Genomic DNA, 57,671 nt, shown 5'->3' with positions numbered 1-57,671 from the left:
GAATGCGTTTGAAGGATGGATGGCAGAGAAGATGCCGGAATTTGAGATACAGAAAGAACAGCTTCTTGTGTATTTCTTAAGTACTTATCTGTGTGGTGCGGTTTATGATGGACATGCATATTCCAAGGCGCAGATGGCGGTTGTAAGTGTACTGCTTATGCAGGAAATTCTGATGGCGCAGTGGATAAAGAATGAAAAAGAGTTGTATTTTGAAGATCTTGTTGATACGGTATACCGCTTTTCAAGAGAACTGGAACATTCCGATCCGAATCTCAACCTGATGGAGCGTTTGATGAGTGAAAGACCGGTGCCGTGGTTTGCAAAGAAAGCTGCAGAAGAATAGAGTATAAATAAAGTTAGGAAGATAAGTAAATTGATAAATTGTTTATTTGTAGGTTTAGGTGGATTTATCGGAGCAGTCTGCCGTTATCTGATCGGTCTGCTTCCGGTTCAAAGTGAGAGCGGATTTCCATATAAGACGTTTTTGATTAATGTGGCAGGAGCTTTCCTGATCGGCTGCATTGCAACTTATGCAGGAAAGCATCCGTCAGTGAATCCTCAGCTTGTGTTATTTCTGAAAGTTGGAATCTGCGGAGGATTTACGACATTTTCTACGTTTGCTTTTGAAACAACGGATCTGTTTCAGAGCGGACACACAGTGACAGCACTTGTATATGCCGTGCTGAGTGTAGTATCAGGTGTTCTGGCTGTGTTTGCCTCCCAGTTTCTGCTTCACTAGGAAGAAGAGACCGAGAAAAGATACAAGCAGTTCGGAGATCGGAAATGACATCCAGACACCGGTCATACCGAGAATATTTGCAAGTAATATAGATAACGGAACGATGATGAGCAGTCCGCGAGCCAGGGAAATGACCTGCGCCGGGACTGCTTTTTCAATGGATGTAAAGTAAAAGGAAAGCACGATATTGAATCCGGCAAACAGGATGCCGGCAAAATAAATGCGAAGTCCTTTTACGGCGATCTGCTGCAGAAGCGGGTTCTGTTCACTGTTAAATGCAGTGGTGATACCATCTGCGCCAAATAAAATTCCTGCATAAATAGTAACAGAAAGTGCCGCCATCAGAAAAAGTCCGTAGCGTCTGTATTGTAATGCATGCTGCCGTTCGCCGCGTCCATAGGCATGACTGATAAGTGGCTGGATTCCCTGTCCGATACCAGTGAAAATGGCGATGACGACGAGAATGAGATTCGCAATCACACCATAGGCTGCAACAGCCGTATTTCCTTCAAGGCGCAGCATTAACATATTAAATACGATCATAACAACACCGGATGAAACTTCGGTTACGAGGGAAGAAAAACCAAGTGCAAGTGTCGAACCTGTAAGTGAAGCGGACAGTCCGGTACGGACAAGATGAAATTGGTTTTTCCTGCGGATACGGTAAATGGACTGGATGAGCATACCGAAGAGTGGAGAACATCCGGTTGCAAGTACCGCTCCGAAGATTCCCATATGAAGCGGAAAAATAAAAATATAATCAAACAGGATGTTGGCAAGGCTGCCACCGACCATTGCATACATGGCGAGATGTGGAGCACCGTCATTGCGGACGAATGCCAGAAACACTTCATTAAATATAAATGCCGGAGCAAAGAGAAGAATGATACGCAGGTAGGTATACGTCATATCAAAGACTTCTGCATTGGCTCCAAGGATTCTTGCCAGGGGAGCAGCAAAAACAAGTCCCACACAGAAGAAAAATGTGGAAAATAATGTGGCAAGAAGAATCGTATGTGTAAAAAATTTATTTGCATGGGCCGTCTTTCCCTGACTTTTGCTTACCGTATAGCGTGTTGCTCCGCCAAGACCGAGCATGAGTGCGCAGCCGTGAAGAAAATTATAGGCAGGAACTGCAAGGTTCAAAGCAGTCAGACCATCAGCGCCGACACCATTTGCGATAAAGAAAGTGTCAGCCAGTATATAGAGTGAAATTCCGAACATGCCAAGCACATTCAGACTGGCATAGCGGATAAACTGTCCGAAGATAGTAGGTGAAGTTTTAGTTACCTGCATAGTAATGTCCTTTCTGGTTAAATTACGGAAGTATGTATATCGTTCACTTTTGTGAATGTTTATAATGTTTATATTATATGTGTATATGTGCCTGCGGATTGCTTGTATTTTATACGTTTACAATCCACAAGAGTATAACAGAACAAAAATCTGTTGTCCAGAAGATTACACGGAGAAGAACTTGTAAATGAAACAACAGTAAATTATAATGATATCAGAGTTAAAAGATCTGAACCCATGTGAGCTTATATATAAGCGGGACAGGATCTCCCGGAAAGTGAGGAGTCAGCTTATGAAAATGAGAAAATGGATAATATCTGTACTGGCAGTGCTTCTCGTAATTGCGCTGGCAGGATGCGCGACAAAAGAAGAAAAAGCGAAACCAAAAAAAGCGCCAGAACCACTGGTGATCAATACAAAAGATAAGAAAAAAGATTACAGTGACAAAGAAGCAAAAGCCGCAGAAGCTGCAAAGAAAGCAAAAGCGGAACAGGCGAAGAAGGAACGTGCAAAGAAAAAGCAGGAAAAAAAGCGCCAGAGGAATGGTAAACTTGTAGTGATCGATGCAGGGCATCAGGCGCGTGGCAACAATGAACAGGAGCCGGTGGGACCGGGAGCATCTCAGACAAAAGCTAAAGTTGCATCGGGAACAAGTGGTGTTTCCACAGGAAAACCAGAGTATCAGTTAACTTTAGAAGTTTCAAAGAAACTAAAAAATATACTGGAAGTGCGTGGGTATAATGTGAAGATGGTGCGCACAACGAATGATGTAAATATTTCCAATGCGGAGCGTGCAGAGGTGGCGAACAATGCGAATGCAGATGCATTTATCCGTGTCCATGCAAACGGAGCAGAGAACAGCAGTGCGAATGGAATGATGACGATCTGTCAGACGGCATCTAATCAATATAATGGCAGCCTGTATAAGCAGAGCAAGGCATTATCGGAGGCAGTTCTGGACGGTGCAGTGAAAGCAACCGGAGCAAAGAGAGAACGAGTATGGGAGACAGATTCCATGAGCGGTGTGAACTGGGCAAAAGTGCCTGTGACGATTGTTGAGATTGGATATATGACGAATCCGGCGGAAGATCAGAAGATGTCTCAGGCAGACTATCAGAAGAAGATTGCATCCGGGATTGCAGATGGGGTGGATCATTATTTCGGAAAATAACTGCAGAGATAAATTTGCAAAATCTCTGTAAGATGGGTATAATGGGAAAGATTGTGAATACAGTCATTACTGAGTAAAAATAAGGGAAGAACAGGCAGGAGGAAGCGGAAAAATGGGAGCATTATTTTTCGATATAGATGATACGCTCTTAAGTGGTGTTACGAAGAAAGTTCCGGAGAGTGCACTGGAGGGAATCCGGAAAGTCAAAGAGAATGGGCATAAAGTACTGATTAATACAGGGCGGACGATATGCAGCGTTCCGCCGATTATTAAAAAGCTTGATGTAGATGGATTTTTATGTGGATGCGGAACCTATCTGATTTATAGGAATGAGGTGCTTTTTGAGAGCCATATATCTATTGAAGAAGGAAATCGTTATATAGATCTGATGAAAAAGTATCACATTGAAGGATTTCTGGAAGGAACGGATGACATGTATTTCTCAGAACGGGTAAGTCAGTGTGAACCCGTGGAAAGTACACGGAGATATATGGCGTCCATGGGGCTTGGCAGAGAGACAAGCATGGAGAAGAAGAATTTTGAATACGATAAATTATTGATCCATATTAATAAGAAAGATCCGAACTGCAGATATCAGGAATTTTTTGCATCGATTGAAGATGGCATAGATATCATTGATCGATTAAATGGGATGTATGAACTGGTGCAGAAAGGATATTCCAAAGCAACAGCGATTGAATTTATGAGACAGCATCTGGGACTTACGAAGGACGAGGTGTATGTGTTCGGCGACAGCAGCAACGATCAGTCTATGTTTGAATATGCAAAACATTCCATTGCAATGAAGAAGCACGATCCGGTGTTAGATCCATATACAGAGTATGTGACAGATACCGTTGAAAATGATGGTGTATACAAAGCAATGCAGCATTATGGTCTGATCTAAAGAAATAAAGAAGCAGATAGTAGAAAGAAGGTTGAAAACGTGGGTGAGCGTTTGACAGAAAGTGATGTATCCAAGATCAAAGAAGAGATTGAATACCGCAAACTGGTTGTGCGTAAGAAAGAACTGGAAGCGGTAAAAGAGGCAAGAGCACAGGGCGATCTGAGTGAGAATTTTGAATACAAGGCAGCAAAGCAGGACAAGAACCGGAATGAAAGTCGTATCCGTTATCTGGAACGTATGCTCAAACATGCGCAGATTGTTTCTGATGAGTCGAAAGCGGATGAAGTTGGCATTAATAATACAGTAGAAGTATATTTTGAAGAGGATGATGAGACAGAGACTTACCGGCTTGTGACAAGTGTGCGTGGCAATTCGCTGCAGGGACTGATCAGTATTGAATCACCACTTGGAAAAGCGATTCAGGGACATAAAGTTGGTGACCGTGTGTTTGTAAATACGAACGGTAATGCCGGTTATTATGTCAAGATCCAGAAGATTGAGAATACAACAGATGATTCGCAGGATTCGCTGAGAAAATATTAATATAAGCCATTTAACATGATGTTGGGGTTAAAAGATGCTATACGAATTGTTCCGTACTTCGTAGTTTTAGGCTTTTGATCCTGGCACCTTAACATATAAAGGAAAAGAGAGGGCAAAATATGAAACGAGAAAAATTCGGATCGCGTCTGGGATTCATTCTTGTATCTGCAGGATGTGCGATCGGTATTGGCAATGTATGGAAGTTTCCATACTTGTGTGGACAGATGGGAGGAGCAGCATTTATTCTGATTTATCTGGTATTCCTGTTGATCATGGGAGTGCCGGTTATGATCTGCGAGTTCGCCATCGGCCGCGGCAGTCATTTCAGTGTCGCCGCAGCATTTGAAAAACTGGAGCCGGAAGGAACAAGATGGCATATTTCCAAATGGATCGGCATTCTGGGAAGCTATCTGTTGATGATGTTTTATACGAGTGTAGGCGGATGGATGATGTATTACTGCTTCCGCAGCATACGTGGTGATTTTGTCGGAAACAGTGCAGAGGAAGTCGGTGCAAAATTCACAAAGATGCTTGCTGATGCGCCCAATATGGCATTCTGGACGATACTGATCTGTGTGATCGGATTTGCAATCTGCTGGTTTGGTATTCAGAATGGAATTGAAAAAGTATCAAAAGTTATGATGTCGGTATTGATGGTACTGATGATCATTCTTGCAGTACATTCTGTTTTCTTAAAAGGAGCCGGAGCCGGAATCCGTTTTTATCTGATTCCGGATTTCCGGAAAATGGCAGAAATTGGAATTGGAAATGTTATTTTCGGGGCGATGAGTCAGGCGTTCTTTACATTATCAATTGGTATTGGTGCTATGATGATTTTCGGAAGTTATCTGGAACGTAACCGGAGCCTTGCAGGAGAAGCACTCAGCATTACAGGACTGGATACATTCGTTGCACTGATGGCAGGATTCATTATTATCCCTGCATGTTTTGCATTTGGCATTGAACCGGGTGCAGGTCCGAGTCTGATATTTATTACCATTCCGAATATTTTTTCGCAGATGCCGGGTGGACAGGTATGGGGAGCGTTATTCTTCCTGTTTTTGACGTTTGCAGCATTTACAACGCTAGTAGCAGTATTTGAAAATATTATTTCTTTTGATATGGATCTGTTCCACTGGTCCAGAAAGAAAAGCGTAATTGTCAGTGCAATTTTGATTATTATACTGAGTATGCCATGTGTTCTTGGCTTCAATATTCTTTCTGGTATCCAGCCGTTAGGCGAAGGAAGTACAATTATGGATCTGGAAGATTTTATTGTTTCCAATAACTTCCTGCCACTTGGAAGCCTTGGCTATCTTCTCTTCTGTACGAGAGAGAATGGATGGGGCTGGAAGAAATTCCTGGAAGAAGCGAATACCGGAGAAGGAATCGGCTTCCCGAAGGGATTAAAAGGCTATGTAGGCTACGTGATTCCACTTCTTATCATCATTATTTATCTGAAAGGATATTATGATAAATTCAGCCCACTTGGTACAACAACACTTGTAATCTGGATGGCAGTAGCTGTTCTGCTTCTTGGATTCGTGCTTTATTGTGCAGGTGGGAAAAAGAAAGAAAAGAATAAATAGAAATTAAAAGGTTTCTAATGAAATAATTTTACATAAAAGGAGGGCAACATATGAAATACCAGATTGTAGGCGATACCTTGCCGGCAGTTATCTGTCAGTTAGAACCTGGTGAGAAGATGATCACGGAAGGTGGCGGAATGTCCTGGATGTCTCCGAATATGCTTATGGAGACAACGTCGAATGGCGGTATTGGGAGTATGATAGGAAGAATGTTTTCCGGCGAGAAGGCATTTCAGAATGTTTATACCGCACAGGGAGGAGAAGGAATGATCGCATTTGCATCCTGCTTCCCGGGATCGATTCGTGCATTTGAAATCGCACCGGGACAGGAAATGATTTTACAGAAAAGTGCATTTTTGGCAGGCGAAGTCGGTATTGAAATGTCGGTATTCTTCAACAAAAAACTAGGAACCGGCTTTTTCGGTGGTGAAGGCTTTATCATGCAGAGAATCAGCGGACAGGGAACCGTATTTGCAGAATTTGACGGACATGTCGTGGAGTATGAACTTGCACCGGGACAGCAGATTGTTGTAGATACCGGCCATCTGGCTGCAATGACAGCAAGCTGCCAGATGGACATTCGAAGTGTGCCGGGCGTTAAGAATATGCTGTTTGGAGGCGAGGGCATATTTAATACAATTATTACCGGACCGGGACGTGTATGGTTACAGACTATGCCGATTAGTAATGTGGCAGGTGTATTGAGACCGTATATGCCGAGCGGAGATTAAAGGGAATGAAGAAACTTTTCTGTTACGGGGGACGGGGCTTTTCTAGAAAAGCCCCGTCCCCCTTTAACGTTTTCACAAAATAAACATATCTTTTCCACATTTTCTTCAAGCTTTCTTCTTATACTGTTACAAATATTGAACAGTATAAGGAGGATATGTATTTTGATCGAAGTGAAAAATCTGACCAAATGCTATGGAAAGCATCTGGCTGTAGATAACTTAAGCTTCACGGTACAGGAAGGGCAGATCTATGGCTTTCTGGGACCGAACGGAGCCGGAAAATCTACGACTATGAATATTATGACGGGATATCTTGGCGCTACAAAAGGAGAGGTGTTGATCAACGGGCATGACATTTTAAAAGAGCCGGAAGAAGCAAAAAGCTGTATCGGATATCTGCCGGAGCAGCCACCGCTTTATATGGAAATGACAGTTCTTGAATATCTGACGTTCGCAGCGGAGCTTAAGAAAATTCCGAAGGCGGAAAGAGAATCACAGATTCTGCGCGTAATGAGACTTACGAAATTAGATCCGGTAAAAGAACGGCTCATTCACAATTTATCCAAAGGATATAAACAGAGAGTTGGTCTGGCACAGGCAATTTTAGGATTCCCGGAGATCATCATTCTGGATGAGCCTACCGTTGGTCTTGATCCGAAACAGATTATTGAGATCCGTGAACTGATCCGTACGTTGGCAAAGAAACATACGGTAATTTTAAGTTCCCACATTCTGGCGGAAATCCGTGAAGTGTGCGATCATATTATGATCATTGCAGGCGGACACCTGGTGGCAAGTGATACACCGGAGAATCTGGAAAATCTGATGAGCGGCACCGGACATGTTGCGCTGGAGACAAAAGCTTCCAAGGAGCAGATGGAAGTGGTTTTAAAATCTGTTCCGGAGATCAGCTCTGTAAAATATGAAGAAACGGATGAGCATACAACACTGGCTTATATAGAGAGCAAAGACGGTACAGATCTGCGGGAGAAACTTTTCTATACATTTGCAGATGCAAGGATTCCGCTCCTTACACTAAGGCTGAACAAATCATCTCTGGAGGATATCTTCCTTGAGCTGACGCAGGGTGGTAAAAAACAGAAAGAGGCAGAGAAAAAATTAGCCGGTAAGGAGGAACAGAAGTAATGAGTGCAATTTATAAAAGAGAGTTGAAATCATACTTTCATTCGATGATCGGCTATGTATTTATTGCATTTCTGATCGCATTTACAGGAGTTTATTTTATGGCATATAACCTGAATTATGGATATCCATATTTCTCTTATGTGCTGTCCGGAGTTCTGATCGTATTTGTTATTGCAATTCCGGTGCTCACGATGAGAAGTTTTGCCGAAGAACGCAAAAGCCGTACAGACCAGATGCTATTAACAGCTCCGGTCAGCCTGTTTCAGGTCGTTATAGGAAAATATCTTGCAATGGTAACAATCCTGGCAATTCCATGTGCAGTATATCTGATTTTCCCACTGATCATTAAGACACAGGGAACGGCATATATACTGGCAGATGATATGGCGATTCTCGTATTTTTCCTGCTGGGCTGCACGTACATATCTGTCGGAATGTTTGTTTCGGCACTGACAGAGAGCCAGATTATTGCAGCGATTGGTTCGGTTGGAATCCTGCTTCTTCAATATCTGTGGAACGGAATTATGGATCTTCTTCCGACTTCTTCAGTCACAAATGTGATTGGAATCGGCGTCCTTTTAACACTGATTGTTCTTGCTATCTGGCATATGACAAAAAATATTGTGATCGCCGGAGGTCTGGAAGTGATCGTACTTGCTGGATGTGGGATTACTTACGCAGTAAAGTCAAGCATTTTTGAAAGCGCATTAAATACATTTTTCAGTAAATTTTATCTGGCAGGAACTCTTGATGACATTGTTTCCAATCATCTGGTAGATGTAAGTGGAATCATTATGTATTTTTCGCTTACAGCTGTTTTCATTTTCCTTACGATGCAGATGATACAGAAAAGACGTTGGAGTTAGGAGGGCAATATGTTAGAGAAAATAAAAAATACATTTAAAAATGTATCTTCCAGAAACGGAAGTTACAGTGTCGGAATGATTGCACTGGTTGTAGCAATTGTTGTCGTCGTAAATCTGATTGCGGGACAATTGCCTGAAAATGTAAAAAGCATTGATGTCAGTGATAAGAAAATCTATCAGATTTCAAAAACGAGTAAAAAGATCCTGAACAAACTGGATTCAGATATTACATTTACAGTCTATGCACAGAAAAAATCTACCGATGACAGAATCAAAGCGTTTCTGAAAAAATATGCAGCGCTTTCAGATAAGATTACTGTGAAATGGGTAGATCCGGTACTGCATCCGGGAGAACTGACAAAAAATAATGTGGAAGAGAATATGATTCTTGTATCGGATAAGAAAACGAAAAAGACAACGACGGTTTCGTTCAGTGATATCATTGTGACGGATGAGTATTCCTATTATACAACCGGCAGCAGTACGGAGTCTGAGTTTGACGGAGAAGGACAGCTTACCAGTGCAGTCAATTATGTGACAAGCGATACGCAGAAAAAGATTTACTACACGACCGGACATGGAGAAGGAACATTTTCTACATCGGTTACAGACCTTCTTGGAAAGAGTAACATTAAGCAGGAAGAACTGAATCTTGTTATGAAGAATAAAATACCGGATGACTGCGATTTGTTATTTATCTATGCGCCGACGAAAGATTTGACAAAAGATGAAGTAAAACTTCTGAACAATTACATGGACAATGGTGGGAAAATCTACGTTGTTCTCGGCGATGCGGATAAAGCACAGCCGAATCTTAAGAGTTTCCTGAAGAAATATGGTATTCAGGAAGTGAGCGGCTATATTGCAGATACACAGAGAAGCTATCAGGGAAATTATTATTATATCTTCCCGGAACTAACAGCGACAGGAAATCTGGCAAAAGGTTTAAGTTCAGACATGGTTCTGCTCGTCAATGCACATGGCCTGAAAGTCTCTGATCCGGAAGATGATACTGTGACAACAACAGAATTTATGAAAACATCATCTTCGGGTTATGCAATAAGTGACAATGATCAGAAGCAGGGAACATATACACTCGGAGTTGTAGCAGAAAAATCAAAAAATGGTTCCGATGATTCAGACGGAGAAACAGACAGTTCAGATATAGCAGATACCGGAAGACTGACTGTAGTGTCTTCCGACAGCCTGATCAATCCGGATGTTACAGATAATATGTCCACACTGGAAAATCTGGATCTGTTTATGAATACAGTTACAGCAAACTATGACAATGTAGAGAATGTTTCAATCAAGGCAAAGAGTCTGCAGGTTACATATAATACGGTACACCATGCCGGAATTATCAGCCTGTTCATCATATTTGGAATTCCTGTGTTGATCCTCGTATATGGATTCATACAGTGGTGGAAGAGAAGAAAAGCGTAAAAAGGATTTCAAAGAAAAGAGGACATGTATGAAACAGAAAAAGAGAATGTTACTGCTTGTAGGAATTCTGGTTGTCCTTTGCGGTGCATATGGCGGAATCAAGGCATGGAACAATCAGATGAAGACGCAGAAGGCGGCAAAGAAAAAAGCACAGACCGTGCAGATTATAGATGCAGATGACTTGACAAAGATCAGTTATAAAAAGGGAAATAAAAATATGACTTTTGTCAAGAAAAATGATACCTGGGTGTATGAAAAAGATAAGACCATCAAATTAACACAGAGTGCGGTTGAGCAGATTACAGGTACTGTGGAAAGTCTGACAGCAGAGCAGAAACTGGATGCTCCGGATGCGTTGGAGGATTATGGACTTGCGGATCCGGCATATAAAGTATCTTATGAGACAACTTCCGGAGAAAAAGGAACGCTCGATATCGGTAATAATGTTGGAGAAGATTACTATGCGAAAATCGAAGAAGAAGATACAGTGTATACGATTGGAAGTACACTGGTAGAAAACTTACAGTTTCAGCTATCTTCCTTTGTGAGTCTGGATACTGTGCCGTCCATCAGCAGCGGCAATCTGAAAAAAGTTGCAGTTACGAAAAATGGAACGACAAAGACATACGATGATGAAGATGATCTGGCACAGCTTGCCGGAGGATTCGGAACGATTACACTGACTGACTGTGCAGATTACCATGTGACAGATAAGACACTTGGCAAATATGGTCTGGAGATTGACAAACGGACAACAGCAACCGCTACATACAAAGATTCTTCATCCGGAAAGAAGAAAACGTACAGTGTTTACATTGGAAAAACAGACAAAGACGGAGAAAACCGGTATGTGATGCCGGAAAATTCAAAAATTGTATACAAAGTCAGCAAAGACGTTATTACAAATATGATTACAGTCTCAGATTCAGATAATTAAATTTTACTGGAAAAAAGACGACCTTCTATTTATAATGTATATGATACCGGAGTCCTAAGGCCTTAAGCCACATGAGCTTGCTCATAATTGGGAAGATTGTGAGAGTGCGCAGCACGGAATAATCTACGGGTATCATATAGCTATGAGAAAATTATGGGAGGTATGTCTTGTGAGACACAATACACCGGACACGATTAAGCGTGCAGAGCGGTTTCAGATTATTTTAATAGGTGAAGGAATATTAGTTGGAGCAATCGCAGGACTGATTGTACTTTTGTACCGGATCTGTCTGGAATATGCGGGAAAATGGTTAAAGCAGATCCTCGCATATGCGTCAGGCAATCCGGTGCGGATGGCAGGATGGTTTGCGGTGCTCCTTTTGCTTGCCTGGATCGTGGCAAAACTGGTACAGTTTGAGCCGATGATATCCGGAAGCGGAATCCCTCAGCTTGAGGGCGAGATGGTAGGAAAATTAGATCAGACCTGGTGGCGTGTGATGCCGGCAAAGTTCCTCGGCGGTTTCTTATGCCTGCTTGGAGGACTGGCACTTGGAAGAGAAGGCCCATCGATTCAGCTTGGTGCCATGGTAGGAAAAGGGGTATCCAGAGGGCTTGACAGAGGAAAGACCGAAGAGAAGTTTTTATTGACCTGTGGAGCCAGTGCAGGACTTTCAGCAGCGTTTCATGCACCTCTTGCAGGAGTCATGTTTTCACTGGAAGAAGTCCATAAGAATTTTTCCGTATCAGTACTCGTATCCGTAATGTCTGCGTCGCTGACGGCAGATTTCTTATGTTCAAATGTGCTGGGAGTAAGTTCCGTGTTCCAGTTTGATATCTTGCATGCACTGCCAATTCATTCCTATGGAATGATCGTGGCACTTGGAGTGATACTTGGCGTGCTGGGTGCATTTTATAACTGGTTTACTTTGAAATCACAGGAAATCTATAATAAAGCAACGTTTTTACGACCGGAAGTGAAGGTCATGATCCCGTTCGTATGTGCCGGTATTCTTGGATTTACCGCCCCGGATCTTCTGGGAAGCGGACACGCTCTGATTGAATATCTTACAAACAGTGATGTGATGCTTAAGAGCGTTTTATTTCTCCTGATCGGAAGATTCATCTTCTCAGCAGTAAGTTTTGGATCAGGAGCACCGGGAGGCATTTTCTTCCCGTTACTTGTCATCGGAGGCTATATCGGAGGCGCTTTTGCAACGATCAGTGTGCAGTATTTCGGACTGAATCCAATGTATATCAATAACTTTGTACTTCTGGCAATGGCAGGATATTTTGCCGCAATTGTGCGGGCGCCTCTGACAGGGATTATTCTTATTTTTGAAATGACCGGTTCCTTGAGTCAGATGCTGTCGTTATCGGTTGTATCCATTGTAGCTTATGTTGTAGCAATACTGATGAAGTCAAAACCGATTTATGAAAGTCTACTGGAGCGTCTCCTGCAAAAGCGCGGAGAGTCTGTGACGGATGAGACCGGCGAAAAGGTACTTGCGAACTTTGTTGTGAAACAGGGATCTTCGATTGAAGAAGAACTGATCCGGGATGTGAAATGGCCGGATAATTGTTTGCTTGTAGCAATACAGCGAGGTACAGATGAGATTATTCCGAAAGGAAAGACAAAACTTCAGGCAGGAGATTTGATTGTAACGATGACAGACGAACGTGATATGGGAGTCATACATGAGAAGATGGAGGCGCTTTGTCAGGAACGATTTTGAAATTTATTGATTTGGTACTTGCAATTTAAAAAATCCTGTGCTACCATAGACATAGTTTTTAAACAACAAAGCGATGAAGGAGACTCTGTTCTTGTGGAATTAACAGGAAGGAAGCACCGCCGACTGAGAGTGCATCTGAAGGAAGCAGAACAATAGGGAACACTCCGGAGCAGATCTGTTGAACGTCGGCAGGAGATTACCGGATGTAGATTATTAGGCAGATACGTAAGGCACACGTTACGTGCAAGAGATAAGTTCAAAGGCGAGCTTAATGCGGGTGGTACCGCGGATAACAAGTTTATATCCGTCCCGGAATACAAGTATGTATTCTGGGACGTTTTTTAGTACCGGAGGTTCGAAAGAATCTCTTTTTTTATTTATCAAAAAGATTTTTAGTGATAAATAAAATGGCTCTGCGAGGACGCACACTATTTTACCAAAAAGGATACCAAGGGAGGTCTGAATGATGGAATTTATGACAGGAGTAAAGAAAAAAGAGACAAAAGAAATTACAGAGTTACTTACCGGATGCGCAGAAGGAGAGGTTGTAAAAATCAATGGAGCTGTTCATGTCATTCGTGATATGGGAACCGTAGCCTTTGTGATCCTTCGTAAAAGAGAAGGACTTCTGCAGTGTGTATATGAGAAAGAAACTGCAGAATTTGATATAAAAACGATCAAAGAGGCAGCAACACTGGAAGTGACAGGCGTTTTAAAGCAGAATGAGAAAGCACCAAACGGAATCGAGATTACAATGCAGAAAGTGGAAATTTTAAGTGAGCCGGAGGCAGAGATGATGCCGCTTGCAATTTCCAAATGGAAATTGAATACTTCACTGGAAGCAAAATTAAACTACCGCTCCATTGCCCTTAGAAATATCAGAGAGCGTGCAAAATTCCGAATTCAGGAAGGACTTACAAGAGCATTCCGCGATTTTCTTTACAGCCAGGAATTTACAGAGATCCATACACCGAAGATCGGAGCAAAGGGAGCTGAAGGAGGAGCGAATATTTTCAAGCTGGAATATTTCCACAGACCTGCAGTGCTGGCACAGAGCCCGCAGTTTTACAAACAGATGATGGTAGGTGTATTTGATCGTGTATTCGAGACAGCACCGGTATTTCGTGCAGAAAAACACAACACAAAAAGACATTTAAATGAATATACCAGTCTTGATTTTGAGATGGGATATATTGATGGATTCGAAGATATCATGGCAATGGAAACCGGGTATTTACAGTATGCAATGAAACTTTTGCAGAAAGAATATGCGAAAGAACTGAAAATCCTTGGAGTAGAATTTCCGGATGTATCCAGAATCCCGGCAGTCCGTTTCCACGATATTAAAGAAATCGTATCGGAAAAATATGGACATAAGATGCGTAATCCGTTCGATTTAGAGCCGGAGGAGGAGCAGCTGATCGGAAAATATGCAAAAGAAGAGTGGGGCAGTGATTTTGTATTTGTAACTCATTATCCATCCAAAAAGCGTCCATTCTATGCAATGGATGATCCGGAAGATTCGAAATATACATTAAGTTTTGACCTGTTGTTTAAAGGACTTGAGATTACAACAGGCGGTCAGAGAATCCATGATTATCAGAAACTGATAGAAAAGATAGAAGCAAGAGGTATGGAGACAGATGGAATGGATCAGTATCTTGCAACCTTCAGACATGGAATGCCGCCACATGGTGGAATTGGAATCGGACTGGAACGATTGACGATGCAGCTCATCGGGGAAGACAATGTCCGCGAGACAACGCTATTTCCAAGAGATTTAAGCAGACTGGAACCATAAAGAAATAGAAAATAGAAAGATGAAAAGGGGACAAAATTATGGCAAATCAGATCACAGATGAGACAATCGAATATGTCGGAATACTGGCAAAGCTGGAATTAAGCGATGCAGAGAAGGAAGAAGCAAAAAAAGATATGGAAAAAATGCTGGATTACATTGATACATTAAATGAGCTGGATACAGACGGAGTAGAACCGATGTCCCATGTATTTCCGGTGCATAACGTATTCCGTGAGGATGTTGTGACAAATGGTGACGGAAGTGCAGATACGCTTGCCAATGCACCACTTGCAAAAGACCAGAGCTTTAAAGTACCAAAGACAATCGGATAGTTTCCTGAAAAGAAAAAAGAGAGGAGAACGAAGGCATGGATATCACAAGTATGACAGCCGTTGAGATCGGAAAGAAAATAAAAGCAAAAGAAATAACAGTGGCAGATGCAGTAGAAGCAGCCATTGCACAGATAGAACGCGTAGAAGAGAATGTACATAGTTTTGTGCGGATTGATAAGGAAGGTGCAAGAAAACGTGCAGAAGAAGTACAGAAAATGATTAATGACGGTACACTTACCGGACCATTAGCCGGTGTTCCGGTGGCGATCAAAGATAATTTATGTACGAAGGGTGTGGAGACGACCTGCAGCTCTAAGATTCTGGAAGGTTTCAAACCAACCTTTACAGCGGAAGCAGTTGTAAATCTGGAAAAAGCAGGAGCTGTAATCCTTGGAAAGACAAATATGGATGAATTTGCCATGGGAAGTACGACAGAGACTTCTTATTATGGAGAAACAAAGAATCCATGGAATCTGGAACATGTTCCGGGCGGTTCATCAGGAGGTTCCTGTGCGGCAGTTGCGGCAGGAGAATGTGCATATGCACTTGGATCTGATACAGGAGGTTCCATCCGTCAGCCAAGTTCTTTCTGTGGAGTTGTTGGAATCAAGCCAACCTATGGAACGGTATCCCGTTATGGACTGATCGCATATGGCTCTTCGCTGGATCAGATCGGACCGATCGCAAAAGATGTCACAGACTGTGCGACAATTCTGGAGACCATTGCCTCTCATGACAGCAAAGATAGTACTTCTATTGCAAGAGAATCGTATGATTTCACAGAAGGACTGGTTGCTGAGGTAAAAGGAATGAAGATTGGCGTGCCGAGAGATTATTTCACAGAAGGTCTGGATCCGGAAGTCAAAGAACAGATTTTAAAAGCGGTCAAAGTGCTGGAAGAAAAAGGTGCGGTTGTGGAAGAATTTGACTTAAGCCTTGTACAGTATGCGATTCCGGCTTATTACGTCATTGCATCTGCAGAAGCAAGCTCGAACTTATCCCGGTTTGATGGTGTGAAATACGGATACCGTACTTCGGAATATGAAGGACTTCACAATATGTATAAAAAGACAAGATCCGAAGGCTTCGGACCGGAAGTAAAACGCAGAATTATGCTTGGATCATTTGTATTAAGTTCCGGATATTATGATGCTTATTATTTGAAAGCACTCCGGACAAAGGCGTTGATCAAAAAAGCATTTGACAAAGCATTTGCATCTTATGATGCGATCATTGCACCGGCAGCACCGACAACAGCACCGAAACTTGGAGAGAGCCTAAGTGATCCTTTGAAAATGTATCTGGGAGATATTTACACGATCGCAGTCAATCTGGCAGGATTTCCGGGAATTACGATTCCGGTCGGAAAAGATTCAAAAGGTCTTCCGGTTGGTATGCAGATCATCGGAGACTGCTTCCAGGAGAAGAAAATCATCCGTGCAGCCTATACATTTGAACAGACAAAATCATATGAGGCACCGGAACTTGCGAAAGGAGACAGATAGAGATGGCAAAACAATATGAAACAGTCATTGGACTGGAGGTTCACGTAGAACTTGCAACGAAAACAAAAATCTTCTGCTCCTGCAGTACACAGTTCGGAGGAGCACCAAATACACATACCTGTCCGGTCTGCACCGGTATGCCGGGATCTCTTCCGGTTCTGAATAAGCAGGTTGTTGAATATGCAATGGCAATCGGACTTGCAACAAACTGTGATATTACCCAGGTATGCAAATTTGACCGCAAAAATTATTTTTACCCAGACAACCCACAGAACTATCAGATTTCCCAGCTGTATCTTCCAATTGCAAGAAATGGATATGTAGAGATCGAAGTGGCAGGACAGAAGAAAAAAGTCCGTATCCATGAAATGCATATGGAGGAAGATGCCGGAAAACTGATCCACGATGAATGGGATGACACGTCACTGGTTGATTACAACCGAAGTGGCGTACCACTTGTGGAAATCGTATCGGAACCGGATATGCGCTCAGCGGATGAAGTGATTGCTTATCTGGAAAAACTGCGTACCATTGTACAGTATCTTGGCGCATCTGACTGTAAATTACAGGAAGGATCCATGAGAGCGGACGTCAACTTATCGGTGCGGGAAGTTGGTGCAGCAGAATTTGGCACAAGAACAGAGATGAAGAACCTGAACTCTTTTAAAGCTATCGCAAGAGCTATTGAAGGGGAAAGAGAGCGCCAGATTGAACTGATCGAAGAAGGGAAACAGGTTGTGCAGGAAACAAGAAGATGGGATGACAACAAAGAATCATCGCATGCTATGCGTTCAAAAGAGGATGCACAGGATTACCGCTATTTCCCGGAACCGGATCTTGTGCCGATCATTATCAGTGATGAATGGATTCAGAAAGTAAAAGACCGGCAGCCTGAACTTCGTTCTGAAAAGCTGGAGCGATATAAAAAAGAATATGATATTCCGCAGTATGATGCGGAGATTCTGACAAACTCCAAACATATGGCAGATATCTTTGAAGAGGCAGCAGCTATCTGTGGAAAACCGAAGAAAGTTTCCAACTGGCTGATGGTAGAGACGATGCGTCTTCTGAAAGAAAATGGAATGGAACCGGAAGACATTGATTTTGCACCAGAGAATCTTGCGGCTTTAGTAGAACTGACAGAAGCAGGAACGATCAACAGTTCAGTTGCAAAAGAAGTATTTGAGAAAATTTTTGCAGAGGACATAGATCCGAAAGCTTATGTAGAGGAGCACGGGCTGAAAACTGTAAATGATGATGGAGCATTGGAAGAAGTGTTAAAGAAAGTGATTGCAGACAATCCGCAGGCAGTAGCTGATTATCAGGGAGGCAAGAAAAAAGCGCTTGGAGCACTGGTCGGACAGACGATGAAAACGATGAAAGGAAAAGCGGATCCGGTAGCAATTAATAAGAAACTGCAGGAAATGTTATAGACAAAATCTTTACAGCATATTTCCTTTTGTGCTAAAATTGTATGATAACGGAGTAATTCGTGGTAAAAAGACAAAAAAATTAACAAAAAAGAGATCATTACAGGCAAAAGGAGAAGGCTATGGGAGGATTTTTTGGAGTTGCATCAAAGCAGGATTGTGTGCTGGAGTTATTTTATGGAGTAGACTATCATTCTCATCTGGGAACAAGAAGAGGTGGAATGGCTACTTTTGGAGAAGACGGATTTTACCGTTCTATTCATAATATTGAAAATTCACCGTTCCGTACAAAATTTGACAGAGATGTCGGAGAGATGAAAGGAACACTTGGAATTGGCTGTATTTCGGATTTTGAACCGCAGCCATTACTGATCCAGTCAAAATTAGGAAGCTTTGCGATTACAACAGTTGGAAAGATTAACAATTATGAAGAGCTTTTAAATGAGTTGTATGAGAGTGCACATTCCCATTTCCATGAGATGACAAATGGACAGGTGAATGCGACGGAACTGGTTGCGGCGCTAATCTGTGAGAAAGAGACAATTCTGGAAGGTATCCAGTATGTGCAGGAACGTGTAGATGGTTCGATGACGCTGCTTCTGATGACAGAGAAAGGAATTTATGCAGCGAGAGACCGCTATGGAAGAACACCTCTGGTAGTTGGAGCAAAAGACGATGCGTATTGTGTTTCGTTCGAAAGTCATGCCTATATTAACCTTGGATATAAGGATTATAAAGAATTAGGTCCGGGAGAAATTGTTTTTGTTACCGCAAGTGGCGTGGAGACATTGAAAGCGCCGGGAAAAGATATGAAGATCTGTTCTTTCCTCTGGGTATATTATGGATATCCGACATCTGCATACGAAGGTGTGAATGTAGAAGAGATGCGTTATAAATGTGGAAGTATGCTTGCAAAACGTGATGGGGATTCGGTACATCCGGATATTGTTGCAGGAGTTCCGGATTCCGGAATTGCACATGCGATCGGATATGCCAATGAATCCGGTATCCCATATGCAAGACCATTTATCAAGTATACACCGACATGGCCGCGTTCTTTCATGCCGACGAATCAGAGTCAGAGAAATCTGATCGCGAGAATGAAACTGATTCCGGTCCATGCGTTAATTGAAGGAAAGAAGTTGCTTCTGATCGATGATTCCATTGTAAGAGGAACACAGCTTCGAGAAACAACAGAGTTTCTTTATAGAAGCGGAGCGAAGGAAGTGCATGTCCGTCCGGCATGTCCACCATTGTTATATGGATGTAAATATCTGAACTTCTCCAGATCAAAATCAGAGATGGAACTGATCACAAGACGTGTGATCCGTGAAAGAGAAGGAGATGACTGTCCACAGGAGATCCTGGATGAATATGCAGATCCGACAACAGAGCGTTATGTACAGATGATCGAAGATATCCGCAAGCTGCAGAATTTTACATCCCTGCGCTATCACAGACTGGACGATCTTCTTGATTCAATTGGAATAGATCCGTGCAAGATTTGTACATATTGTTTTAACGGAAAAGAATAAAGGAAGATACAATAAAATCCCCAGATAGCAAAATCTGTTATCCGGGGATTTTATTATTGTATATTGATTGCTAATTCTGGACGCTCTGTCTTGAATCAGTTATAATTAATGTATAAATTACCGCGGAGGTGTATGATGTCTGCATTTGTTACATTAGAAGATGTAAAGAAAAGTTACCATATGGGAGAAGTGGAAATCCTTGCGGCAGCAGGGATGGATTTTACAATTGAAAAAGGAGAATTTGCAGTAGTTGTAGGTCCCAGTGGAGCGGGCAAAACAACCGTGCTTAATATCCTTGGAGGCATGGATACAGCGACTTCCGGCAATGTCTGGGTGGATGGTGAGAATATTGCCACTTATAAGGCAAAGAAACTGACAGCATACCGGAGAGATGATATCGGTTTTGTATTTCAGTTTTATAATCTGATTCCGAATCTGACAGCACTGGAGAATGTAGAGCTGGCGCTTCAGATCTGTAAAAATCCGATGGATGCCAGAGAAGTGCTGGAAGAAGTCGGACTAGGAGAACGGACAGACAATTTCCCGGCGCAGTTATCCGGTGGAGAACAGCAGCGTGTATCCATTGCAAGAGCACTTGCAAAGAATCCGAAACTGCTGCTTTGTGATGAACCGACGGGAGCGCTGGACTACAATACAGGTAAATCTATTTTAAAATTATTACAGGATACCTGCCGGGAAAAAGGCATGACAGTGATCCTGATCACGCACAATCAGGCGATTGCACCGATGGCAGACCGTGTGATCAAGATCAAGAACGGAAAAGTTGCAGAGATTGTGGAAAATAAGAATCCGGTATCAGTAGATACGATAGAGTGGTAGAAGAGTATGAAAGTAACGCACAAAGATTTTCTAATGGAATTAAAGAAAAGCCCGGGAAGATTCCTTTCTATGCTGTTTATCGTAGCATTGGGAGTTGCTTTTTTCTCCGGTATCCGTGCATCGGAACCATCCATGCGTGTGACCGGGGATGCTTATTTTGACGGCGCAGATCTGATGGATGTGAAAGCAGTCAGTACACTTGGAATTACCAGGGAAGACATACAGGCATTTAACGAGGCAGATACGATAGAAAAGGCAGAAGGCGCATACAGTGCAGATGTACTGAGCGATACAAAAGATGACCAGTTTGTACTGCATATGATGACGCTTCCAAAGAATATGAACAAAGTGACTGTATCTAAGGGGCGTATGCCAGAGAAGGCAGGAGAATGTCTGGCGGATGAAGAGATGGATTACAAGATCGGCGACCGTATTGTTGTAAAGTCCGGGACGGATGATCCGCTTTCGGATACATTAACGACAGATACGTATACGGTAGTTGGAATTGGTAACAGCCCGTGCTATATTTCTTTTAACCGTGGCAGTACAACGATCGGCAAAGGAACGATAGATGGATTTCTCGTAGTAAGTGAGGATACCTTTGCGCTGGATACTTATACAGAGGCGTGTATGCAGGTAAAGGGTACAAAAACACTGACTGCTTATACGGATGCATATGAGAAAAAAGTGGAAAAAGCAACGGATCAAATCGAAACATTGGGAAAAAAACGCGGCAGAATCCGAAGGCAGGAATTAGTTAATGAAGCAAATGATAAGATTGCAAAAGCAGAGAAGAAGTTAGAAAAAGGCAAAAAGACGTCCGGTGAAAAATTAAAAAAAGCGGAAAAGAAGATCAAAGACGGAGAAAAGAAACTTTCGGCTGGAAAGAAAGAATTAGCGAATGGCAGACAGAAACTTGTCAATGCCAGGAAAACACTGAAAGCAAAAGAAAAAGAACTGGATCAGGGAGAAAAAGAATACCGCGCAGGGAAAGCACAGTTAAGAGCCGGCAGACAGAAATTAAAAAAAGGCTGGAGTGAATATCGCACAAATGAAGCGCAGTATGAGCAGATGTCAGCCCAGATGGCGGGGATAGAAGCGGCGACATCACAGCTTGCCGAGGCAAAAGCCAAGCTGGAAGCCGGAAAAAAGGAACTTGAGGCGTCCGAAGCAAAACTTACTGCAAGTGAGAGAAAACTTGCAAAAGCAAAATCAAAGCTTAAGTCCGGACGAAAGCAGATAAAGAATGCTTACAGGGAAATTTCGGAACAGGAAAAGAAGCTTACAAAAGGAGAGCAGGAGTTTACTGAGAGTGAAAAGAAATTAGAAAAAGCGAAAGCCAGCTACAAAAAAGGTAAAAAAGAAGCACAGGAGAAGATCAAAAAAGCAGAGAAAAAAGTATCCGATGCGAAAAAGAAGGTTGCGGATATCCCAAAAGCAAAATGGTATATCGCAGATCGGAATGACTTGCCGGAGTATACAAGCTATGGTGAGAATGCGGATCGGATGCGAGCAATCGGAAAAGTCTTCCCGGTGATTTTTTTCCTCGTAGCAGCGCTTATTAGTCTGACCAGTATGACGCGAATGGTAGAAGAACAGAGAACACAGATCGGAACGATGAAAGCGCTTGGATATGGAAAAGCAGCAATTGCGTCAAAATATATCGGCTATGCATTGCTTGCTTCGGCGATTGGAAGCGTTATGGGATTTTTGATCGGTGAAAAGATCTTCCCGTTTATTATCATATATGCATACGGAATTATGTATTTACATATACCGGAGATCCTGATTCCGTATCACTGGGGTTATGCAGCGTTTGCTTCCGGTGTGGCAGTAGCATGCACATTGCTTGCAACGATAGAAGCCTGCTACCGGGAGCTGGGAGGAACACCGGCTGTGCTGATGCGCCCGCCGGCACCGAAGATTGGAAGAAGAGTCTTCCTGGAACGAATTGGATTTCTATGGAAACATTTAAGTTTTACTTGGAAGTCTACCATCCGTAATCTGATGCGGTATAAGAAACGTTTTTTCATGACAATATTTGGAATTGGCGGCTGTATGGCATTGATGCTCGTCGGATTTGGACTCCGGGATTCCATCTTCGAGATTGCCGACTTACAGTATAGCGAGATTCAGTATTACGATGGAAGTGTCTATTTAAAAGAGAATCTGACGGAAAAAGAAATCGATAATCTGGATGATTTCCTTACAAAAGACTCGGATGTGATTCGTCATATGAAAGCGAAGATGCAGTCCGTAACACTTGCAAAAGGAAAGAAAAAGCGGGCGACATATGAGTGCGTGTTTGGTGAGCCGGAAGATGTCAGAGACTACGTGCATTTCAGAGACAGAAGAAGCCATACGCCTTATAAGCTGACAGACGATGGTGCAATTATCAGTGAGAAGACGGCGAAGCTTTTAAATGCGAAAGCCGGCGATACGATCCGGATTAAGGACGAGGAAAATGGAGATAAAAAAGTAAAGATCCTAAAAATCTGTGAGAATTACATGGGGCATTATCTCTATCTGACACCTGCCTGCTATGAGAAGATCTATGGCGAGAAGCCGGAGTATAACTGTTTCTTATTTACAATCCGTGATGGATATTCCCAGAAACAGAAGGAAGATGCAGGAAAGAAGATACTGGCAAGGAAAGAAGTGTTAAATGTCAGTTATATGCATGAGATCAGAGAACAGCTTGATGATATGCTGAAAAGCCTGAATCTTGTTATTGTAGTACTGATTATTTCAGCAGGTATGCTTGCATTTGTCGTACTTTATAATCTGAATAACATTAATATTGCTGAGAGGCAAAGAGAGCTTGCAACACTGAAAGTACTTGGATTTTATGATCAGGAAGTAGGAGCTTATGTGTATCGTGAGAATCTGATCCTGACGCTTATAGGAGCGGGTGTAGGAATTGGGATCGGAAGGATTCTGCATCTGTTTATCATCCAGACAGTAGAAGTGGATGCGGCAATGTTCGGACGCAATATCAATCCGCCGAGTTATCTGTACAGTTTCCTGTTTACGGTACTGTTTTCAATCATTATAAATGGTGTGATGTATTTTAAACTCCGCAAGATTGATATGGTAGAATCACTGAAAAGTGTGGAATAAAGATAAAAGCAGCATAATTTATAAAAACTTTATAAAGTTCAAAGAATTATTAGCACTCTGTTTAAAAGAGTGCTAATTTCCTGTTGACTTTTGAAAATGAGAGGCTTATTATATCCTTTAGAGAAGAATGGCGGGGAATCCGCATGATAAAAAATAGAAATAGGAGTGATTAAAATGGCAGCAAAAAAAGGTAGTTTATCGATCAGTAGTGAAAATATTTTCCCGATTATTAAAAAATGGGTATATTCCGATCATGATATTTTCGTTCGTGAGATGGTATCCAATGGGTGCGATGCGATCACAAAATTAAAAAAACTGGATATGATGGGAGAGTATCAGCTTCCGGATGGATATAAACCAAAGATTACTGTAGAAGTAAACCCGGAAGAGAAGACTTTGAAATTTACAGATAACGGTGTTGGAATGACAGCTGATGAAGTGGAAGAGTATATTACACAGATCGCATTTTCCGGAGCAACACAGTTTCTTGAGAAGTATAAGGACAAGACAACAGAAGACGATATGATCGGACATTTCGGTCTTGGATTCTATTCTGCATTTATGGTAGCAGACGCAGTGCATATTGATACTTTATCTTATAAAGAAGGCGCAAAACCGGTACATTGGGTAAGCGAAGGCGGCACAGAGTATGAGATGGAAGAGGGAACGAAGACAGAAATCGGTTCCACAATGACGCTGTATCTGAACGAGGACAGCCTGGAGTTTGCAAATGAATATCGTGTCAGAGAAGTAATCGAGAAATATTGTTCATTCATGCCGGTAGAGATTTTCCTTTCAAAAGAAGGAGCAGAACCGGAATATGAGACTATCGATGAGGCAGATCTTAAAGAGGATGATGTTGTCGTAGAGCACATTCACGAAGAAGCCAAGATGGAAGAAAAAGAAAATGAGAACGGCGAGAAAGAAATGGTAGAGACAGAGCCGGCAAAAGAGAAAGTCAAGATTGAGAAGCGTCCGGTTTCTTTAAGCGATATACATCCACTGTGGACAAAACATCCAAATGAGTGTTCCGATGAAGATTATCAGGAATTTTACCGAAAAGTATTTCTGGATTACAAAGAGCCACTGTTCTGGATCCATTTGAATATGGATTATCCATTTAACTTGAAAGGTATTCTGTATTTCCCGAGAATCAATACAGAGTATGAATCCGTAGAAGGAACGATCAAGTTGTATAACAATCAGGTATTTATCGCTGATAATATTAAAGAAGTAATTCCAGAATTCCTGATGGTATTAAAAGGAGTTATCGACTGTCCGGATCTGCCGCTTAACGTATCCAGAAGCGCCCTGCAGAATGATGGATTTGTAAATAAGATTTCTGAGTACATTTCCAAGAAAGTTGCAGATAAACTTGCCGGAATGTGTAAGACAAAGAGAGACGAGTATGAGAAATACTGGGACAGCATCAGCCCATTTATCAAATTCGGCTGCTTAAAAGATGAGAAGTTCTGTGACAAGATGAAAGATGCAATCCTGTTCAAGAACCTGGATCACAAATATCTGACGCTGAAAGACTGTATCGAAGAGAATGGCGGAGAAGTCGTAGAGCCGAACGATAAGAAAGAAGAAAATGGTGACGATAACAAAGTCGAAGAGATCAAGACAACCATCTACTATGTAACGGATGAGATCCAGCAGAGTCAGTACATCAACATGTTTAAGAATCAGGGACAGGATGCCGTAATTCTCGGACATAACATTGATTCTCCGTTCATCACACAGTTGGAGCAGAGAAATCCTACAATCCGCTTCCAGAGAATTGATGCAGATGTAACAGATACTGCAAAAGAAGAAGTTGCCGAAGAAGATCAGGAAACATTTAAGAAAACTTCTGACAGCCTGATCGAGATCTTCCGCAAGGAACTTGGGAACGATAAACTGGATGTGAAGATTGCCAAATTAAAAGACGAGAATGTAGCTTCCATGATCACTTTATCCGAGCAGAGCCGTCGTATGCAGGAAATGATGAAGATGTACGGTATGAATGACATGGGCATGGATCTTGGCGGAGAGAGCACTTTAATCCTGAATGCAAATCATCCACTTGTACAGTATGTTGTAGACCATGCAGACAGCGAGAATACAAGTGTGATCTGCAAACAGCTTTATGACTTGGCAATGCTTGCACACAAACCGCTGAATCCAGAAGAAATGACAGCATTTGTCAAGAGAAGCAATGAGATTATGATGTTGCTGACAAAATAATGAATGGTCAGATTTTGGAAGAAAAGCCAATAAAGATAAATAAAAGAAAATAAGATTAAAGTGCCGGGGAAGCAGGAATGTAAGATGATGTTCTGTTTTCCCGGTACTTTGATGCTGTGAAAATTTTTTATTATAATAGTCTGCACAATCTGTCCTATATTCGCATATTGTGAAGTTTACACGGAAACTGACGTATCGAGATCACTTTCCAGCAAAAAAGAGCGGACATACTGATCCCACGCGTGTTCCAGAGACTTGTCCAGAGTGAAAGTGCGAAGTGAAGTCCCTGTAATGCAGTGAAGATCTGTACCGTCATAATGGAAATTCAGATACAGCCCCTGGATATCCCCGGCAGTGAATCCGGTAAGTTGCTCTTTCTTTAAAAAGGCATCAAAATGGGATGGAGCCAGAGAAAGGACAATCTTGAAATTCAAAGGGGTACGCTGACCACGGATGATACGGAAGCAGTGTTCGCGTACATCTTTCCAACGGGCATGTGCCTCAGCCGGTTGTTCATCAAAAAAGTCTTTCTGTAAAAATCCATCTATTGTAAATTTGTTAAATGTTGTAATATCCGCTTCGATAAAGGAAAATTTGTCGAATGTTTCTTTGAGAAGCAGGTGTGACATAGAGACTTTCGCCTTGAGAGATAAAGTAATCATAGAAATCTCCTTTCTGAACTTTTATTATAACAAGAAAATGGAAATAATTCATCAAAAAGCATAAGAAATGCTCTCTTTTTTTTTGAATACAAATGTGGTATAATAGGTGTTTAGATTAGAAGTGGTATGCAAAAAAATGAACGGGGTATGGGAATATGATCAGACTGAATAAATACCTCAGTGCAGCGGGAATCTGCTCAAGAAGAGAGGCAGACCGGCTCATTGAAAGCGGGCGCGTTACTGTAGACGGAAAACGTGCAGTACCAGGCATGCATGTGTCCGAAAATCAGATTGTAAAAGTCGGTAAGAAGACGGTTCATACGGGCAATGAAAGAATCGTACTTGCAGTGAACAAACCGGTTGGAATTATCTGCACAGAGGACAGACGGACGAAGAATAATATTATCCGTTTTCTGGATTATCCACAACGGATTACTTACGCAGGAAGACTGGACAAAGATTCGGAAGGTCTTCTTATTATGACGAATGACGGAGACCTCATCAACCGTATGATGCGTGCCAGATATGCACATGAGAAAGAATACAAAGTAACAGTGGACAGACCGCTTACAGATGCTTTTATCCGGGAAATGTCGGAAGGCGTGCACATTACAGACAAAGAGAAGAAGCTGGATGCAGTAACAAGACCTTGTAAAGTAACAAAGATTGGGAAATATACATTTTCCATTGTTCTCACACAGGGGCTGAACAGACAGATCCGCAGGATGTGCAGTGCACTTGGATATGAAGTGAAGAAGCTGGTACGTACCAGAATCATGAATATAGAACTGAAAGATCTAAAGACAGGAGCTACTCGAAAATTAACAGATCAGGAGTTAAAAGAACTATATGAGCAGACAGAAACAGGAACGAATGCAGGAGCTGGTAACGCTTCTGAACCGCGCAGCTAAAGCTTATTATCAGGATGCGCAGGAGATTATGAGCAATCTGGAATACGACAGGTTGTATGATGAGCTGACAAAGCTGGAAGCGGAATTGGGGATTACTTTATCCGACAGCCCGACCGTGAATGTAGGTTATGAAGTATTGAGTGAACTGCCAAAAGAGCGGCATGAAAGTCCGATGCTTTCGCTTGATAAGACAAAAGAAGTTGAAGATCTGAAACGTTTTGTCGGTGACCAGAAAGCAATGATGTCCTGGAAGATGGACGGGCTGACGATTGTTCTGACATACAGAGACGGTACGCTTTTTAAAGCCGTAACAAGAGGCAATGGGGAAGTCGGAGAAGTTATCACGAACAATGCCCGCGTATTCAAAAATATTCCGCTTAAGATCAGCTATCAGGGCGAACTGATCCTCCGTGGAGAAGCAATTATAGGATATAAGGATTTTGAAAAAATAAATGAAGAGATTGCAGATATCGATGCACGTTACAAAAATCCACGTAATTTGTGCAGTGGTTCTGTAAGACAGTTGAATAACGAGATTACAGCGAAGAGAAACGTCCGGTTTTATGCATTTACATTAGTACAGGCAGATGGTGTGGATTTCCATAATTCCAGAGAGAAACAGATGGATTGGCTGAGAGAACAGGGCTTTGAAGTTGTGGAACACGTCATGGTGACAAGAGATCAAGTAGAAGATGCTGTGGCAGAATTTTCCCGGAAAATCGTGGACAATGATTTCCCATCGGATGGACTGGTACTTGTTTATGATGATATTGCATACGGAAGATCGCTGGGAAGAACAGCGAAGTTTCCACGCGATTCCTATGCATTTAAATGGGCAGATGAGCAGGTGCGCACGAAGCTTCTGGAGATTGAATGGAGTCCGTCGAGAACAGGACTTATCAATCCGGTGGCAATCTTTGAACCGGTAGAACTGGAGGGCACAACAGTCAGCCGTGCCAGTGTGCACAATATCAGTATTATGGAAGAGCTGGAACTGGGGATTGGCGATGAGATTGAAGTTTACAAAGCGAATATGATCATTCCACAGATCGCAGAGAATCTGACGAGAAGTGGCGTGCGTGATATTCCGGAAGTCTGTCCGGTCTGTGGCGGTAAGACAGAGATCCGCCAGGTGAGCAATGCAAAAGCACTTTATTGTACGAATCCGGAGTGTCAGGCAAAGCATATTAAATCGTTCTCTTTATTTGTAAGCAGGGATGCGTTGAATATTGAGGGATTATCAGAATCCACGCTGGAGAAATTCATAGACAGAGGATATGTAAAGGAATTTGCGGATTTGTTTCATCTGGATCGTTACGAAGAAGAAATCAAAGAAATGGAAGGTTTCGGCGAGAAATCTTTTAATAATCTTAAGGCAAGTGTGGAAAAAGCGAGAGAGACAACACTTCCGCAGGTGTTATATGGTCTTGGAATTGCCAATGTAGGACTGTCCAATGCGAAAGTTATCTGCAAAGAATTTAAAAATGATTTGGATGCCATGCTGCATGCAGATGCGGAACAGTTAAGTGAGATTTCAGGTATCGGAGCTGTGATCGCAGGAACATTTACGGCATATTTCCAGAATCCGGCACATGTAGGACAGCTTAAGAATCTGCTTGGAGAACTGAAAATTCACGCAGAAGAAGGAGAAGCAAAAGAGCAGATCTTTGGAGGCGTTAATTTTGTCATTACAGGCAGTGTTACACATTTTGCAAATCGTAAAGAAGTGAAAGAATTAATCGAAAGTCTCGGAGGAAAAGTAACCGGATCGGTGACTTCCAAGACGAATTATCTTATTAATAATGATATTACATCTACATCGTCGAAGAATAAAAAGGCAAATGAACTGGGAATTCCGATTATCTCAGAAGAGATGTTTCTTGAAATGCTGGACGGCCGGCAGGCAGGGGAATAACCATACACGATAGGTTGAAAGAACAGATACAAATATAGATATAGAAAGGAAGAGACAATGCCAGATCAGAATAATAATAATGAATTTGAAGAACAGAAAGAAGAAGTAGAAAAAGTGGAAACTTCCGGTGTGGAATCTACAAAGGAAGATTCCGACGATGATTATGAGAAAATCTGCTTTATCTGCAGACGTCCGGAAAGTGTAGCAGGAAAGATGATCGAACTGCCGAATCATATCTGTGTGTGCAACGACTGCATGCAGAAGAGTTTTGATGCAATGAACAGCGGACAGATCGACTACAGTCAGCTTATGAACATGCCGGGTGTTCAGGTTATGAACATGGCAGATCTGGAAAATATGATTCCGAAACAGCAGAAAGTGAAGAAGAAAAAAGAAGGTGAAGAGCGTACTCCGCTTGTAGATATCAATAATCTTCCGGCACCACATAAGATTAAAGCCAAGCTGGACGAGTATGTAGTCGGACAGGAGTACGCCAAAAAAGCAATGTCTGTAGCAGTTTACAATCATTACAAACGTGTGGCAACCGATACGATGGATGATATCGAGATCGAGAAATCCAACATGTTGATGATCGGACCTACAGGTTCCGGTAAGACATATCTTGTAAAGACACTGGCACGGATTCTGGATGTGCCGCTTGCAATTACAGATGCAACTTCCCTGACGGAAGCAGGATACATAGGTGATGATATTGAGAGTGTCGTTTCAAAACTGCTTGCAGCAGCGGATAATGATGTGGAAAAGGCAGAGCAGGGAATTATTTTCATTGATGAGATCGATAAGATCGCCAAGAAGAAAAATTCCAGCCAGAGAGATGTCAGCGGTGAGTCTGTGCAGCAGGGAATGTTAAAACTGTTAGAGGGCAGTGACGTGGAAGTTCCGGTTGGTGCAAACAGCAAGAATGCTATGGTGCCACTGACTACGATCAATACAAAGAACATTCTCTTTATCTGTGGAGGAGCTTTCCCGGATCTGGAGAATATTATCAAAGAACGTCTGACAAAACAGTCTTCTATCGGTTTCGGAGCAGATCTGAAAGACCGTTTTAATGGGGATAAAGATCTTCTGTCGAAAGTAACAACAGAGGATTTAAGAAGCTTTGGTATGATTCCGGAGTTTTTAGGACGTCTGCCAATCGTATTTACCTTAAAAGGATTAGATAAAGATATGTATATCAAGATCTTAAAAGAGCCAAAGAATGCGATATTGAAACAGTATCAGAAGCTACTTGCTCTCGATGAGGTGGATCTGGAATTTGATGAAGGTGCACTGGAGGCAATTGCAGAAAAAGCAATGAAAAAGGATACCGGTGCCAGAGCACTCCGTGCGATTATCGAAGAATTTATGCTGGATATCATGTATGAGATTCCAAAAGATGACAGTATCGGGCGCGTTGTCATCACCAAAGCATATATTGAAGGTAACGGAGGACCTGTCATTACATTAAGAGGACAGGATGTACCCCGGTTATCATAAAGAAAGCCGAAGTATTTTCGACGAAAAAGACAACAAAAGGATGAGACAAAAGGAGGAAATGAAAAATGGAAACAATCATCCCAGCATGGCTTTGCATCCCATTTGCAGGACTGCTTCTGTGCATTGCGGTTATGCCGCTTGTGAAAGCTACCTGGTGGGAAAAGAACCAGCCATTGGTTGTAGCTATGTGGTCACTGTTATTTGTGATTCCATATGCAGTGAAGTATGGAGTGGGGGATTCTGTAGAGACCGTATTAGAATGTGTACTCAATGATTACCTTACATTTATTATTCTGCTGTTTGGATTATTCTGTGTAGCAGGAAATATTACACTGGAGGGAGATTTCGCAGGATCACCGAGACTTAATGTCGCGGTACTTGCATTCGGAACACTTCTTTCCAGCTGTATCGGTACGACAGGAGCCAGTATGTTGCTTGTAAGACCGGTACTGAAAATGAACGCATGGAGAAGAAACAAACGCCAGCTTATGGTATTCTTTATCTTTATGGTATCGAATATGGGAGGGTGCTTAACACCAATCGGTGATCCACCGCTTCTGATGGGCTTTATGCGAGGCGTACCATTTTTCTGGAGCTTACATTTATTACCGATACTGTTATTTAATATGGTAATTATATTGAGTATATTTTATTTTATGGACAGACGTGCATACCGGAAAGATATTGCAAGAGGTTTGAAACCGGATATCAGTAAACCGGGAACAGATTTTCGGATTTCCGGACTGCACAATGTTATTTTCCTTGTGATGATCGTTGCAGCCGTCATCTTAAGCGGAACACTTCCGAATATGCCGATGTTCCAGGATGCATCCGGAAATGTACGCGGACTTCACATTTTCCGTGAAGTAACATTAACTTATCCGGCAATCATAGAGATTGTCATTATCTTACTGGCAGCTTATCTGTCCTTTAAGACGACAGACGAGTCGATCCGTACGAAGAACCATTTTACATGGGGAGCAATCCAGGAAGTTGCAGTTCTGTTTGTAGGAATCTTCATTACTATGCAGCCTGCACTGATGCTTCTGAAATCTTACGGACCGAACCTTGGAATTACCAAACCGTTCCAGATGTTCTGGGCAACCGGAGCACTGTCAAGCTTCCTGGATAATACACCGACTTATCTGGTATTCCTGACAACAGCGGGTACGCTTGGATTTACAAAAGGTATGGTAACATCCGTAGGTACGATTTCTGTGAAAATGCTGACTGCAATTTCCTGCGGTGCAGTATTTATGGGAGCAAATACTTACATTGGAAATGCACCGAACTTCATGGTGAAGTCCATTTCTGATGAAAACGGTGTGCGTATGCCATCGTTCTTTGGATATATTATATGGTCACTGTTGTTCTTAGTTCCGGTATTCATTATCGACATGCTGGTATTCTTTATATAGGAGGTGCAGATTATGGAAGAGAATCAGAAGAAATGCTATGAGATTGCAGAACGTATCTATGATCTGGACGTAAAAGTATATGAAAGTGTGGGATCTGCACTTGGACGAACCTTTACGGATGACCGACAGACCTGTGTGGAGAATCTGACCAGATTGATGACGCTGCGTCCACAGGGACATCTGCTTCGAAGTGAGCTGGCACTGATCAGCAACATGGCAAGGACGATCAAAGACGAAGAAGTAAAAGCAGAAGTTATGACGGAATATGATGCGATCTTAAAAGCAGTCGCAGAACTTCCGGACGGCTTTGGAAAAGTAGATATCCTGAATAAAAAACGTGCAAAACTGAATACAGCGCGCACGAAGAAAAAGTTTAAGAAGGGCGATCATCTTGTGATCTGTATCGGAAGAACACAGGGAAGCGCCGGAAATGATATTGGTTTCGCATTGGCAGATGCACTACACATTAATTATTATGATGTAGAGATCCTGCAGGAAGTATTAAAACGTCTGGATGTGACAAATGATGCGAAAGTCAGTGGCGATAAGGATCAGGACGGACTGATTGAAGACAAATATCAGAAAAATTTCGGTGAAGCCAAAGGATTGAAACAGAAATTACATGATTTTAACCGCTATCATGGACTGAATAAGGACGATGCAATTTTCTTTAACCAGAGCGATCTTCTCTGCAAGATGGCAAAAGAAGAAGACTTTGTTGTTATGGGACGCTGTGCGGATGTAATTCTTGCAAATAACCATATCCCACATATCAGTATTTTTATTACGGCGCCATTTGAACAGCGCGTAAAGAGATACATGGAGGTTAACAATTTAAGTCTGAAACAGGCTGTTCATGAACTTAAGAAGATGGACAAAAAGCACAGGAAATATTTCCAGTTTTACAGTGGTGTAAAATGGGGAGACGCAGAGAATTACGATATCTGCTTTAACAGTGCAAGTTATGGAATTGAGGATTCGGTAGAGATCATTGAGCGTATGTTGAATAAGATTCCGGGTGTATCATGGAATAAGAAAGAGGCATAACGTTTCAGACTATATGATGTCATAAAAATGACAGGTATAGAAAATGAAAACTGTCTCATATACTTAGAAAAAAGTATATGAGGCAGTTTTTTATGAATAAAATGACATGCCGAGAGAAGATCCTGTCCCAGGATTACTGGGATTTTATACTTCCGGGAGACCGGGGAAAAATGGCAGATAATATACCGGAGAATTCATACTGCAGGCAGCAGATGGATTTTGGCTATGAGAGTGTTTCGGTAGATAAAAGCTTGCTATCCCCACTTAACATAGAAGAATACTGGTATAATTCCATTCCGAACTGTTATACACTTCTGGACAGTACAGGAACAAATAATGATGCATTAAACAGTGCAGGAATCCTGCAGGTGCAGAATTATCCAACACTCCGGCTGATGGGAGAGGGAGTTATGATCGGATTTCTGGATACTGGAATCGACTACCGGAATCCGGTGTTTCAAAATATTGATGGAAGCACCAGAATTGCCGGACTCTGGGATCAGACCATTCAGACGGGCAATGCGCCGAAGGCATTTGATTACGGAAGTGAATATAGAGAAGAAACATTAAATGAAGCATTGCGTTCGGAAGATCCACTGTCGATTGTTCCAACCACTGATACGAATGGACATGGAACTTATCTTGCAAGCATTGCTGCCGGAAATGCCGATGTAAATACACAGTTTCTTGGGGCGGCGCCAGAAGCAATCTTAGGAATTGTAAAATTAAAAGAAGCGAAGAATTATCTCCGGGATTTTTACTTGATCCGGGAGGATGCCGTCTGTTATCAGGAAAATGATATTATGGCGGGGCTTAAATATCTGAATGACCTTGCTGAAAATGAAGGTCTTCCGCTCGTGCTGTGCATTGCGCTTGGAACGAATTTTGGCGGTCATAATGGAACGACACTATTATCGCGGATTCTGGATCAGTATGCACTTCAATTAAACAGGAGTGTTGTGATTGGTGGTGGAAATGAAGCTGCCATGCGCCATCATTTTTCTTATACAATTTCAGAAAAAATGTCACAGCCAGTCACAGCAGAGATTCGGGTTGGGAGTGGGATCAATGGATTTGTCGCAGAACTCTGGACGAAGCTTCCGATGGTTGTTACGATTGTGCTCATTTCCCCGTCCGGTGAGCGGACGAGGCAGGTGGCGTTCCGGCAGGGCTACCGCTATAATTTTGTATTTACCTTTGAACGGACAGAAGTTATGGTGGAATACAGGCTGTTGCTGGAAAATAACGATTCTCAGCTTCTATTTATGCAATTTAAAAATCCGGTTGCAGGAATCTGGAAAATAGAGATCGAATCCGCGACAGATGCAGGAGGTGAAGTGCATTTGTGGCTTCCGGTGCAGGAGTTTTTAGAAGGAGAAGTGTATTTTCTGGAAGCGAATCCGGATGTCACGCTGACAGAGCCGGGAAGTACAGAAAATGCAATGACAGTGGCGTATTATAACAGTGTGGATAATGCGGTTGATATTAATTCGGGAAGAGGTTATACTAGAAGTAATCTCATAAAGCCGGATTTTACAGCTCCGGGGGTGCGTATTACAGGTGCATCAGGGGAAGACCGGTGGGTTACAAGAAGTGGCTCCAGTGCCGGAACTGCAGTGGCAGCAGGTGCGGCGGCGCTGCTTACCGAATGGATACTGGAACAGCCGGGAGCGAAAGGCGTGAATTCCAGCCAGATCCGCAACATTATCATTCTGGGAGCGGAGAATCTTCCGAAGATGGAGCGACCGAACCGGCAGTGGGGATATGGAAAGATGGATGTCTATCATTCATTGGATACTTTACGAAGACTATAGAAAACGAAGGAGAATGATTTATGGCAGATTTTTTTGAAGATTTAGGAAGAAAGATATCCGATGTTGCAAATGATATTGGAAAGAAGACAGAGGACACGATTGAAATACAGAAACTGAAAAGTGATATGCGCACTCTGCGTCGTGCAAACGACAGAGATCTTATGGATATGGGACGTATGGTTTATGACAAATTTGTACAGGGGGAGATTTCCGACCTTGATTATGTTGCAGTATGTGAATCCATTGAAAAACGTGACGAAGAGATGAAGAAGATTGCAGAGGAGATTCAGCACATCAGAGGAGTTTTATAATGGGAAAGTTTGCAGCCGGTGGTATATTTGCCGGACTTCTTGGAATCGATCAGGCGGTGAAGCAGTATATAGAAGAGAATTATGATGAAGAACGGGAAGAGAAGACGAAGATTCCCGGAGTGCTTCTTAGGAAGTTTTACAACAAAGGGCTGATCTTCAGTAGTTTTGAAAAACATTCGGGACTGCCTCTGAAAGTGTCTTTGATCGGAACAGGAGTTATATTTCTGGCAGATGTGAAGGTATTTCTCTGTAAGGGGAGAAAGCTTTGCAAAGCAGGACTTACGCTTGTAACAGCAGGTGCCATCAGCAATACATATGACCGGATCATGAAAGGTGCAGTTGTGGATTATATTGGCTACGACGGAAAGCATAAGTTGCTTAGAAGCCTGACTGCGAATCTTGCCGATTTCTACGTAGTGATCGGGATTATGCTGGCACAGCTTGGACGTGGAAAGCGATAGGACAATTTCATAGATTTTAAAAGAATGTTATAAAGTACCGTTTTTGATTGTTATTTATAGTAGAACAGTAAAAACGGTACTTTATGTTTTAATGTCACGCAATCAGAATGGGATTAGCAGAGCGTATCCTGCTTGGTGTATAAAAAGACCATACTTCATACGAAGTATGGTCTTTCACTGAACACTTATTTTAGATATTTGATCTGTCTACTTGACAGGGTGCATATCATAACTGCCGGAGCAGTTTAAATCTTCATATTATACGTTTATTTCTGGTTTTCATTTACTTCCTGCATTTTCATGGCACGAACTTTTAACGGCAGTCCGAACAGGTTGATGAATCCGTCAGCGTCATGGTGATCATACAGATCTCCGGTAGTGAAGCTTGCAAGAGATTCATTATACAGAGAGTATGGAGAAGTTGTTCCGGCTTTGATGATATTTCCTTTGTAAAGTTTGAACTTCACTTCACCAGTTACATATTCCTGTGTGCTCTCAATAAATGCCTGGATTGCTTCACGCAGTGGTGTAAACCATTTTCCTTCGTATACAACCTGGGATAATTTCTTAGCCATCTGCTCTTTTACTTCGTATGTAGCACGGTCTAAGATCAGCTCTTCTAACTGCTGGTGTGCTTCGTAAAGGATTGTTCCGCCAGGAGTCTCATATACACCACGGGATTTCATACCAACGACACGGTTTTCAACGATATCAATGATTCCGATACCATGTTTTCCACCGAGTTCATTCAGTTTGCGGATGATGTCAGAAACTTTCATAGCCTCTCCGTTGATTGTCTTCGGAACACCTTTTTCAAATGTCATTGTAACATATTCGCCTTTGTCTGGAGCTTTCTCAGGTGTAACACCTAATACAAGCATGTCGTCATAGTTTGGCTCGCATGCAGGATCTTCCAGTTCCAGTCCTTCGTGGCTGATGTGCCATAAGTTACGGTCACGACTGTAGCTGTGGCTGGCGTCGAATGGAAGGTCGATTCCGTGTGCTTTACAATAAGCAAGCTCGTCTTCACGGGACTGCATTGTCCAGATGTCTGTCATTCTCCATGGAGCGATGATCTTGATGTCCGGAGCCAGAGCACGGATACTTAACTCAAAACGGATCTGGTCATTTCCTTTACCGGTAGCACCGTGGCAGATAGCAACAGCCCCTTCTTTACGTGCAATCTCAACCAGCTTTTTAGAAATTGCCGGACGAGCCATAGCAGTACCAATCAGATATTTGTCTTCGTAAACAGCATTTGCCTGAACACAAGGAACGATATAGTTGTCAGCAAAGTCATCTACGATATCTTCGATATATAATTTGGAAGCACCTGACATTTTAGCTCTCTCTTCCAGTCCGTCCAGCTCTTCTCCCTGTCCACAGTCTACGCAGCAACAGATAACTTCATAACCGAAAGTCTCTTTTAACCACGGAATAACTGCTGTTGTGTCAAGTCCACCTGAATAGGCAAGTACTACTTTTTCTTTCATATGTATATCCTCCTGAAATGTATTTTTATAAAATGCTTAATTATTTGCGATTGCAAAGTTAACTATACACTATATGTTATAAATATGCAAGGAAAAAATAGAAAATACTTGCATATTATACATGATGGCTGTATAATTATTCACATACTAATGAAAAAGGGACAGGGGGATTTCAGTTTGGGACGGGGATTTTCTAAAAAAGCCCCGTCCCAAACTGGACAACTCCCGAAAATGGGTTTACTATAAAAAACACGAATGTTCAACTAGTAAGTATAAAAATACATCAGGAGGATGACGTATATGATTAAGGTGGGAATTATCGGAGCAACCGGATATGCCGGAGGTGAACTTGTGAGAATTTTATCTGCACATAAGGATGCGCAGATTGTATGGTATGGCTCCAGAAGTTATATAGATCAGAAATATGCAGATGTGTATCGCAACATGTTTGAGATCGTAGACGCAAAGTGTCTGGATGACAATATGGAAGAACTTGCAAAGCAGGCAGATGTAATCTTTACGGCAACGCCGCAGGGTTTCTGTGCTTCGATGATGTCAGAGGAGATTTTGGCCCAGACAAAGATCATTGACTTGAGTGCAGATTACCGGATCAAGGATGTAGCTACTTATGAAAAATGGTATGGAATCGCACATAAGAGTCCACAGTTTATTAAGGAAGCAGTATACGGACTGTGTGAGATCAACCGTGAAGATGTAAAGGGCGCAAGACTGGTAGCGAATCCGGGATGTTATACAACATGTTCGATCCTGACAGCGTATCCGCTGGCAAAAGAAGGAATCATTGATATGAATACTTTGATCGTAGACGCCAAATCCGGTACGTCCGGAGCAGGAAGAGGAGCGAAGGTTCCGAATCTCTTCTGTGAAGTCAATGAGAACATGAAAGCATACGGTGTGGCAAGCCACAGACATACACCGGAGATTGAAGAGCAGTTAGGCTATGCATCCGGAGAAGAAGTGCTGATCAATTTCACACCGCATCTTGTGCCGATGAACCGCGGAATCCTTGCCACAGAGTATGCAACACTGAAAAAAGAAGTGACATATGAAGAGGTTAAAGCAATTTATGATAAATATTATAAAGATGAGAAATTTGTCCGTGTGCTTCCAAAAGATGTGTGCCCGGAGACAAAATGGGTAGAAGGAAGCAATTACGTTGATATCAACTTTAAGATCGATTCGAGAACAAACCGTATCATTATGATGGGCGCGATCGACAATCTGGTAAAAGGTGCAGCCGGACAGGCAGTACAGAACATGAATCTGATGTTCGGACTTCCGGAGACGGAGGGATTAGAACTGGTTCCAATGTTCCCATAAGGACAGGTGCAAACGAATTGTTTTGCCGGTTTGTCCCCAACGGAAAATACAGACAGAGGAGTAGAGAATATAGATGAATATAAGAGTAATGAAAATAGAAGATTTTGACCGGGTGCACGCACTCTGGATGAGCATTAAGGGCTTTGGTATCCGCAGTGTGGATGATTCCAGAGAAGGTGTGGAACGGTTTTTGAAGAGAAATCCAACCACAAGTGTAGTTGCAGAAGAGGATGGGAAAATCGTTGGAGCAATTCTCTGTGGGCACGATGGAAGACGAGGCTGTCTGTATCATGTATGTGTAGATGTGAACCACAGAATGAAGGGCATCGGAAAAGCCATGGTTGTATTTACGATGGAGGCACTGAAAAAAGAAGGAATCAACAAAGTATCCCTGATCGCATTTACACAGAATGATATCGGTAATGCATTCTGGAAAGAAATCGGCTGGACAAAAAGAGAAGATTTGAATTATTATGATTTTACACTGAATGAGGCAAATATTACAGCCTTCATACAGTAAGCAGTTTCATACAGATATGGCGAATAATAATCTGTGGGAATTATAGATGGAAGAACCGGCAGACGAGAACAAAAAAGAAAGGTGGAAGAAAGATGAAACAGGTAAAAGGCGGCGTAACCGCAGCAAAAGGATTTGAAGCAGCAAGTACAGCAGCAGGAATTAAGTATAAAGACAGAACAGATATGGCATTGGTATACAGCCAGGTGCCATGCGTGGCAGCAGGAACTTTTACAACCAATGTTGTAAAGGCAGCTCCGGTAAAATGGGATCAGCAGGTTGTAAAGAGCGGTGCAAAAGCACAGGCAGTTATCGTAAACTCAGGAATTGCCAATGCATGTACCGGTGCGGAAGGATTTGGATACTGCAAAGACACTGCAGATGCAGCGGCAGCAGCACTTGGTGTGGCAGCAGACGGTGTCATGATCGGATCTACAGGTGTAATTGGAAAACAGATCCCGATCGATAAGCTGACAGCAGGAATCAAAGTACTGGCTGAGAAGAAAAATGACTCTCAGGAAAATGGTACAGAAGCAGCCAAAGCGATTATGACAACCGATACTTATGAGAAAGAACTTGCAGTCGAGATTGAAGTTGGTGGCAAGACAGTTACAATCGGTGGTATGGCAAAAGGTTCCGGAATGATCCACCCGAATATGTGCACAATGCTTGCATTTATTACTACAGATGCAGTCATTACAAAAGACGCGTTGCAGAAAGCGTTAAGCGAAGATGTCGGAGATACTTATAACATGATTTCTGTAGACGGAGATACATCTACCAATGATTCCGTTGTCCTTCTCGCAAATGGACTGGCTGAAAATCCGGAGATCACATACGGAACAGAAGATTATAAAAATTTCGCAGAAGCTTTACATACGATCAATGAATATCTGGCTAAAAAGATTGCAGGAGACGGCGAAGGCGCAACAGCATTATTTGAAGTAAAAGCAGTTGGCTGCGAGAGCGTAGAGCAGGCAAAGACACTTGCCAAATCCATCGTTTGCTCCAATCTTACAAAGACTGCAATCGCAGGACATGATGCGAACTGGGGAAGAATCCTCTGCGCAATGGGATATTCCGGAGCACAGTTTGATCCGGAGAAAGTAGATTTATTCTTCGAAAGTGCAGCAGGAAAGATCCAGATCATTGAAAATGGTACTGCCGTAGATTACAGCGAAGCAGAAGCTACTAAGATCCTGTCTGAGAAAGAAGTAACAGCAATCGCTGATGTGAAGATGGGTGAGAAAACAGCAACCGCATGGGGATGTGACCTAACACACGGATACATTGAGATCAATGCAGATTACCGTAGCTAATACGACAATAATTATGAAATTTAAAGCGAGACAGATGATTCGATAAAAAGCAAAAATTACAGCCAGGGAAGGAGACACAGATGGAAAAATCAATGCAGAAATATCTGGATAAAGCAGAGGTACTGATAGAAGCACTTCCATATATCCAGCGTTTTAACCGTAAGATAATTGTTGTAAAATATGGCGGAAGCGCCATGGTAGATGAGGAACTGAAGGCAAGAGTCATTCAGGATGTTACACTTTTGAAACTGGTTGGTTTCAAACCGATCATCGTACACGGCGGTGGAAAAGAGATCAGCAAATGGGTTGGAAAAGTTGGCATGGAACCTCATTTTATCAACGGACTTCGTGTGACAGATGCCGATACAATGGAACTGGCTGAGATGGTGCTTGGAAAGGTAAATAAAAGTCTCGTCCAGCTTGTAGAAAGTCTTGGCGTCAGAGCAATCGGTATCAGTGGAAAAGACGGCGGGCTACTGAAAGTAGACAAGAAATACGCAGACGGAGAAGATATCGGATTTGTCGGTGATGTAAAAGAAGTCAATGCAGATATTATTTTCGATCTGTTGGAGAAAGATTTCCTTCCGATCATTGCACCAATTGGTCTGGATGATGATTTTAATACTTACAATATTAATGCGGATGACGCGGCATGCGCGATCGCAAAAGCAATCAATGCAGAGAAACTTGCGTTCCTGACAGATATCGAGGGTGTTTACAAAGATCCAAAAGATTCATCGACTCTGATTTCTGAACTGAATGTATCAGAAGGAAAGAAACTGATGGAGGATGGATTTATCGGAGGCGGAATGTTACCGAAGCTTCATAATTGTATTGACGCCATTGAAAATGGTGTATCCAGAGTGCATATTCTGGACGGAAGGATTCCGCACTGTCTGCTTCTGGAGATCTTTACAAATAAAGGTATCGGAACTGCGATCAAGAATGATATTGACGAGAGATATTATCACGGAGAATAAGCTATGAATGAATATATGAAAGAAACAAACGAGGCGTTACTGCACACCTACAATCAGTTTTCTATTGTTTTAGAACACGGCGAAGGCGTGTATCTGTATGACACAGAAGGAAAGAAATATCTGGATTTTGCAGCCGGCTATGCGGTTTCTTCTCTTGGCTATGCAAATGAAGAGCTGAATACGGCATTGAAAGCTCAGATCGACAAGCTGTGCCACACGTCCAACTTGTATTATAATACCGTGTGTGGAAAAGCGGCAGAGGCATTGAAACGGATTACGAAGATGGATCGTATTTTCTTTACGAACAGTGGTGGGGAATCTGTGGAAGGTGCACTGAAAGCAGCGAGAAAATATGCATATAAAAAAGGAACCGGACGTTATGAATTTATTGCCATGAAAGAGTCTTTCCATGGAAGAAGTTTCGGAGCAGTATCCGTAACCGGACATGACGCATACAGAAAACCGTTTGGTCCGCTTGTACCGGGGGTGTCTTTTGCAGAATACAACAATCTGGACAGTGTGAAAGCACTGGTGACAGACAAGACTTGCGCGATTATCTTAGAACCGCTGCAGGGCGAGGGCGGTATCAATCTTGCAACAGAGGAATTTATGAAAGGAATCCGCGAGCTTTGCGATAAAGAAGGAATCCTTATGATCTGTGACGAAGTACAGTGTGGTATGGGCAGAACTGGAGAAATGTTCTGCTGGCAGGGATACGGCATCAAACCGGATATTATGACAATGGCAAAAGCGATCGGAAGTGGTATCCCAGTTGGTGCATTTGCCATGACAGAGGAAGTTGCAGAGTATTCACTGGAGCCGGGAGATCACGGAACCACTTATGGAGGTAATCCACTGGCATGCACAGCAGTGAGCAAGACAGTTGAAATCTTTGAAAAAGAAAATCTGACCGCACATGTAAAAGAAATGGGCGCATATCTGACAGAAAAGTTAGAAGCGTTAAAGGAGAAATGTGACTGTATAAAAGCGGTGAAAGGAACCGGACTTATGCAGGGAATCCAGATTACAAAACCGCTTGGTGAAGTGACAAATGCAGCATTGAAAGAAGGACTGCTTGTGATCGGTGCAGGCGCAGATGTCCTGCGTTTCGTTCCACCGCTTATCATTGAAAAAGAGCATGTGGATGAGATGATTGCAGTTCTTGAGAAGATTCTGTAAATCAGATCTGGAAAAATCAAGCCAGAAATATAAAAAAAGGTATAAAAGACCAGTTGTTGGACATAGTATCTGCATAAGCAGGAGGTATGGATAATGACTGGTTTTTTGATTGCTGTTTTATCGGGAACATTGATGAGTGTGCAAGGCGTTTTTAATACACAGGTGACGAAAACTGCGGGAATGTGGGTGAGTAACGGATGGGTGCAGTTCAGTGCATTTATCATCTGTCTCATTGCATGGCTGGTAACGGGAAGAAATCCGGTAGGTGCACTTATGAAAGTCGAGCCGAAATATTTGCTCCTCGGAGGCGTAATCGGTGCCGGGATTACGTGGACGGTGATTAAGAGTATGGCACAGCTCGGTCCGGCGAAGGCAGCGCTTCTTATTGTAATCGCACAGCTGATCGTAGCTTATGTGATCGAGCTTATGGGACTGTTCGGAGTGGAGAAAGAACCATTTGTGTGGCGCAAAGCCATCGGCATGGGAATTGCACTTATAGGAGTTGCAATTTTTCAGTGGAAATAGTAATATAAGTGTATCTAGGCATATGAGGGGATTCACAGTTCCGACCATTGTGGAGGCAAAATATGCATAGGAAGATTTTTAAAAATAACAGAAGATTTTTACTTGTGTGGTTCATAATATTTACCTGCCTGACTGGCTGTTCCGGTATTGGCAGACAGCAGGACACAGGAAATGAAAGTGCGCTGGAAGAAATAGAATTGTCAGAAGATGCTAAGAGTGAAACTGCCGGACAGAGGGAGCAATCAGGGGCAGATGACGAGGATGAGAAAGTATCTTCGGGTGAGATCTGCGTATATGTATGCGGTCAGGTAAAGCATCCCGGCGTGTACCGGCTGGATGCAGACAGTAGGATCTGCGATGCGATCCGGCTCGCAGGAGGTCTGACAGGAAAGGCGGCATCCGTTTCTGTGAACCAGGCAGAGAAGATGCAGGATGGACAGCAGATTTATATTCCGTCAAAGAAGGAAGCAATTAATAATAACGGTGCTTCAGAAAAAACGGAAGGAGTAGCAGAGGGTGGCAGCAGTTCCGGCAGTACAGATGCACAGGGAACTTCCGGTAAAGTCAATATTAACACGGCGGGAAAAGAAGAGCTGATGACTTTGACCGGGATCGGCGAGGCGAGAGCGCAGGCAATCATAAAGTACCGGGAGATAAAAGGAAGATTTGGATCAAAAGAACAGTTGAAGGAAGTCGAAGGGATCAAAGACGGAATTTATGGAAAGTTGGAAGACCAGATCGAGATATAACAATAAAAAGAGACAGAAATAAGCGGAAGCTGACAGTAACAGGAGAGAGCAGGAATGGAAGATAAGAGAGTTCTGGTTGTAGATGATGAAAAATTAATAGTAAAAGGGATTCGTTTCAGTCTGGAACAGGAGGGCATGAAAGTAGACTGTGCTTACGATGGTGAGGAAGCACTGAAACTTGCAAAAGAGAATGTATATGATATCCTGCTTCTGGATGTGATGCTTCCGAAGTATGACGGATTTGAAGTATGCAGACAGATTCGTGAATATTCGGATGTTCCGATCATTATGCTGACGGCAAAGGGAGACGATATGGATAAGATCCTCGGACTGGAATACGGTGCCGATGATTACATAACCAAGCCATTTAATATTCTGGAAGTGAAAGCAAGGATCAAAGCTATTTTAAGACGTACAGGAAGGAAGAAGACGGAGCGCGAAGACGATAAGATCATTGTAAAAGGTGAGATGAAGATCGACTGTGAGAGCAGGAGAGTTGTGATCGGAGAGCAGGAGACGAATCTGACAGCAAAGGAATTTGACCTACTGGAGCTTCTTGCTATGAATCCGAACAAAGTATACAGCAGAGAGAATCTGTTAAATATTGTATGGGGATATGAATATCCGGGAGATGCAAGAACGGTAGATGTACATATCCGGAGACTGCGTGAGAAGATCGAGACGAATCCGAGTGATCCGAAATATGTATATACAAAATGGGGAGTGGGATATTATTTTAAAGGTTAGATTTGGAAGATACGTAAAAACAGAAACATGGAAGAGTCTCCGCTTCCTGATTATCAGTCTGCTGGTATTATTTGCAATCATACCGGCAGTGATCATGGAGGCGGTGGTTCTGACCAGTTATGAGAAGAGAGCGGTCGAGGTGCGGACTGCCGAGATACAGAATCAATGCACCATTCTATGTAACCAGCTCAGTCAGGGCGGTTATCCAAAAGTAGTCACAACGGAAGCTATGAACGCAGAGATTACACAATTATCCAATATTTACAATGGAAGAGTGCTGCTTATCGATCAGGCATATTATATTCTGAAAGACACGTATGATATGGACGAGGGCAAAAGGATCGTATCCGGTGATGTTACCGGATGTATGAGCGGAAAAGGAACGACTTATTACGATTCAAAAAATCGTTATATAGAGGTAACTTCGCCGATCATGGATGCAGCGAAAGAGAAAGTCATTGGTGTAATGCTTGTAAGTGTGTCCACGGATTCCATTGCGGAAAGTAAGGGTGTGCTTGGCGGCAAAGCAAATGTTGTTGCAGTTGTTGCAGTGATCATTGCGCTTGTGCTTGCAATCGGTCTTGGATTCTTAATGGTGCGTCCGTTCCAGAGGATCACAAGGCGGATTGAGGCGGTTACGGAAGGATACCATGCTGATTATCTGCATGAAAATGCATATACAGAAACGAAGATTTTATCAGAAGCATTTAACAAGATGTTGGGACGTCTGAAAGCGCAGGATGATTCCAGGCAGGAATTTGTATCAAATGTGTCACATGAATTAAAGACCCCGCTGACATCTATGAAAGTGCTGGCAGATTCTCTGTTGATTCAAGAGAATGTACCGACAGAACTGTACCGGGAATTTATGGGTGATCTGTCAGAAGAGATTGAGAGAGAGAATAAGATCATCAATGACCTGCTGTCGCTTGTGAAGATGGACAAGACAGCAAGCAATATGAATATCCAGTCTGTCAGCATGAATGAACTTGTGGAGAAGATATTGAAACGTCTGCGCCCGATTGCTACAAAACAGAATGTGGAGGTTGTGTACCAGAGCTTCCGCCCAGTTACGGCAGAAATTGATGAAGTTAAATTGTCGCTTGCGATTACGAATCTGGTGGAAAATGCGATCAAATATAACAGCGAAGGCGGATGGGTTCACGTGACACTGAATGCGGATCACAAGTTCTGCAACATCGAAGTGGCGGACTCCGGCATCGGTATCGCACAGGAAGAGACAGAACATATTTTTGAAAGATTTTACCGAGTGGACAAATCCCATTCCAGAGAGATCGGAGGAACCGGACTTGGGCTGTCCATTGCAAGGAATGCGGTTGTTATGCATCGTGGAGCGATTAAAGTCTTCAGCCAGCCGGGCGAAGGAACCACCTTTACGATTCGTATTCCGCTTGTATATGTTGCACCGGAGCGGGGATAACTGTGTGTAAAAAGAAGGGATGAAATTATGAAAATAAAAATACGCCGGATTTTATCTGTGTGCCTTGCACTTTTAATGTTGATTAACGGAGTTACCGGATGCGGACGTCACAGAGAACCAAAAGAGGACGAGACGGCACTTTATTATATCAATGCGGAAGGAACAGATCTGGTAAAAGAAGCATATAAGATTACGGGTGATTCCAGGAACTCCCGGATACGGTATGCTCTGAAATCATTAAAAAAAGAACCGGATACGATTGAGTATAAGAGCGCTTTCCAGAACCATACAGCGGTAAAAAGCTGGAGTGTGACAGCTGGGAAGATGGATCTGCATCTGAATGATGCATTTGGGAAAATGAATACAACTTCCAGATTACTGCTGGAGGCAGCAGTTGTACAGACACTGACACAGATTGACGGTGTGGGATATGTGCGTTTTTATCAGGAAAACAAACCGGTAAAGGACGAACATGGCAAGCCGGAAGGATATTTATGTGCGGCAGATTTTGTACAGAATACCGGTTCGTCTCTTCACTCTTATCAAAGTGCAGATCTGCTTTTATACTATGCCAATGCCAAAGGAGACAAACTGAAAGAAGAGTCTGTGAAAGTACGGTATGACAGCAACACAGCTTTGGAGAAAGTGATCGTGGAACAATTGGTGAAAGGTCCGGAGGATGTTTCGGAGTATCCGGTAATCTCACAGGATACGGAAATCTTAAGTGTGTCCACGAAGGATGGTATCTGTTATGTAAATCTTGATGAAGAATGTCAGAATACAAAATATAAGATCGATCCAAGGCTCAGCATTTATGCAATTGTCAATTCCATTACAGCAAATGGAGCGGCAGGAAAAGTACAGATCCTGATCGGAGGAAAGGCAAATGTACAATATCAGGGAAGCATAAACTTAAATAAACCATTTTCGGCAGATCCGGCGATCGTGGAGGAAGAACAGTGAGAAACAGACCATTATGTTCCGTATGTCTGCTGTGGATATTTCTGATCGCGGGAATCGTATGGTTTGGAGGAGAGAAGGCAGAAGCCTATTTCTCTCCTTCGGATCTGGAAACCTGTGTAGAGGACAGAGAAGAAGTTTTGGTATCCGGAACCGTCTGGAAAAAAGAATTTACAGAAAACCGGCAGACTTATTATCTTACAAATGTATCGATACATATTCATGGGCGTTCGCTCAGAGAATCCAAAATTATTTTATACAGAAAAACAAACAGTAAAAAACAAACAGAAAATGAGATCTTCTGTGGAAATAAAGTGAAGGTGACAGGAAAACTGCGCTATTTTGACAGGGCGAGAAATCCAGGAAATTTCGATCAGAGAGCCTATTACAGGAGACAGAAGATCCATGCATCCGTATGGATAGACAAAGTTCTGAAGAACCGGGGCAAGCAGGAACAGTGGCGGGAACGGATCTGGCGCTTGCGGGAACACTGGAAAGAAATGCTGATCCGCCAGCTTGGCAAAGAAAAAGGTGGTGTGCTGACGGCAATGCTTCTCGGTGACAGAAGTGCCATGGATCCGGAAATCAAAGAGCTGTATCAGGTCAATGGGATCGCCCATATCCTTGCAATCTCAGGATTGCATCTGTCATTTCTCGGAACAGGATTCTATCAGTTCCTGCGAAAAAAGAGCGGTTCCTATCCACTTGGTTGCGCAGGCGGGATTCTGGCACTTTCACTGTACGTGCTTCTTGTAGGCAAAAGCGTGTCGGTCATGCGTGCATTTATCATGTTTTTATTCCGCGTGGGAGCCGATGCGGCGGGAAGAAAATACGACAGCCCGACAGCACTTGCGGTGGCAGCAGCATGTGTGCTTATCGGACAGCCGCTTTATCTTAAGGACGCAGGTTTCTGGATGTCTTTTGGAGCGGTGCTGGCAATGCTTCTTATCCTTCCTGTTTTTGTGGAATTGCCATTTCAGAATGTATGGGCGGGACTTAGTACGCAGATACTTCTGCTCCCGATTATTCTGATGGCTTATTTTGAAATATCTCTGTTAAGTCTTGCGTTAAATCTGCTTGTTATTCCACTTTTGACGATTTTGTTGATGATGGCAGTATTGGCTAGTTTTCTGTGGCTTGTTTTCTGGCAGGAATCAGTGCTGTTGCTAAAAGGCTGCGGATGGATTCTGGCAATCTACGAAAAAAGCTGTGATCTTGCGCTTATGTTTCCAGGGGCAAGAGTGACAACCGGGAAGCCTGATCTGTGGCAGTGTATGTTGTATTATCTGATTGTAGGGGGTGTGTTACTGTGGATAAAAAAAAGGAAGAAAACAGATGATATGAAAGAAGATAAAATAGGGAAAACTGTGGTAAAAGATTGTAGGAAAAATCCTGACAGACAGAAAAAATTGAGGGGAAATGTAATAAGAGTCGGCAGAAAAAAGGCAGGTAGGGCAGAGAGAAAAAGTGACAGGAAAAGCAGGTGGGCAGCAGTATTGGGAACCGGTATCGTAACCGCGACAGCAGTTCTTACAATTCCCCAGAATTTATTTTCCGGAGTACAGGTGACCATGCTGGATGTAGGGCAGGGAGATTGCATTTTTATACGGACACCGGACAGGAGAGCATATCTGATTGATGGTGGCAGTAGTGATGTGAAAAATGCTGGAAAATACAGAATTGAACCTTATTTAAAATCACAGGGAATCCATAAGCTGGATGCTGTTTTTGTGACACATGGAGATGAAGATCATATTGGAGCGATTGAAGAAATGTTAAAACGCAGAAAAATGGGTGTCAGGATTGTGAGACTTATTTTCCCACCGCAGTCTGTGTGGGATGAGAAGCTTTTCCGCCTGGCAGAAACCGGGCAGGGATGCGGTGCAAAGATCTGTATTATAGAGAAAGAAAAACAACTACTGGAAAAAAGTGGAAAAGAGATCTTCCGGATCGTTTGTCTTGGACCGGACACCGGTCAGAAAATGGAGCCTGGCAATGAAGCGTCCATGGTACTGGCGATGGAATATCAGAAGAGACGTTTTCTCTTTACGGGAGATGTGGAAGGCGCCGGAGAAGAAACGCTGACACAAGAATTAAAGGAGCACTATCAGAATGTGCAGTGGGATTTTCTGAAAGCGGCGCATCACGGCTCGAAAAATTCAACGAAAGAGACGTTTCTTGAATCGGTATATCCGAAATATACGCTTGTTTCTTCCGGAAGAAATAACCGCTATGGACATCCGCACAAAGAGACGCTTAAGAGACTTGAAAAATATGGGAGCCGGCTGTACGGCACAGCCAGCAGCGGAGCGGTGACAATCCGTGTGAATGGAAGAAAAGCGTGGTTGACGCAGACACTTGGAGCTTGTTATTATTAAACATAACGATGTATAATCAAAAGATTAGAGGAAAACTGACATAAAAGACAGAAAGAAGGAAGATACAATGAATTATCAGGAAATATTGGAAAATGCGAGAACCTGCATGGGACCATATTGCAAAGCATGTCCGGTCTGTAATGGGAAGGCATGCACAAGCCAGATGCCGGGACCGGGAGCCAAAGGAACCGGAACGGTTGCAATCCGCAATTATGAGAAGTGGCAGGATATCTGTGTGAATATGGATACGATTTGTGAAAATGGAAAAGCAGATACTTCTTTTGAAATATTCGGACGGACCTATAAAGCACCAATCTTTGCAGCGCCGATCGGGGCAATGAAATTGCATTACGGCGATAAATACGATGATCTGGAATACAATAACATTCTTGTACCGGCATGTGCGGATGCAGGAATCGCGGCATTTACCGGAGACGGTGTGAATGCTGCGGTTATGCAGGGTGCTACGGAAGCAATCCGTGCAAAAGACGGAAAAGGGATTCCAACGGTTAAACCATGGGATGTCAATACATTACAGGAAAAACTGGAACTGATCAAAGCATCCGGTTCTTTTGCAGTGGCGATGGATATAGATGCGGCAGGACTTCCGTTCCTGAAAAATCTGACTCCGCCTGCAGGAAGCAAGACGACAGAAGAACTGGCAGAGATTGTAAAAGCTGCAGGTGTACCATTTATCCTTAAAGGGATCATGACGGTAAAAGGAGCTTTGAAGGCAAAAGAAGCCGGAGCTTCTGCGATTGTTGTATCGAATCATGGCGGACGTGTGTTGGATCAGTGTCCGGCGACAGCGGAAGTACTGGAAGAGATTGTGCAGGCAGTTGGAAAAGATATGAAGATCTTTGTTGACGGGGGCTTAAGAAGTGGCGTGGATATTTTTAAAGCACTGGCGCTTGGAGCAGATGCCGTGTTGATCGGACGCCCATATGTGACAGCTGTCTACGGCGGCGCCGCCGAAGGCGTTGCAACCTATACAGAGAAACTGACCACAGAGCTTGCCGATACGATGACCATGTGCGGAGCACACAACTTAAGTGAGATCAGCCGGGAAATGGTACGTGTATGAAAAGTTTAAACGAAGACATTAAGAACGGACAGTGGAAACCGGTATACTTGCTCTATGGAGAGGAAGCCTATTTAAAAAAGCAGTACAAAGACCGGATGACAAAGGCAATCCTGCCGGATGGAGATACCGTCAATTACGCTTATTACGAAGGAAAAGGAATCAATCCGGGAGAGCTTATTGATCTTGCAGAGACAATGCCATTTTTTGCAGAACGGCGTCTGATCGTTGTGGAAAATTCAGGCTTTTTCAAAAATGCGGCGCCGGAGCTTGCCGATTACATCAAAACGATGCCGGATACCGCATGCTTTATTTTCGTGGAAAATGAAGTGGATAAGCGGAACAGGCTTTATAAGGCTGTCAAGGATAAAGGCCGTGTCGTGGAACTTGGAAGACAGGACGAGAAGACACTTCTGTACTGGATCGGAGCACAGGTAAAGCGGGAAGGAAAGCTTATCAAGACTTCCACAGCGCAGTATCTTGTAGAAAAGACCGGAACAGATATGGAGAATCTGGAAAAAGAACTGGAAAAGTTGTTTGCGTATACATTGGATGAAAAGGAGATTACACCGGCTGCCATTGATGAAATCTGCACCGCGCAGATTTCCAATAAGATTTTTGAAATGGTAGAAGCAGTTGCTGCAAAACATCAGAAAAAAGCGATGGATCTGTATTACGATCTTCTTGCATTAAAAGAGCCTCCGATGCGGATTTTATACCTGCTTTCCAGACAGTTTAAGCAGCTGATGGAAGTAAAAGCATTATGCATAAAAGGAATGGATAAGTCACAGATTGCAAAGAAGGTGGGCATTCATCCATTTGTAGCAGGAAAATATATGAGCAGGTGCAGGAGCTTCGGCTTAGAAGAGCTGCGCAGCATTATGGAAGACGCTGCAGATACGGAACAACTGGTGAAAACAGGACGCTTAAGCGATGTGATGAGTGTGGAACTTTTCATTGTAAAATACAGTTCTGTATGATATATTCAGATAGGTAATAACAGAGAAAATTCAAACTAAGGGGAACGATAGAATTGTCAATGGATCAGAGTAAAATCAGAAATTTTTGTATTATAGCCCATATCGATCACGGTAAATCAACACTGGCAGACCGTATCATTGAGATGACAGGTCTTTTGACCAGCCGTGAGATGCAGTCACAGGTGCTGGACAATATGGAGCTGGAACGGGAGCGTGGAATTACGATCAAAGCGCAGACTGTCCGCATTGTATATAAAGCGAAAGACGGAGAAGAATATATCTTTAACCTGATCGACACACCGGGACATGTCGATTTTAACTATGAAGTATCCCGGAGCCTTGCAGCATGCGACGGAGCGATTCTTGTCGTGGATGCAGCACAGGGTGTGGAGGCACAGACGCTTGCCAACGTATATCTGGCACTGGATCACGATCTGGATGTTATGCCGGTTATTAATAAGATCGACCTTCCAAGTGCAGATCCACAGCGTGTGATTGAAGAAATTGAAGATGTGATCGGAATTGAAGCGGAAGATGCACCGCAGATTTCCGCAAAGACAGGACTTAATGTAGAACAGGTGTTGGAGCAGATTGTTGAGAAGATACCGGCGCCGGTTGGAGATCCGAAAGCACCGCTTCAGGCATTGATCTTTGATTCGCTGTATGATTCCTATAAGGGAGTTATCGTATTTTGCAGAATCAAAGAAGGAACTGTAAAAAAGGGCACACCGATCCTGATGATGGCAACCGGAGCAAAAGCAGAAGTTGTGGAAGTCGGATATTTTGGTGCAGGACAGTTTATTCCGTGTGAAGAATTAAGTGCCGGAATGGTTGGTTATATTACAGCAAGCCTTAAGAATGTAAGAGATACCCGTGTCGGAGATACAGTGACGAATGCACAGAATCCTTGTGCCGAGCCGCTTCCGGGTTATAAAAAAGTCAACCCGATGGTGTACTGCGGATTGTATCCTGCAGATGGAGCAAAGTATCCGGATCTTCGGGATGCGCTGGAAAAATTACAGTTAAATGATGCGTCTCTGCAGTTTGAGCCGGAGACATCTATTGCACTGGGATTTGGTTTCCGCTGTGGTTTCCTCGGACTTTTGCATCTGGAGATCATTCAGGAACGTCTGGAGAGAGAATACAATTTAGATCTTGTAACAACAGCACCGGGTGTTATTTACAAAGTATACAAGACGAACGGCGATGTGATCGAACTTACCAATCCGTCCAATTTGCCGGATCCGTCTGAAATCGAATATATGGAAGAGCCGATGGTAAAAGCAGAGATCATGGTGACATCTGAATTTATCGGAGCGATCATGGATCTTTGCCAGGAGAGACGAGGCGTATATGAAGGCATGGAATACATTGAAGAGACGCGTGCCGTGCTGCGCTATCATCTGCCACTCAATGAGATCATTTATGATTTCTTCGATGCACTCAAATCCCGCTCCAGAGGATATGCGTCCTTTGATTATGAGCTGGACGGCTATGTAAGATCGGATCTTGTGAAGCTGGATATTCTGATCAACAAGGAAGAAGTGGATGCGCTGTCCTTTATTGTGCATGCAGATACTGCGTATGAACGTGGACGTAAGATGTGTGAAAAATTAAAAGAAGAGATTCCAAGACAGCTTTTTGAGATTCCAATCCAGGCAGCGATCGGAAGCAAGGTTATTGCAAGAGAGACTGTAAGAGCAATGCGTAAAGATGTTCTTGCAAAATGTTACGGTGGTGATATCAGCCGTAAGAGAAAGTTGTTAGAGAAACAAAAAGAAGGAAAGAAGCGTATGCGTCAGGTGGGCAATGTCGAGATCCCGCAGAAGGCATTTATGAGTGTACTGAAACTGGATGATAAATAAATGAAAGCATTAGAATTATATATTCATATTCCTTTTTGTGTAAGAAAATGTAAATATTGTGATTTCTTGTCAGGTCCTGCTACCAGAGCCGAACAGGAAATATATGTAGAAAGCCTTTGCCGGGAAATCTGTTCCTATACAGATCTGGCGAAGGCTTATCGTGTTGTCAGCATTTTCCTTGGCGGTGGGACACCGTCCACGCTGGAAGCAGAACAGACGGAGAGCATATTTGCAGCAATTAACAGAACATTTACAATCGCAGAAGACGCAGAGATTACAACCGAACTGAATCCCGGAACAGTAGATGAAAAGAAACTCCGTGCATATCAGAAATGCGGGATCAACCGCCTGAGTATTGGTTTGCAGTCGGCAGATGACAGAGAACTCCGGATGCTTGGCAGGATCCATACATATGAGGAATTTTTGCATACTTACAGGCTGGCAAAAGAGGTTGGATTTACAAATATTAACATTGATCTGATGTCAGCAATTCCGGGACAGAATCTTTCAGACTGGGAGCGGACGCTTCGTACGGTCGCAGAACTTTCACCGGAACACATTTCGGCATACAGTCTGATCATTGAAGAGGGAACACCGTTTTATGAGAGATATGGAAATCAGGAAGACGAACTGGAAAGAGGCAGACGGATACCGGCAGAAGAGCGGCTTCCGGATGAAGATACCGAACGTCGGATGTATTGGCGGACAGAGGAAATTCTGAAAGAATACGGATATGAACATTATGAGATTTCCAACTATGCGAAGCCGGGAAAAGCATGCAGACATAACATTGGTTACTGGTATCGGACAGAGTATCTGGGGATTGGTACGGGAGCAGCGTCACTTATTAATAACTGTCGCTTTACTTATGAACCAGACTGTATGCATATGAAAGCGGACGAAAAAGAAATACTGTCTGTGCAGGAACAGATGGAAGAGACGATGTTTTTAGGACTCCGGATGATGAAGGGCGTAGGAAGAAAAGAATTTTCAGAATGTTATGGAAAAGAACTGGATGAAGTGTACGGAGATACGATCCGTACACTAAAGGAAGAAGGGCTTCTGGAAGAAAAAAACAGCCGGGTATATTTAACCCGGCGTGGAATCGATATCAGCAACTATGTGATGAGTGAATTCTTAAAGTAGATGCGCCATAACCATAGCATACACTTCCTGGTTTTTCTTTGCCCAGTTGTTGGAGATTGTCTCTGCTTCTGCTTCTGTAGGGGCAGTTATGGTTAAGTCGATCAGAGGAAGACCTTTTTCAAAAACCTGACAGCGGACAGAATACTCCCCCGTGCTGAGCTGGTAATAGTCGGCTTTTACAGCTACTTCGTTCTTCAATTCGTAGTGTTTTTTCTGTAAAAATGTATCGATGTCGCTCTGGATTGCAGGCGATATATCATTTTCAAAATACCGGATTGTAGATTCGCCGTCTTCGGTCAGATGATAGAAAGTACGGCTGTGTGTTGCTTCTTCGCGGATAAAACCGGAAGAGAGAAGTTCGGAGAGAGCCTGCTGTAACTTGAAGTAAGTTGTGTATCCCTGATCTAGGATAAATTCGGAAATCTGTGAATTTGTAAGCGGAAAATCCACTTTGTTTAACATATATAAAATGATCAGTTTATACAGTTTAAATGATTCAGCCATTATGAATACTCCTTTCCCTGCCAGATGTCGTGTGCCTTGAAATAAGATTGCATCTGGTTCAGGACATATCTTTTGTTCGCGCTCCAGCAAGGTGCGACGAGCAAAGGTTTCGGACCATCACCGGTAAGCCGGTGGATCACAATATCAGGTCTTAAGTGGCAGATACACATGCCGAGAAGTGCAAAATATTCTTCCATGGAAGGAACATAAAAAGGATGAGCTTCATAGATATCGGCAAGATCCGTTCCTTTCAGAATGTGAAGAAGCTGTAATTTGATACCTTGGATATCAAACCGGTTCAAATAGTGGATCGTATCCAGCATCATCTCCGGTGTCTCGCCCGGAAGAGCAAGGATCGTATGTACGATTACAGAAATATTGCGGGCGCGCAAATGCTGAACGGCATGTTCGAAAACCGGAAGATCATAGCCTCTGCGGATAAAAGCTGCGGTCTTCGGGTGAATCGTCTGAAGTCCGAGTTCAATCCAGACTGGTTTGATCTGGTTCAGTTCACCGAGAAGATCCAGAATTTCTTCGCTTAAACAGTCAGGTCTTGTTGCAATGGAAAGAATCCGGATATCTGGATGATGGATCGCTTCCGTGAAGAGTTCACGTAGTTTGGATACAGGTGCATAAGTGTTCGTAAATGCCTGAAAATAAGCAATATATGAAGAACCTGTCTGTTTGGATGCTACAAGTGATTTTGCCTGCTCAATCTGCTCTGTAACAGAAACTGCGGAGTCAGCAGCAAAATCACCGGAACCGCCCCGGCTACAGAAAATACAGCCTCTCGTGTCCAGTGTGCCGTCCCGGTTCGGACAGGTCATACCGCCATTTAAAGAGAGCTTATATAATTTTTCCCCGTAGTTCTCTTTCAGATAATAATCAAGAGAATAATATCTTTTTTCATTCCAATGTATTGTCATCTTATTACCTGCCTTATTCACTATTTATTATCATATCATCCTTAATGGGGCAAATCAAGAAAATAGCAGTGAAAAATAATTTGGTAACCCCTTTAAAAATTAAAAAAAGTGTAGTATAATGAATGAATATTTCAGGAAAGTCAACTCAGACAAAGATTCCCACAACAGATGTGAAAGGATGAATAAAGCATATGATGAGAGAAAAATATGAATCTCTTCCATTAGCTACGCTTAAAGAGCTTGCGAAAGCGCGTGGCCTGAAAGGCATTTCAACAATGAAAAAAGCAGAGTTGATTGAATTAATGCTGAAGGAAGATGCAAAAGAAAAAAAGGCATCCCAGGAGAATGTAAAAGAGATGTCAGCAAACACTGGCGACAGAGAACTGCATGATATTGACAAACTGGACAGCGGTGTTGTCGCAAATGGAATTCTGGAAGTTATGCCGGATGGATATGGATTTATCCGAAGTGATAATTATCTGCCGGGTGATCATGATGTATATGTATCTCCGTCACAGATCCGTAAGTTTAATCTGAAGACAGGAGATATTCTGGAGGGGCATACAAGAATCAAGACACAGCAGGAGAAGTTCAGTGCACTTCTTTATCTGTCAAAGATCAATGATATGGATCCGATGAAAGCGATCCACCGGAAGAACTTTGAAGATATGACACCGATTTTCCCGGATGAAAGAATGCGCCTGGAGAGCGGACAGACAAGCACAGCGATGCGTATTGTCGATCTGCTTTCCCCAATCGGTAAAGGACAGCGCGGTATGATCGTATCACCTCCGAAAGCAGGTAAGACAACTCTGCTTAAGCAGATTGCACTTTCTGTCAGAAAGAACAATCCGGAAGTACACCTTCTGATCCTTTTGATAGATGAGCGTCCGGAGGAAGTTACAGATATCAAAGAAACGATTGAAGGCGACAATGTAGAAGTTATTTACTCTACTTTCGATGAGTTACCGGAGCACCATAAGCGTGTGTCAGAGATGGTGATCGAGCGTGCCAAGAGACTGGTAGAACATAAAAAGGACGTTATGATTCTGCTTGACAGTATCACAAGACTGACAAGAGCATATAACTTAACTGTACCGCCGTCAGGAAGAACACTTTCCGGTGGTATCGATCCGGCTGCACTGCATATGCCGAAGCGCTTCTTCGGAGCAGCGAGAAATATGCGTGGCGGAGGAAGCCTTACAATCCTGGCAACCGCGCTTGTAGATACCGGAAGCAAGATGGATGACGTCATTTATGAGGAATTTAAAGGAACCGGTAACATGGAACTTGTTCTTGACCGCAAGCTGTCTGAAAAGAGAATGTTCCCGGCTGTAGATATTCCAAAATCTGGTACACGAAGAGAAGATCTCTTACTTACACCGGCAGAGCAGGAAGCAGTCGATACGATGCGTCGTGCACTCAATGGTATGCGCGCCGAAGACGCTGTGGATAATATCCTCAACATGTTCTCCAGAACAAAGGATAATGGAGAATTTATCCAGTTGATGAAAAAGACAAAATTAGTCTAGACAAGCTGTGTTTTTTGTGATACAATAACAAAGCTGTTTAGAAAACGAATCATAATCGCGAAAATCGCGTGAAAGTA

The 57,671-nt window shown here is 42.8% G+C and carries 49 protein-coding genes (1 of these 49 only partly in view); 44 read left to right on the top strand and 5 right to left on the bottom strand.

The genetic code is table 11. From position 1 onward, the window contains the following. Together fliB and crcB are read left to right on the top strand one after the other, a co-directional pair. Positions 1–343, top strand: partial view of a flagellin lysine-N-methylase gene (gene fliB / locus H8S07_RS08005; RefSeq protein WP_186855811.1) — the 3' portion only. 821 nt of this gene lie to the left of the window's left edge; only the last 343 of its 1,164 coding nucleotides appear in the window; its start codon lies off the left edge, out of view; it ends in the stop codon at positions 341–343. A gap of 30 nt (positions 344–373) precedes the next feature. Continuing rightward, on the top strand, positions 374–739 hold the full coding sequence (crcB, locus tag H8S07_RS08000) for a fluoride efflux transporter CrcB (protein WP_021860864.1): 366 nt from the start codon (positions 374–376) through the stop codon (positions 737–739). Here the strand turns inward: crcB and H8S07_RS07995 are convergent. Further along, positions 695–2,035: an MATE family efflux transporter gene (locus tag H8S07_RS07995; RefSeq protein ID WP_186855810.1), complete on the bottom strand. Its 1,341-nt coding sequence runs from the start codon at positions 2,033–2,035 to the stop codon at positions 695–697. The two genes, crcB and H8S07_RS07995, sit on opposite strands and share 45 nt — an antisense overlap. A gap of 292 nt (positions 2,036–2,327) precedes the next feature. On the opposite strand from H8S07_RS07995, the gene H8S07_RS07990 reads away from it, so the two are divergent. The 18 genes from H8S07_RS07990 (at position 2,328) to htpG (ending at position 25,895) form a co-directional block, all read left to right on the top strand. Next, positions 2,328–3,206: an N-acetylmuramoyl-L-alanine amidase family protein gene (locus H8S07_RS07990; protein WP_330416730.1), complete on the top strand. Its 879-nt coding sequence runs from the start codon at positions 2,328–2,330 to the stop codon at positions 3,204–3,206. A gap of 112 nt (positions 3,207–3,318) precedes the next feature. After that, entirely contained in the window at positions 3,319–4,113 is a 795-nt protein-coding gene (locus H8S07_RS07985; RefSeq protein WP_117536783.1) for an HAD family hydrolase, read from the top strand. 39 nt (positions 4,114–4,152) lie between these two features. Then, a complete protein-coding gene (greA, locus tag H8S07_RS07980; RefSeq protein ID WP_117536782.1) occupies positions 4,153–4,656 on the top strand; it encodes a transcription elongation factor GreA in 504 nt (167 codons plus the stop codon). Positions 4,657–4,775: 119 nt separating this feature from the next. Next, the gene (locus H8S07_RS07975; protein ID WP_021860859.1) at positions 4,776–6,245 is read left to right on the top strand and encodes a sodium-dependent transporter; all 1,470 of its coding nucleotides are present in this window, start codon (positions 4,776–4,778) and stop codon (positions 6,243–6,245) included. A gap of 50 nt (positions 6,246–6,295) precedes the next feature. Then, a complete protein-coding gene (locus H8S07_RS07970) occupies positions 6,296–6,976 on the top strand; it encodes a TIGR00266 family protein (RefSeq protein ID WP_021860858.1) in 681 nt (226 codons plus the stop codon). A gap of 162 nt (positions 6,977–7,138) precedes the next feature. Continuing rightward, positions 7,139–8,122 carry an ABC transporter ATP-binding protein gene (locus tag H8S07_RS07965; protein ID WP_117536780.1) on the top strand — a complete coding sequence of 328 codons (984 nt, stop codon included), beginning with the start codon at positions 7,139–7,141 and terminating at the stop codon, positions 8,120–8,122. Further along, the gene (locus H8S07_RS07960; protein WP_186855809.1) at positions 8,122–8,988 is read left to right on the top strand and encodes an ABC transporter permease; all 867 of its coding nucleotides are present in this window, start codon (positions 8,122–8,124) and stop codon (positions 8,986–8,988) included. The genes H8S07_RS07965 and H8S07_RS07960 overlap by 1 nt, the downstream gene beginning before the upstream one ends. Before the next feature lie 9 nt (positions 8,989–8,997). Beyond that, positions 8,998–10,434 carry a GldG family protein gene (locus H8S07_RS07955; protein WP_186855808.1) on the top strand — a complete coding sequence of 479 codons (1,437 nt, stop codon included), beginning with the start codon at positions 8,998–9,000 and terminating at the stop codon, positions 10,432–10,434. 28 nt (positions 10,435–10,462) lie between these two features. Further along, positions 10,463–11,371, top strand: a complete 909-nt coding sequence (locus H8S07_RS07950) for a DUF4340 domain-containing protein (RefSeq protein ID WP_186855807.1) — start codon at positions 10,463–10,465, stop codon at positions 11,369–11,371. A 169-nt stretch (positions 11,372–11,540) separates the two neighbouring features. Further along, a complete protein-coding gene (locus tag H8S07_RS07945) occupies positions 11,541–13,103 on the top strand; it encodes a ClC family H(+)/Cl(-) exchange transporter (RefSeq protein WP_021860853.1) in 1,563 nt (520 codons plus the stop codon). Positions 13,104–13,569: 466 nt separating this feature from the next. Next, positions 13,570–14,904 carry an aspartate--tRNA(Asn) ligase gene (gene aspS, locus H8S07_RS07940; RefSeq protein ID WP_186855830.1) on the top strand — a complete coding sequence of 445 codons (1,335 nt, stop codon included), beginning with the start codon at positions 13,570–13,572 and terminating at the stop codon, positions 14,902–14,904. Positions 14,905–14,942: 38 nt separating this feature from the next. Then, entirely contained in the window at positions 14,943–15,236 is a 294-nt protein-coding gene (gene gatC / locus H8S07_RS07935; protein ID WP_117536774.1) for an Asp-tRNA(Asn)/Glu-tRNA(Gln) amidotransferase subunit GatC, read from the top strand. Positions 15,237–15,271: 35 nt separating this feature from the next. Further along, positions 15,272–16,741: an Asp-tRNA(Asn)/Glu-tRNA(Gln) amidotransferase subunit GatA gene (gene gatA / locus H8S07_RS07930; protein ID WP_186855806.1), complete on the top strand. Its 1,470-nt coding sequence runs from the start codon at positions 15,272–15,274 to the stop codon at positions 16,739–16,741. A gap of 2 nt (positions 16,742–16,743) precedes the next feature. Continuing rightward, the gene (gatB, locus tag H8S07_RS07925; RefSeq protein ID WP_118659601.1) at positions 16,744–18,174 is read left to right on the top strand and encodes an Asp-tRNA(Asn)/Glu-tRNA(Gln) amidotransferase subunit GatB; all 1,431 of its coding nucleotides are present in this window, start codon (positions 16,744–16,746) and stop codon (positions 18,172–18,174) included. 119 nt (positions 18,175–18,293) lie between these two features. Then, positions 18,294–19,706: an amidophosphoribosyltransferase gene (locus tag H8S07_RS07920; RefSeq protein ID WP_021860848.1), complete on the top strand. Its 1,413-nt coding sequence runs from the start codon at positions 18,294–18,296 to the stop codon at positions 19,704–19,706. Positions 19,707–19,841: 135 nt separating this feature from the next. Beyond that, a complete protein-coding gene (locus H8S07_RS07915) occupies positions 19,842–20,546 on the top strand; it encodes an ABC transporter ATP-binding protein (protein ID WP_118659603.1) in 705 nt (234 codons plus the stop codon). A 6-nt stretch (positions 20,547–20,552) separates the two neighbouring features. Next, positions 20,553–23,666, top strand: a complete 3,114-nt coding sequence (locus tag H8S07_RS07910) for an ABC transporter permease (protein WP_118659605.1) — start codon at positions 20,553–20,555, stop codon at positions 23,664–23,666. 174 nt (positions 23,667–23,840) lie between these two features. Continuing rightward, positions 23,841–25,895, top strand: coding sequence for a molecular chaperone HtpG (gene htpG / locus H8S07_RS07905; protein WP_186855805.1), 2,055 nt, complete (start codon positions 23,841–23,843; stop codon positions 25,893–25,895). Between the two features lie 176 nt (positions 25,896–26,071). On the opposite strand, the gene H8S07_RS07900 is transcribed toward htpG, so the two are convergent. After that, positions 26,072–26,557, bottom strand: a complete 486-nt coding sequence (locus H8S07_RS07900) for a DUF5721 family protein (RefSeq protein WP_186855804.1) — start codon at positions 26,555–26,557, stop codon at positions 26,072–26,074. A gap of 155 nt (positions 26,558–26,712) precedes the next feature. Between H8S07_RS07900 and H8S07_RS07895 the strand changes: the two genes are divergently transcribed. From H8S07_RS07895 to H8S07_RS07860, 8 genes are all read left to right on the top strand, one after another. After that, positions 26,713–27,468 (top strand): pseudouridine synthase, encoded by a 756-nt coding sequence (locus H8S07_RS07895; protein WP_117536769.1) that lies wholly within the window; start codon positions 26,713–26,715, stop codon positions 27,466–27,468. Continuing rightward, entirely contained in the window at positions 27,431–29,383 is a 1,953-nt protein-coding gene (gene ligA, locus H8S07_RS07890) for an NAD-dependent DNA ligase LigA (RefSeq protein ID WP_186855829.1), read from the top strand. Before H8S07_RS07895 ends, ligA begins: the two co-directional genes overlap by 38 nt. 57 nt (positions 29,384–29,440) lie before the next feature. Beyond that, positions 29,441–30,880, top strand: a complete 1,440-nt coding sequence (gene clpX / locus H8S07_RS07885) for an ATP-dependent Clp protease ATP-binding subunit ClpX (RefSeq protein ID WP_021860841.1) — start codon at positions 29,441–29,443, stop codon at positions 30,878–30,880. Positions 30,881–30,945: 65 nt separating this feature from the next. Next, the gene (locus tag H8S07_RS07880; RefSeq protein ID WP_021860840.1) at positions 30,946–32,298 is read left to right on the top strand and encodes a sodium:proton antiporter; all 1,353 of its coding nucleotides are present in this window, start codon (positions 30,946–30,948) and stop codon (positions 32,296–32,298) included. Positions 32,299–32,310: 12 nt separating this feature from the next. Further along, positions 32,311–33,345: a cytidylate kinase-like family protein gene (locus H8S07_RS07875; protein ID WP_021860839.1), complete on the top strand. Its 1,035-nt coding sequence runs from the start codon at positions 32,311–32,313 to the stop codon at positions 33,343–33,345. A 92-nt stretch (positions 33,346–33,437) separates the two neighbouring features. Continuing rightward, entirely contained in the window at positions 33,438–35,159 is a 1,722-nt protein-coding gene (locus H8S07_RS07870; protein ID WP_186855803.1) for a S8 family peptidase, read from the top strand. Positions 35,160–35,179: 20 nt separating this feature from the next. Continuing rightward, positions 35,180–35,470, top strand: coding sequence for a hypothetical protein (locus H8S07_RS07865; protein ID WP_186855802.1), 291 nt, complete (start codon positions 35,180–35,182; stop codon positions 35,468–35,470). After that, positions 35,470–35,931, top strand: a complete 462-nt coding sequence (locus H8S07_RS07860) for a signal peptidase II (protein WP_118519461.1) — start codon at positions 35,470–35,472, stop codon at positions 35,929–35,931. Before H8S07_RS07865 ends, H8S07_RS07860 begins: the two co-directional genes overlap by 1 nt. Positions 35,932–36,197: 266 nt before the next feature. Here H8S07_RS07860 and H8S07_RS07855 read toward each other — a convergent pair whose 3' ends face one another. Beyond that, on the bottom strand, positions 36,198–37,424 hold the full coding sequence (locus tag H8S07_RS07855) for an argininosuccinate synthase (protein WP_021860827.1): 1,227 nt from the start codon (positions 37,422–37,424) through the stop codon (positions 36,198–36,200). A 300-nt stretch (positions 37,425–37,724) separates the two neighbouring features. Between H8S07_RS07855 and argC the strand changes: the two genes are divergently transcribed. From argC to hemW, 15 genes are all read left to right on the top strand, one after another. Then, positions 37,725–38,765, top strand: coding sequence for an N-acetyl-gamma-glutamyl-phosphate reductase (gene argC / locus H8S07_RS07850; RefSeq protein ID WP_117536762.1), 1,041 nt, complete (start codon positions 37,725–37,727; stop codon positions 38,763–38,765). Positions 38,766–38,838: 73 nt separating this feature from the next. Then, entirely contained in the window at positions 38,839–39,285 is a 447-nt protein-coding gene (locus H8S07_RS07845; protein WP_021860825.1) for a GNAT family N-acetyltransferase, read from the top strand. 92 nt (positions 39,286–39,377) lie between these two features. Beyond that, on the top strand, positions 39,378–40,601 hold the full coding sequence (gene argJ / locus H8S07_RS07840) for a bifunctional glutamate N-acetyltransferase/amino-acid acetyltransferase ArgJ (protein WP_021860824.1): 1,224 nt from the start codon (positions 39,378–39,380) through the stop codon (positions 40,599–40,601). Between the two features lie 80 nt (positions 40,602–40,681). Beyond that, positions 40,682–41,581 carry an acetylglutamate kinase gene (gene argB, locus H8S07_RS07835; RefSeq protein ID WP_186855801.1) on the top strand — a complete coding sequence of 300 codons (900 nt, stop codon included), beginning with the start codon at positions 40,682–40,684 and terminating at the stop codon, positions 41,579–41,581. A gap of 3 nt (positions 41,582–41,584) precedes the next feature. Beyond that, positions 41,585–42,760, top strand: a complete 1,176-nt coding sequence (locus H8S07_RS07830; RefSeq protein ID WP_186855800.1) for an aspartate aminotransferase family protein — start codon at positions 41,585–41,587, stop codon at positions 42,758–42,760. A gap of 93 nt (positions 42,761–42,853) precedes the next feature. Continuing rightward, positions 42,854–43,285 (top strand): DMT family transporter, encoded by a 432-nt coding sequence (locus H8S07_RS07825; protein ID WP_021860821.1) that lies wholly within the window; start codon positions 42,854–42,856, stop codon positions 43,283–43,285. A 62-nt stretch (positions 43,286–43,347) separates the two neighbouring features. Beyond that, positions 43,348–44,034, top strand: coding sequence for a helix-hairpin-helix domain-containing protein (locus tag H8S07_RS07820; protein WP_186855799.1), 687 nt, complete (start codon positions 43,348–43,350; stop codon positions 44,032–44,034). Positions 44,035–44,088: 54 nt separating this feature from the next. Next, on the top strand, positions 44,089–44,781 hold the full coding sequence (locus tag H8S07_RS07815; protein WP_118288218.1) for a response regulator transcription factor: 693 nt from the start codon (positions 44,089–44,091) through the stop codon (positions 44,779–44,781). Next, positions 44,738–46,222, top strand: a complete 1,485-nt coding sequence (locus H8S07_RS07810) for a sensor histidine kinase (RefSeq protein ID WP_186855798.1) — start codon at positions 44,738–44,740, stop codon at positions 46,220–46,222. Before H8S07_RS07815 ends, H8S07_RS07810 begins: the two co-directional genes overlap by 44 nt. A gap of 27 nt (positions 46,223–46,249) precedes the next feature. Further along, the gene (locus H8S07_RS07805) at positions 46,250–47,185 is read left to right on the top strand and encodes a GerMN domain-containing protein (protein WP_186855797.1); all 936 of its coding nucleotides are present in this window, start codon (positions 46,250–46,252) and stop codon (positions 47,183–47,185) included. Then, the gene (locus H8S07_RS07800; protein ID WP_186855796.1) at positions 47,182–49,560 is read left to right on the top strand and encodes a ComEC/Rec2 family competence protein; all 2,379 of its coding nucleotides are present in this window, start codon (positions 47,182–47,184) and stop codon (positions 49,558–49,560) included. Before H8S07_RS07805 ends, H8S07_RS07800 begins: the two co-directional genes overlap by 4 nt. Positions 49,561–49,627: 67 nt before the next feature. Further along, positions 49,628–50,644 carry an alpha-hydroxy-acid oxidizing protein gene (locus tag H8S07_RS07795; protein WP_186855795.1) on the top strand — a complete coding sequence of 339 codons (1,017 nt, stop codon included), beginning with the start codon at positions 49,628–49,630 and terminating at the stop codon, positions 50,642–50,644. Then, the gene (gene holA / locus H8S07_RS07790) at positions 50,641–51,621 is read left to right on the top strand and encodes a DNA polymerase III subunit delta (protein ID WP_186855794.1); all 981 of its coding nucleotides are present in this window, start codon (positions 50,641–50,643) and stop codon (positions 51,619–51,621) included. The genes H8S07_RS07795 and holA overlap by 4 nt, the downstream gene beginning before the upstream one ends. Positions 51,622–51,680: 59 nt before the next feature. Next, positions 51,681–53,486 (top strand): translation elongation factor 4, encoded by a 1,806-nt coding sequence (lepA, locus tag H8S07_RS07785; protein WP_021860813.1) that lies wholly within the window; start codon positions 51,681–51,683, stop codon positions 53,484–53,486. Then, positions 53,487–54,632: a radical SAM family heme chaperone HemW gene (hemW, locus tag H8S07_RS07780; RefSeq protein WP_186855793.1), complete on the top strand. Its 1,146-nt coding sequence runs from the start codon at positions 53,487–53,489 to the stop codon at positions 54,630–54,632. Here the strand turns inward: hemW and H8S07_RS07775 are convergent. Then, positions 54,624–55,136, bottom strand: coding sequence for a DUF4364 family protein (locus H8S07_RS07775; protein ID WP_021860811.1), 513 nt, complete (start codon positions 55,134–55,136; stop codon positions 54,624–54,626). The two genes, hemW and H8S07_RS07775, sit on opposite strands and share 9 nt — an antisense overlap. Beyond that, positions 55,136–56,062 carry a TIGR01212 family radical SAM protein gene (locus H8S07_RS07770; protein ID WP_186855792.1) on the bottom strand — a complete coding sequence of 309 codons (927 nt, stop codon included), beginning with the start codon at positions 56,060–56,062 and terminating at the stop codon, positions 55,136–55,138. The genes H8S07_RS07775 and H8S07_RS07770 overlap by 1 nt, the downstream gene beginning before the upstream one ends. A gap of 194 nt (positions 56,063–56,256) precedes the next feature. On the opposite strand from H8S07_RS07770, the gene rho reads away from it, so the two are divergent. Then, entirely contained in the window at positions 56,257–57,594 is a 1,338-nt protein-coding gene (gene rho, locus H8S07_RS07765; protein WP_186855828.1) for a transcription termination factor Rho, read from the top strand. Positions 57,595–57,671 lie beyond the last annotated feature (77 nt).

It is taken from the genome of Dorea hominis (assembly GCF_014287705.1).
Taxonomy (GTDB): domain Bacteria; phylum Bacillota; class Clostridia; order Lachnospirales; family Lachnospiraceae; genus Dorea_D; species Dorea_D hominis.
Note: the sequence above shows the minus strand (reverse complement) of the source record. Positions and strands in the feature narration are given on the sequence as shown.

Bases quoted from the DNA above. Each gene is read 5' to 3' on its own strand.
- H8S07_RS07995 (WP_186855810.1), bottom strand. From the start codon at position 2,035: ATGCAGGTAACTAAAACTTCACCTACTATCTTCGGACAGTTTATCCGC.
- H8S07_RS07990 (WP_330416730.1), top strand. From the start codon at position 2,328: ATGAAAATGAGAAAATGGATAATATCTGTACTGGCAGTGCTTCTCGTA.
- H8S07_RS07985 (WP_117536783.1), top strand. From the start codon at position 3,319: ATGGGAGCATTATTTTTCGATATAGATGATACGCTCTTAAGTGGTGTT.
- H8S07_RS07975 (WP_021860859.1), top strand. From the start codon at position 4,776: ATGAAACGAGAAAAATTCGGATCGCGTCTGGGATTCATTCTTGTATCT.
- H8S07_RS07970 (WP_021860858.1), top strand. From the start codon at position 6,296: ATGAAATACCAGATTGTAGGCGATACCTTGCCGGCAGTTATCTGTCAG.
- H8S07_RS07960 (WP_186855809.1), top strand. From the start codon at position 8,122: ATGAGTGCAATTTATAAAAGAGAGTTGAAATCATACTTTCATTCGATG.
- H8S07_RS07955 (WP_186855808.1), top strand. From the start codon at position 8,998: ATGTTAGAGAAAATAAAAAATACATTTAAAAATGTATCTTCCAGAAAC.
- H8S07_RS07950 (WP_186855807.1), top strand. From the start codon at position 10,463: ATGAAACAGAAAAAGAGAATGTTACTGCTTGTAGGAATTCTGGTTGTC.
- aspS (WP_186855830.1), top strand. From the start codon at position 13,570: ATGGAATTTATGACAGGAGTAAAGAAAAAAGAGACAAAAGAAATTACA.
- gatC (WP_117536774.1), top strand. From the start codon at position 14,943: ATGGCAAATCAGATCACAGATGAGACAATCGAATATGTCGGAATACTG.
- gatA (WP_186855806.1), top strand. From the start codon at position 15,272: ATGGATATCACAAGTATGACAGCCGTTGAGATCGGAAAGAAAATAAAA.
- gatB (WP_118659601.1), top strand. From the start codon at position 16,744: ATGGCAAAACAATATGAAACAGTCATTGGACTGGAGGTTCACGTAGAA.
- H8S07_RS07920 (WP_021860848.1), top strand. From the start codon at position 18,294: ATGGGAGGATTTTTTGGAGTTGCATCAAAGCAGGATTGTGTGCTGGAG.
- H8S07_RS07915 (WP_118659603.1), top strand. From the start codon at position 19,842: ATGTCTGCATTTGTTACATTAGAAGATGTAAAGAAAAGTTACCATATG.
- H8S07_RS07910 (WP_118659605.1), top strand. From the start codon at position 20,553: ATGAAAGTAACGCACAAAGATTTTCTAATGGAATTAAAGAAAAGCCCG.
- htpG (WP_186855805.1), top strand. From the start codon at position 23,841: ATGGCAGCAAAAAAAGGTAGTTTATCGATCAGTAGTGAAAATATTTTC.
- H8S07_RS07900 (WP_186855804.1), bottom strand. From the start codon at position 26,557: ATGATTACTTTATCTCTCAAGGCGAAAGTCTCTATGTCACACCTGCTT.
- H8S07_RS07895 (WP_117536769.1), top strand. From the start codon at position 26,713: ATGATCAGACTGAATAAATACCTCAGTGCAGCGGGAATCTGCTCAAGA.
- ligA (WP_186855829.1), top strand. From the start codon at position 27,431: ATGCAGGAGCTGGTAACGCTTCTGAACCGCGCAGCTAAAGCTTATTAT.
- clpX (WP_021860841.1), top strand. From the start codon at position 29,441: ATGCCAGATCAGAATAATAATAATGAATTTGAAGAACAGAAAGAAGAA.
- H8S07_RS07880 (WP_021860840.1), top strand. From the start codon at position 30,946: ATGGAAACAATCATCCCAGCATGGCTTTGCATCCCATTTGCAGGACTG.
- H8S07_RS07875 (WP_021860839.1), top strand. From the start codon at position 32,311: ATGGAAGAGAATCAGAAGAAATGCTATGAGATTGCAGAACGTATCTAT.
- H8S07_RS07870 (WP_186855803.1), top strand. From the start codon at position 33,438: ATGAATAAAATGACATGCCGAGAGAAGATCCTGTCCCAGGATTACTGG.
- H8S07_RS07865 (WP_186855802.1), top strand. From the start codon at position 35,180: ATGGCAGATTTTTTTGAAGATTTAGGAAGAAAGATATCCGATGTTGCA.
- H8S07_RS07860 (WP_118519461.1), top strand. From the start codon at position 35,470: ATGGGAAAGTTTGCAGCCGGTGGTATATTTGCCGGACTTCTTGGAATC.
- H8S07_RS07855 (WP_021860827.1), bottom strand. From the start codon at position 37,424: ATGAAAGAAAAAGTAGTACTTGCCTATTCAGGTGGACTTGACACAACA.
- argC (WP_117536762.1), top strand. From the start codon at position 37,725: ATGATTAAGGTGGGAATTATCGGAGCAACCGGATATGCCGGAGGTGAA.
- H8S07_RS07845 (WP_021860825.1), top strand. From the start codon at position 38,839: ATGAATATAAGAGTAATGAAAATAGAAGATTTTGACCGGGTGCACGCA.
- argJ (WP_021860824.1), top strand. From the start codon at position 39,378: ATGAAACAGGTAAAAGGCGGCGTAACCGCAGCAAAAGGATTTGAAGCA.
- argB (WP_186855801.1), top strand. From the start codon at position 40,682: ATGGAAAAATCAATGCAGAAATATCTGGATAAAGCAGAGGTACTGATA.
- H8S07_RS07830 (WP_186855800.1), top strand. From the start codon at position 41,585: ATGAATGAATATATGAAAGAAACAAACGAGGCGTTACTGCACACCTAC.
- H8S07_RS07825 (WP_021860821.1), top strand. From the start codon at position 42,854: ATGACTGGTTTTTTGATTGCTGTTTTATCGGGAACATTGATGAGTGTG.
- H8S07_RS07820 (WP_186855799.1), top strand. From the start codon at position 43,348: ATGCATAGGAAGATTTTTAAAAATAACAGAAGATTTTTACTTGTGTGG.
- H8S07_RS07815 (WP_118288218.1), top strand. From the start codon at position 44,089: ATGGAAGATAAGAGAGTTCTGGTTGTAGATGATGAAAAATTAATAGTA.
- H8S07_RS07810 (WP_186855798.1), top strand. From the start codon at position 44,738: ATGTATATACAAAATGGGGAGTGGGATATTATTTTAAAGGTTAGATTT.
- H8S07_RS07805 (WP_186855797.1), top strand. From the start codon at position 46,250: ATGAAAATAAAAATACGCCGGATTTTATCTGTGTGCCTTGCACTTTTA.
- H8S07_RS07795 (WP_186855795.1), top strand. From the start codon at position 49,628: ATGAATTATCAGGAAATATTGGAAAATGCGAGAACCTGCATGGGACCA.
- holA (WP_186855794.1), top strand. From the start codon at position 50,641: ATGAAAAGTTTAAACGAAGACATTAAGAACGGACAGTGGAAACCGGTA.
- lepA (WP_021860813.1), top strand. From the start codon at position 51,681: ATGGATCAGAGTAAAATCAGAAATTTTTGTATTATAGCCCATATCGAT.
- hemW (WP_186855793.1), top strand. From the start codon at position 53,487: ATGAAAGCATTAGAATTATATATTCATATTCCTTTTTGTGTAAGAAAA.
- H8S07_RS07775 (WP_021860811.1), bottom strand. From the start codon at position 55,136: ATGGCTGAATCATTTAAACTGTATAAACTGATCATTTTATATATGTTA.
- H8S07_RS07770 (WP_186855792.1), bottom strand. From the start codon at position 56,062: ATGACAATACATTGGAATGAAAAAAGATATTATTCTCTTGATTATTAT.
- rho (WP_186855828.1), top strand. From the start codon at position 56,257: ATGAGAGAAAAATATGAATCTCTTCCATTAGCTACGCTTAAAGAGCTT.